The following is a 57,671-nucleotide window of genomic DNA, read 5'->3' on the forward strand; positions in this document are numbered from 1 at the left end:
ATTCGACCCGTAAACATACAGGCTCGATGAGGCAACTGGGGCAAATGAAGCGCTCAAAATCTCAAAGTGCGGACTTTGTTGACGGGGACTTAGAAACCCCGTCCGTCTACACGGCGGGGTAGTTCATAGCTTCAGCTTATCTGAAGTCTAATGACAAGTTAAATATAGATTAAAGTCAAAATCAGTTGGTCTTAATCAGGACAGATTTAGGTATATATTAAGTTAGCTAGACTTAGTTTTTTTGTGGTAAACCTTTTTCCTGTAATAGATTAAGATTTTTTTTTGCTTAATCCCTGTTTCTCAGATAGAAGTGTTACGATTATTTGGCTTTATTGATAAAGTTTAATAGTTTGAGAAGATGATAAAAAACTCCATAATTTACTGAATAATTAAGGTTTAAAGCAGAAGGAAGAAGGCTTTAGTTATCTAGGAAAGAAGGAAAAATATTGTGTTGTCTGAGTTGTAAGCTTTTGATATGTCCGCGCCCTTTCCTTCGACTACTATAGCAGGGAACAGGGAACAGGGAACAGGGAACAGTGGTAATTTCTGTCTCAGGTTCATCATCAATCTCTGTCCTAACCAACTCTTTCCTTGCTATATAAAGCCTCTTCTTTGAAGAAGAAATAAATCAAAAAAATCCTGTTTGCCAATCCTATTCGTTTTCAGGAGAGGTAATTATTAATTGTTAATTGTTAATTATTGAATATCGGGTTCGGAAAAGATTGAAAATAAATATCTCATTAAGCTTCTTTGATAAACCGAATTATTTCCTGCACATGATTAAGAAATTTCCCGTCTGTTGAAAGTCTCGATATTGCTTTTTCAAAATCTCTAGCTAACTGATGATGTTCTGCTTGGTTTGTATTTCTTAAATCTTCTATTGTCACTGCTAAACGACTGAATTCTTTTCTTGTTATTTCGGAGTGTTGCTGTTGTTTCGATCTAAAAGATTCTGGATTTTCAATACTTAGTTGTGTTCCTAGATATTCAACAGTTTTTTCGATATTTACAAAGCGATTTCTAAGTTCAATAATATCTGCACGAGGATGCAATAATTCTCGACGAATCATCGATAATCGTACCACTAAATATTGATATAAACGTATAGCAGGACGTAAAACAGTTAACAATAAAGCTGCGCCAGAACTCACATAACCAAATACACTAATACCAGTAATAGCTAAAGTATAAAGCCCAACTGTAGAAAGAAAATGTAAAGCCAAAGCTATCCACAAAGAAAAACGCGCTAACTTAGCAACATAATCAACTTGTTGAGCATCAACTGTTATACCTTTTTGCTTTGACTCAGCAGCTTCAGCTAATACCTCTTTAGCTTCAAAATGTATATTCCAGGGAACAGTAACAATTAACAATAACCACCAAAAACAAGCACCCCCAATTACCCAATCTAAAAAACTACCAACCGAAATATGTAGCCATTGTAAAATACCAAATGTCAAAAGTAATATTAAAGCTAGTCCAACAGTAAAGCTAGCAAAATTTACAGAAGTTTTCATTCTTCTACTTCCTCCAATGATGGATACCTCTTGATGATGGTTTAGCTTTGCACAGAAAAATATTTGAAATGTGACAGTTATTCAAATGGTTAAGGTATAAATATTATTTCGGACTAGAGTATAAATTTTTAGAGGTAGATTAAGTAGATTTAAACAAGTTTACACAGTATAGTTTTGTCAGCCTTAGTAATTGGATAATTATTTTGAAGAAGGAAGAAGAAAAAAGTGGATGGGGTTTGTAGACATGAAGTGGCAGGTCATTGACTATCCCCAACCAATTGTAGACACCCTGTAGAGGGTGGGGTATTAAACCCATAAAGAAAAAGATAATAATTTTCCCACAAAATCAAACTAAAAATATTAGCTGAATAGAGAGTTTATCTCAAGATTGAATATTGGTAAGTGGTAAAATTATCAAGGTTATCAGTAAAATCTTACTCTAAAATTTATGAATTTAGTAATACAATTGAAAAACCAATCTCTCCGTTTTTTTGCAATAGCTCTACTTCTGATTGTAAGTGCTTGCGGCAATAATGAAACAATAACTTCCACTACCGAAATATCTCCACAAGTAAAGGAAGAAGATACTGAGGAAAGAGAATATGTTCTAGTTGATGGCTCAAGTACAATTTTTCCCCTATCTGACACAATGGCTCAAAAATTTATGAATGATAATCCGGAAAATCAAGTAATTGTAGGAATATCTGGTTCTGGAAACGGACTAAAAAAGTTTTGTATTGGGGACACAGATATAGCAAATGCTTCCCGTCCCATTAAAAAGTCTGAGATTGACCTCTGTCGGGCAAACGAAATAGAATTTGTTGAAATTCCCATTGCTTTCGATGGTCTTTCTATAATCGTTAATCGCAACAATGATTGGGCAGACTGCCTGACCCTAGAAGAGTTAACAAAAATTTGGCAACCTAATAATGATGATAAGAATAAAATAACAAACTGGAAGCAAATTCGTGATGAATTTCCGGAAGAACCTCTAAGTCTTTTTGCCCCCGATGCTGACTCTGGTAGTTATGATTACTTTACTGATGCTGTTACTGGGGAAGAAGGTAGAAGTCGCAAAGACTATCAGGCCAGTGAAGATGATGATCTGATTATTCAGGGTATCGAATCTGACTGGGGTAGTTTGGGTTTCATAGGCTTTACCTACTACGAAAAAAATCAAGATTTTGTGAAACTAATTGCTATTGATAATGGTAAGGATCAATGTGTGGAGGCAAGCAGTGAAACTATCGCTAACGGTACTTATAGCCTCCTATCTCGTCCATTATTTCTATATGTGAATAAGAATTCCCTAGAAACAATACCCCCTGTCAAAGCTTTTATTGATTACCAAATAGATGTTGCGAATAAAGCGGTAATTTCAGAAGTGGGATATGTACCTTTACCCGGATTGTTACAAGGGAAAATACGAGAGCGTGTTGAAAAACTGACTACTGGTTCTGTTTTTGATGGAGAATCTGCTGTTGGTGTTAAGTTGATCGATAAACTTTTCTCTGAAAAAGAAAGGAATAAAATCAGTGGTAGTTAATCTAATTGAGCTGACACAATAGACATAGGTATGAAAAAGAATAGAGTTGTCGCTAAATAAAGGGAAAAATCACTCTAACCTAGACAGAGAAATAATTCCAAGCATTTTTGCTATCCAATAGCTACAATCCTTACATAACAGGGTTTTTGGGATTGTTTTAAGTTATGAAGCGACAAGTCTAATTTAGAGGTGTTCCAGGGATTGCTGATTAAATCTAAAAGCATTTACAGATAAAGGTTTTAGCCTTTAAAGATCGAAAAAAACTGCAACTTTTTCAGCTTGAGCGACCAAAAAGTTAGGATAAAAGGCAGAATAATTGCAGAAAAATCAAGGAATAAAATATCCGACTAACTCCTCTAAATTCCCCATTCCTCCTGACTCCTGACTCCTGACTCCTGACTCCTGACTCCTACCTCATACCAAAAAACTTATTCAGCAAACCCTAATTAGTTATCGTAAATTCCTTCTTTAAATAAATACCAAAATAGTGATTAGCAGTAAAATCTTCATCATACTCGGCCAATAAAGTGCCTTAAAGATAAAGTTATTTTTATACTTAAAAATCGGAAGATTTGGCTTCAAACTCCAGAGAATAAAGTTCAAAGTCACTAAGAAAATGTATAAATAAACAACAAAGTAAAAGAACTCCAAATAAACAATTCCTTTAGTAATAATTTGTTGTCTGACTGTTACCTGGTCTAAGATAACAATAAATACAAAACCCGCAGAAGCTCCCAAAACTTCCATAGTTTGTTCTTTGTCACAAACCAGTAGTACTGCAAATAACAAAGTCAAAACTACAATCATTGGTCCTAGTTTAGAAATAAACAGACCTAAGAAAGACCTTTGCAAAATAAAAGTATATTGAAGTTCAGGAAAATTAGTTTTTGGTACAGAATCTATCAGACCAAAATTAGTATTGTATGTCTTAAATGCATACTCGAAAAAACTATCCCTGAGATACCATTCTCCGAGTACCATTTCTTGATCTATCCCTGGTGTGGTTCGAGGGTTAATTACATTGTAACTACTTAAGTTAGGAGCAAGAATTACTCGACGATTTAAGTTTCCATTATTGAAATCTTGATGCAAAATCCGGATTTTCAAATCTTTATCATCAAAAGGATAATAATCAAAATTAAAATCCATCCGGAGAGTATAAGCAAAATACCAACCGATAACTTCTAAACCATCTTTTTTGTGTCGATAATCTTCTCTTAACTCATAATCACTATCTTCAATAGCATTAGCAAGTATAATGCCACGAGATAAATCATCATGTACACCATCTTGGTATTCTTGCCATATATAACCTGTGACAAAAGCATCTTTTGCACTGGTAAAATCAAATGATTGAATAAAAACTCCTGTAGGAACAATTAGGGGTGGTTCTTGATTTAATTCTTTGCTTAACTCTATTTGAGGAGCTAATAATTGTGTTACACCAGTATCACTAAGTAAAATATTTCGAGTTGCGGTATAAGTTCTCGCTCTCAACACTAAGCTCCAAACAAAAGCAATATTTGCTACAAAGAATGTCGTAATAATAAATGATACTAATGCAATTCGTTTTACTCCTCCCAGGTAAGCTTTAAATAGTAGAATTGAGAGAAAAACAGCAAACCAAAGGTAGGCGATACTAAGAGCGATTAGTTTACGTCTTGTGACAGCAGAATCTGGTAAAATTTCATCTTGAATAAAGATTATTCCTACTACCCATCCATTTCGATTGGTTGTCCGCAGAAATAACCAAGAATTTTGACCTGTTACGTCATCAGTTAAATTTGCTTCTACTGGTGTACCTTTAAGCGCTCTAACAATTAATTCTCTGAGTTTCTCATCCTTCTGTTCGTATGTAAGATCGAAGACATTTTCTTGAGCTTTAAAAAGTTCTTCATTAGGATGGTAAAGGTAAGTTCCAGTTTGAGAAAGGATAAATCCATAACCTGTTCTACCCAAGTTTAGAGACTCCATCACCTGTCGAATTTGCCCTAATGAATATTCGCTATATACGATACCTCGTGGGGATTTATCTGGAGTATTTGGGTTATAAAAAGGAGTATAAAATCCGACTACTGGATCGCTGACTAGAGAAGTGTCACTCCACAAATATGGCTCTCCCCAATTTGGTCCTTTGTTCAGGGTATTAGTATACCAAGCATATTTGGGTTTAGTATAGTTAATTTTAGTTTCAGATAGTTCTACTTTGTCGTCTCTCCTGATATAATATGGTGCATATAACTTTACATCCGGTTGATAAGCAAAGGGTTGATAAGCAACCCCAATATCTAAAAGTTCTGTATTTGTCTCAATTTCTGATTTAAGTCGCTCCAATAATTCCCCATCATTTAATTTACCAGAAGTGAGGTCGTTGGCTACAGAAATAGCTGATTTTTGGGCAAAATACAGTCGTCGGTCAATCTCCAGAGCAACTCTAGCTGTTTCCCTTTGAGCTTGATGTTTAGCATTATCAAATCTCTCTTTTTGTTCTAGAGTGTACAATAAAGACCCTAATATAGCTAATGTTAAACTAATTCCACCAAGGGTTAGTGAAGTGTAAAATGCGATTATTTGTGGCTTACTAGCATTATTAATAGTTAATGTTTTATGTAAAAATTTGTAGATTTTTTGTTTGATTATTTTAGCTTTTTTTTGAATTTTTTTCTCGTCTTTTATGAAATCATTTTGAATCTTTTTATCAATCTTCATAATTTTGTTTTTTCTGTAGATTTTATTACATAATAATATCTTGATTTTTGGCAAAAAAATGGAGAGTATTAACATTTTTTTAAGCTGCCTAGATCAAAATATATGAGTGTCAAGATTACCCGAAGGAGAATTGGGCGTTGGTGAATTAGTGTATCATATTCATCTTAATTACTTAGGAGTCAACCCACCCCTAACCCCTCCCCTCCTGGGAGGGGAAGGACCGAGTCAGGAGTCAGGAGGGAATAAAGAAGAAGAAAGAGGAGTAGAAGGAAAAAGTTTTTTGGTCGCGGAGCGCGGAACAGAGTTCTATCGCGCTTTTATCCGGATATGATATCATACCTCAAATCACCAACGCCGAGAATTGTGCTATCTATAGCGCTGTGCGCAGGCAACAGGCAACAGCTCCGGAAGGGGGAATAAATTGCCGTTTGCGCAGCATCTCCGTTGGAATAATATAAGACTTTTAGCTATTTTGCCTCTCCTGCAATTTGTAAATATACCAGCGCTCATTGCTATAAATTTTGTCTCAAAATATCAACTCTAGTTCATCTGATATTTGAGCGACAAATATAGGAAGATCAATCTGAAATGTTCCTAACTCTTACAGCACTTTTGAGAAAAATAGTTTAATCTTAATATCTTTTCTTTCTCTTGAGTTACACAACTCTACTAAGTAGGTAAGTATTAAAAAATCAAAACGTCAAAATTAGGCGACAGTTTATCAATACCTTATTTCAAACTTTTTACACAACTAAATATACATCGATTTTATTGTACCAACTTACTTATTCGTTCTCCGATTATTACTCAAATAATACATTCAGTACTTACGCATGAGGTACGAAAAACTAGGATTTGAGATGGCTTTCCGTTCCGGACTGCTCCGCAAACCCTGTGGGTCGCTTCGGACGAAAATACCTTGCAGGTGCGTAAGTCCTAACACTATATATAGCATAGCTTTGTAGGCTCTGTATATATGAACTAGACAACTAATTAAAAAAGTCAAGTTATTTTTGATTTTTTTAAAAGTCTGACAAGGTAAAGTTTGATTTGCATCAGCCAAAAGAGATTTTCAGAAAAAATTAAGGTATTCTATAATTTGCAGGATAATGCCTGGTTATTTTAAATTTAATTTGCCCTCTCTCCAATCCCTGCTCTGATAATTCCATGATGATGCAATGCCAATATTAAAATATTATTTAACAATACTTGATCGACTGTTTTTTTGCTACTGTAAGAACAATCTAAATTTTGCATTGTACTAGACTCTAGACTTCAGTTTCTGTAGACTAGGAAAGTACATTATTCTTATAATAAATCTCTAAGTTGAGTAAAAAAAATGGACTTATTAGAACAAATTTGGAATAGTCTTGGAGAAATCTCTATTTTTGGCCTATCGGCATATAAACTATTATTTGCACTCGGGGTTTTGCTATTAACACTAATACTCCAGGGATTTATTGCTGGAGTAATTATTAAAAGTATTGAAGGTCTGGCTTCTAACACTAAATCTGACTTAGACGATCAATTAATTTTTATCATTAAAGAACCCTTAAGCTGGTTAGTTTTACTTGCTGGATTTTGGGCAGTGCATATAATTTTAATAGAGTATATCAGTGCTGAGTTAAACAAACTTATAACTGATATTATTGGTTTAGCTGCTATTGCTCTGGTAGCAAATGTGATTTATCGTTCAGCTCCTTTGTTAGGTCAACTACTAAAATATCTAACTATTCAAACTGAGACAGACCTCGATGATTTGCTGGTTCCCTATTTCCCTAGACTATTTCGGATTGCAGCAATTGTTGTGGTATGTATTAAAGGAGCAGAAGTATTTTTGGGAGCATCTGCGGGAGCTCTGATTGGTTTACTTGGTGGTGCTGGTGTTGCTTTAGGTCTGTTGTTCAAAGACATTATCTATGATTGGTGTTGTGCTATAATTATCTATACTGATCGGTTGTATCGACCTGGAGATTGGATAGCAGTTACAGGGTTAACTGGTTTTTTCCAGGTTTCAGAAATCGGTTTAAGAACAACAAAGTTGTACGCATGGGAATGGGGTTCGATCATTAAAATGCCCAATTCTCGAATGGTAGGTGGTATTGTAGATAACTGGTCTCAAAACAGAGCTGATGTTGAAGAGTGGGGGATAACAGGAACTTTAAAAATTGATGGCATTACAGCAGATCAAGCAGAGACGATTATGGCTGGTCTTGATGAAATATTTAAAAGTATGGAAGGTATTCTTGAACATTATATAATGTTCAATGGCGTTGAAGGTAATGCTCGCATAATAAAATATGTTTCATATCATCCTCCTGCTGGTTACTCCCGTGCTGCCCGTGAATTTCACTTGAAAGTAATGAGGTTAATGGAAAAAGAGGGTATTGCTGCTCAGAATGTTTATATTATAACTGACACAGAAACTTATGCAAAAAATATGAAAATGGCAAGCAAGAATTGAGTGCTAAATATCCATAAGTTAATATTTTGGTAATGGTAAACAAGTAGTTATTGTTGAGGTTTACCTTCTAGTATCGCTACGCGGAAATTAAAAGTCATGCATTTAAAAGCGAGTGCTAATTGGCGAGGTCTCCTACGGGGCGCCTACTGTGCGGAATTACTTCCGCACACAGCCCCTCCAGAATGTAAGACGCACATCTGACAGTCAATCATTTTTGATTTGTAATTGTTCGCGCGATTTTGTAACTGGTCAGTTATTTCCGCTGAATACTGATAAATAACTGTTGTGAGGAGTCAGTCCTCAGGAGTCAGGAATCAGGAGGGAAGAAAGGAGAAAAAGAGGAAATATTGGTATTGGGGGTATTGATAATTTCAGTATTTGTTTGGTACTGTCGGTATTGTCAGTCCTTAAATTTTATTTATAACTGACCCGTCCGCAATTCGTAGCTCCCCCAGAGGGGGAACATGATATAACATCTTTTTGTTCCTGCTTACCTAACTTTTTTCTTTCTATTTAATAGTTTAATGGCGAATATTAATGCTTTCTATCTCTGATCGCCAACTTTGCTAAAGTTGATTTGTAGAAACTTCCTACTTTTCACAGCTTTGTGGCTGTATCCTGTCTTAATTTAGCAACAGTGACATCTGGAGTTACAGATATTTCCAAACCATGACCAATAAACCATCCTTACTAATTCCATAATAGACATCTGGTAAAAATCCAAAATAAAATCAATTCTCACACATAAATTATCAATTCTTTCCCCTCCTGGGAGGGGGAGGGGCGAGGGGTGGGTTCCCTACTGCCTACAGCAAAGCTGCCTACTGCCTCATTTGGAGGAGATGTCTAATAGTTACTTATGGGTGAAATTGCCAAGCTAAACTATTTTTTTGCCAAGTAAAACCTTGGTTTTGATGCTGAGAAGTCTAGGCAAGTAGAGTTGCATTAACCGGTCAATCAAATATATTGCTACGCCAATGTAAAACAGATGTATTTTCTGCCGATAAATAACCTCAAGATTAGTTTATTCCTGCCTCAGTAAATTCCAATTTTGACCAAAAAAAAGGTCTCAAGTTTTCCCTTTCTAGGGGATAAAAAAGAAAATTCTGCATCTTAAAAGCTTCCCTAGTACTGATAGGGTAGCTCCTCTATCTGTAAAGATGCTAAGTAAATTGACTAACCAATTTCTTTAGTTGAACTGCATAAACTGATGCTCCTAGTGCCCGTGTCATTAATTGAGAACCCAAGCAAATTCTGAGAATAGGTAAATCTGTAATAATGACGATTTTTTAGTAAATTCAATTCATCTGTTAAAAATGGAGAATCTGGTTAATCCAATATATCTGCCAATCATTATTTAGTAAATCAATTTTATACCAAATTGACGCAAAGGTAGTTATGTATTAATCTATAATTTTTTGTCTTAAATCTACAATTTTATCGTTCGCAGATATTGTAAATATTTAATTTTTTTCGATCTTTTTTCATATAGAACCCATTTGAGGTCTATATAATTATGGTAGTCCAGTCTTTTCGCGCATCAATGAGTGAGGAACAATCATCAGCAAGGAGTGTTGAATTTTTTATATTATTTCTCCCCACATCTACCCTCTTACCTCTTACCTCTTACCTCTTATCTCCTGTCTCCTGTCTCCTGTCTCCTGTCTCCTAGCTCAAAAAACTTAATATTTATGAAGATACGCTTAGGGGTTCTATACTTCCCTTTGTCTAAGACTTACGGACGTTGTATGCAATCTCCCTACTGCTCACTCTTCCATGAATGTAGCAATATTTTATGAAATTGGTATTAGAAGTATTTTTGTGAGTAGCGGGAAGACTAAAGTTAAACAAATAAATCCAATTCATATCAGCTTATGAATAAAAATCTAATATGGTTATTTGTCATCGTGAGTATAGTTTTTGTAACTGCTGGTGACAGTTTTGAATTTGTGCCTCAACCTGTCCAAAATGCCAGCTTGCAAAGTCGAAAATTTATAGTTGGACTATGGCCTGATTGGTTGAAGCCCAAGAATACTAATGAACGTACAGAAGATGCTGTAAAGGATCTAGAAAATCGTGCCGATCCATAAATAGGGTTTGCTGAAAAAGTCTTATGAGCAAGGGTAGGAGTCAGGAGACAGGAGACAGGAGACAGGAGGAATGGGGAATGAGCGAGAAGGCAGGAGTTAGAATTATTCCTCAATTTCTCTGTCCAAATCTTGCTGTTAATACTAACTTTTTGAGGCTTTTCAACTCAAATAAGCGCACCCCCTCCAGACTTAAAAATGCCAAAAGCTTTATCTGTAAAGACTTTCATATTTATTCAGCAAACCCTAAATAGACATCTCCACCAAAAAAGGGAGTAGGGAGTAGGGGGTAGGGAACCCACCCCTCGCCCCTCCCCCTCCCAGGAGGGGAAAGAATTGATAATTTCTGTGGAGGTAGAAAAAAACTCGCTCCACACCCCCTAATATCAAATTCGGTAGCATTAGTGTAATTAGATTCACAGAACTTACGCAAAATACAAAGTTATACACCATCTGTAGGGGCGTTTTGCTCCGCAACATATAAAGCTTCAGCTATGCGTCAGTAAACGGCCGTTCTGTATGTGGTGGTTATGCGTAATATCAAATCCGTTTAATTCGGTATAAAAACATTCTTTATCTTCACCATTACCAAATCTTCATAAATTTTTTCCCTCCTGACTCCTGACTCCTGACTCCTACTTCAAAAGATTTTATACCGATGCTACCGGATTTGATATAATATCATGTCCGGATAATTAGCGATCAAAAAACTTTCTCCTTCTTTTCTTCTTTCTTCCCTCCTGAATTGCAGAATTGCTTACTCCTGACTCCTAAGTAGTTTATTTATAACTGTTCAACCGGACATGATATAACTCCTGATTCATAATTTTTAAATCATCATTTTTAAATATATCCCAAATGGGTTCTATACTGGCGGTGGTGTAATACCAAGGGTGAGTTGCAATGCACTCTACTGACGTGACACACCCCGCACAAAATTAGGTGTGTCAGTCCACTACAGGTAGAACTTGGTACGGAAGTCCTGAAGATATTACAATGGAGAGATCCAGAAATGATATTCCAGGGTAAATGCTTTGAAAGAACTTTTGATTACTGCAACCGATACCGACGCTGGTAAAACGATATTAACCCTCGCTCTTGCTGCTTATTGGCAAACTTACCATCAAGATAGGAATTTAGGTTTATTTAAACCTATTCAAACTGGCATTGGCGATCGCGAACTTTACACTAAATTATTTTCTCTAGACCAATCTCTTGACGAAATTAACCCTTTATGGTATGAAACACCAGTTGCTCCTCCTGTAGCTGCAGAACGGGAAGGTCGTCTGGTACAATTAGACTTGGTATGGTCAACTTTCGCAAGATTACGACAACAAAAAGATTTTGTGTTAGTTGAGGGTTTAGGGGGACTAGGTTCTCCTGTAACTCACGAACTTACGGTGGCAGATATAGCTAGAGATTGGCATTTACCTACTATTTTGGTTGTACCAGTAAAGTTAGGCGCGATCGCTCAAACTGTAGCGAATGTTGCTCTAGCTCGTCAAATGAAGGTTAACCTCCGAGGCATTATCCTCAACTGCGTTAAACCTTGCTCGGAGCAAGAAATTGCTGACTGGACTCCTGTTGAGCTAATTCAATCCTTAACTCAAGTACAAGTCTGTGGAATTATACCACATTTACCAGAAATTAACAACCTAGACAAATTAGCAACAGCAGCCTCTAATTTAGATTTAGAGAAATTTTGGCCCTTACCGAAAAAGAAGGTCTAAAGCCTCCCCTTTCAAGGGGATAAAAAAAGATCAACTTCAGTATTTTCGTAGCCTCACGCTTTAGCGGTCGGTACTGATAACTGATAACTGATAACTGATAACTGAAATGACCAACCACAATCAAAATTTAATAACTCAGTATAAAAAATATGGTTTCAACTATTCCGACCTCAAATTCCGTTACTCAATCTCAACTGCGTCCAGAAATTAGAGAACTACAACCTTTGTTAGTTGAATGGCGGCGACATCTCCATAAAAGACCAGAGCTAGGTTTCAAAGAATATTTAACAGGGGAATTTATTTGCCAAAAATTGCAAGAGTGGGGCATCGAACATCAAAAAGGAGTTGCTAAAACAGGTATCCTTGCAACTATTGACAGTGGTAAACCAGGACCTGTATTAGCTATCAGGGCAGATTTAGATGCTCTGCCAATTCAAGAATTAAACGATGTGCCATATAGATCGATACATAATGGTGTGATGCACGCCTGTGGCCATGACGGACATACAGCGATCGCTCTAGGTACTGCCTACTATCTCGCTACCCATCGCCAAGATTTTAATGGGATCATAAAAATCATTTTCCAACCTGCCGAAGAAGGACCTGGAGGCGCTAAACCAATGATTGAAGCGGGGGTGTTGAAAAATCCTGATGTCGATGCCATCATTGGTTTGCACTTGTGGAATAATCTACCCCTCGGCACAGTAGGAGTCCGCAGTGGTGCTTTAATGGCAGCTACTGAAAGATTTAATTGCACAATTTTGGGCAAAGGTGGACATGGAGCTATGCCTCATCAAACTGTAGACTCTGTGGTAGTTGCAGCTCAAATTATTAATGCTTTGCAAACAATAGTAGCTCGGAATATTAATCCTATAGATTCAGCGGTTGTGACGGTTGGGGAGTTAAAAGCAGGTCGGGCATTTAATGTTATTGCTGATACTGCCCGAATGGCTGGTACAGTGCGCTATTTTAATTTGGCTTATCAAGATTATTTTGCTAAACGAATTGAGCAAGTTATTGCCGGAGTTTGTGAAAGTCACGGGGCGAGTTATGAATTTAATTATACTCCTCTTTATCCCCCGTTAATTAACGATCAAAAAATGGCAGATTTGGTTAAAAGTGTAGCTGAATTATTAATAGAAACTCCTGCGGGTGTTGTACCAGAATGTCAAACTATGGGGGGTGAGGATATGTCATTTTTTCTACAAGAAGTACCTGGTTGTTATTTCTTTTTAGGTTCAGCAAATGCCGATAAAAATTTAGCTTATCCGCACCATCATCCTAGATTTGATTTTGATGAAACTGCTCTAGGAATGGGAGTAGAAATGTTTATGCGTTGTGTGGAGAAGTTTTGTAGTCAGGGTTAACTTATTTTCCTCGAATAACGTTTTGATTTTTAACCGGATTTGTCTTAGAAAGTCCGGTTTTTTGATATTATGTTTACTGTAATACCAAAATGTTTGCTACAAGTATTTAGACTTTTCCTAGATTCTAAATCCGGCTTAAATTCCTTAATTTCCTGTGCTTTAGTTTATGGGTTTATTTACGCAAATAGGGATTTTTGTTAATTTAGTAAATCTCCCTTGTTAAAATTTTGATTGATATTAAAATATAAAAAATTAGAAAGATAACGCTACTTTTAAAAAAAGATGTTTTGATCTAAATAAAGTATTAAGAATAATCAAAACATCAGAAATATAGACTTATATAGTCAGTAGCTAAACTTGTGATTACAAATAATTCAGAATATTTATGAAAAATAACATCAAGCAAAAGCTAAATTACCTAAGAATATTAACAATTACTTCTCTATCTTTATTAGGAAGTCAAATACCAACTATTGCCATGGCAGACCAGTGGACTCCATGGGTTAACCAGAACAATGAAATATTACTTGCTCAACAACAAGTTTGTCAGCTTCAGTCTTCACCAGCAGATAGTCGTGCAGGTGTCGATTTCCGAGACCAGCCAAATGGAGGTAGAAATATTGCCTTTTTTAATAACGGTACTTCTGTAACAGTCATAAATAGGTCTAATGATGGACAATGGACACAAGTAACTGGACCGAATAATTCTCAAGGTTGGGTATATACTCCCTATCTGCAAAATTGCAATACACGCTCTGGTTCACAACTACCCGATACAGGAGATAGAACAGGTGGAGTACCAGTAGGAACAATTTGTCGGGCAATAGGTTCCCCCGAATATCCGAATATTCCAGTGCGAGATTTTCCCAATGCCAAAGGTTATAATATGCCTTTCAATTTTGCTAAAAATACTCCACTGAGAGTTACTGAACCACCAGCAGGACAAGAGTCTCAGTCAAAGTGGGTTTATGTTCAATCAGTACAAACTCCTCAACAAATGGGGTGGGTATGGAGACCTTATATTCAATGTAATTAAGTTAGCTAAGTAATAGACATCTCCAGAAAAGAGGGAACAGGGAACAGGGAACAGGGAACAGGGAGGAGTAATTGATAATTTCTAGATAATAATTGATTTTATTTTTAATTTTTGGAGATGTCCAATTTATAAGAAGGTCTGACGGTCAACAACAACGAGCATTTTTGGTACGGTCATTGATTAAGGAAGCCGATATTTTTTGTTTTGATGAACCGTTTGTTGGAGTTGACCAGAAGACTGAAAATATTATTTGTATCCATCTTGTTTTGGGATATATATTAATATGAACTCAACAGAAAATATCACCATTCAACATCTATCTGAGAAAGATATAAAGCTAATGCAAGACTTGCTCAATGTTTTTGGTGATGCGTTTGATGAAGTGGAAACTTATTGCAAAGTCAAACCTGAAACTGATTATCTTCGTAAGCTACTCAGCAGAGATTATTTTATCGTGTTGGTTGCATTAAAACATGGAGAGGTGGTGGGTGGTCTGGCAGCATATGAACTTCACAAATTTGAGCAAGAACGCAGCGAGATTTATATATATGATTTGGCGGTATCGACTGAACACCGTCGCCAAGGTATAGCAATGGCGCTCATTGACACACTCAAGAATATAGCTGTCGATCGGGGAGCTTATGTTATCTTTGTTCAAGCTGACTATGGTGACGATCCAGCAATAGAGTTATATAGAAAAGTTGGGGGTGTGCGGGAAGATGTCCTACACTTTGATATTGTAGTCAAACATGATGAGTAATTTTTTAGCTTCAAAAAGCGTAACACACCGAAAATTAAAATCTAGATGGTGCGTTACATTTCATTAATGCACCCTACTGGACTGACACAGCTGAAATTCAGCCCCAACTCAAGATATAGTAAGGAACGAGTTGGTGTTTGACTTATGTTGATGATGAATTTTAGACTAGGCAATGTTTTTCCCACTGTTGCCTGTTGCCTGTTGCCTGTTGCCTGCTATCTTGAAAAAGATTATTGAGCGATCGTTTTTGTAGAAATTCTGAGGTTTTTTATCATGCTAAATGTAACTATGTGATGAAATTCAAAGCGATCTACTGAAATATTTGCGTTTAGTCGAAGAGGGAAAAACTGTTGTAATTATTAGATATGAGCAAGCGAGCGCTGAAATTAGAACTATTGCCAATAGCAAGCAGTTACGACCATTTGGTTTATGCGCAGGTGAGTTTACTGTTCCGGATGATTTCGATGCTCCTTTGCCAGAAGATATACTTAATGCATTTGAGGGGAAATGAGAATTTTATTAGATACCCATATCTTTTTATGGTTCAGCAACGCAAGCTAATAAATTGCTGAACCGAAATCAACCGTGTTGAAAAATAAGTTGCAAGCAAGTATTAAAAATCATTTTCTTCATACTCAAAAGTAGAGTCAATAGTCTTTAGTGCTGGATAAAGACTTACAACTTCTTGGGTGATATGCCAATAATATCTATTTATAGAATAATCAATTATTTTCTCTGATATCAAAATACTAATAAAATATTGAAATAATGAAATACTGCGCGGAATTTGATTTGTTTTTGTTGATTGAATTTTCTGGATTACTGCTTTAACTTTTTCTTTAATTTGTTTTTCTTCAACTACATTGATTAACAGACGATATAAGTTATCGCAAAAACGACTCATATCTTTTGGTTTAAGCTCATCAGGTATTTTTTTATCTTGAAATAATTTATTGATTTCTTTTGCTAAATATTGTTTATTTTTGATTTCCAGGCAATTATTATCTTCAATAAAATCGGAAGTTTGTTCAAAAGCAAGTATTAACATATCTAATTGTTCAACCGTTGCTTTAATTTGTGCAGCTAAACGTAATTTTCTCCAATCAATTTCCGAATTTTTATAGACAAGATCGTGAGTTGAAACAGACCAGGCGTGTTCAAAAGCACTTTTGATTTGTATTTCAAATTTAATTTTATAAATACTTAATTGATTCTCTTGAATTATGTCATTATTGGTCTTAAGTTGAGCATAAATTCGAGTTGAATCAAACTTAAATGTATCTGGAGATTTTTTATTCTGTCCTCTTTTAACTGTATTGATAATTTCAAATGTACTTTGACAAAATTCTCTGACCTCTTGTTCATGAGATAGAGTGGGGATAATAATTGTACAAGCAAACAAGTCATCCAAATCTGACCATTTTTTAAATCTAATGATAAATCTAATATTTTGCCTATAGATTTAATAGTTTTGCGAAATTCGTCTTCTATTTCATCCTTTTCTTCCCATTCACTATCTCGATTAGTAAAAGCTCTATCAAGATAATCAGCACTATAAGATTTTGCACCCTCTTCTAAAAATAACAGTAGTTGTGCTACCATTTCAACATCTTTCATTTGTTTTCTGGGAGTAGAATGAAGGTTGGGAAAGTTTTTAATTTTTTCTTCTAAGTAATTAAACATCCAATTAGATAATTCCTCTGCAAGAGTAATAAAATCACCACTAAGTCTTGCATGACGAAGTTCTTGAGGAGTTAATTTAATCACATTACGATTAATCCGATCGAATATATTACTAATAACGTCTTCATCGGATGATGGTAAATATTCAATAGCAAATTGATACTTCCAAAAATCTTGTTTATCTTTAGTCTCTAAATCTTGAAAGTATTTACCGCGAAAGCGTTGAATAGACATTTTTTCAGAGACAGGAAATTCATTATTAACAAATTGAAACAGGGTAGATAATCTCTGTTTTCCATCAACTATGCTAACTTTTGAAACTCCTTCAGGACTGATTTCTTGATATATAAAAATTGCAGGTGCTGGATATTCATGTAATACTGTATCAATAAAGTAATCCTTATAATCTTGATTCCAAACACTACGTCTTTGGTATGATGGATCTAAATCAAGAAGTTCTCTTTGATATAAATCCCAAAACCAGGAAATAGTTTGAAAGTTGATTGTTCTTTTCATGTTATTTTATTTGTAGGATTGATTCTTATATTACTATCTAATATTTATTATGTCACTTTGAGAATATTGTACTATGGAAGATGATTCAATCTCAATCAAATTTATCCTATATCAAGGAAAATATTAACTACAAACACTCAATCAACCCAGTTGGTGAGTATAATCAGTGTTAATTGTGTTTTACATACTTTGAACTATTAAATTCTTAAATAACTAATGCCAGCTAGAGATATTTATCATAATACGGTTGTTGAAGCATTAAAAACAGATGGTTGGACAATTACCCAGGACCCTCTATATTTAGGTTATGGAGGTAAACATTTTTATGTTGATTTGGGTGCATAAAAAACAGCGATCACTGCTGAAAAACAAGGTAAAAAAATTGCTGTATAAATCAAAATTTTTATTAGTATTTCTCCCATAAAGGATTTACAAATAGCAGTGGGGCAATATGAAATTTATCGGACTGTATTATCGGAACTATAACCAGAATGTTTACTTTATCTTGCCGTTAATCAACAAGCTTATGAAAATATCTTCCAAGATAAATTAGGTCAATTAATTATTAATAAAATACAACTGCGTCTAATAATTTGTGATGAAAAAATTGGGAGAATAGTTAAATGGATAACTTAGATAACTATCGTGAAATTATTAAGAAAATAATCTACGAATATGGCACCCATAAACCTGCTAATGGTCAAATAGATGTCGAAATTGTAATTGACACATAACGAGACCATTATCAAGTAATTCGTATGGGTTGGGATGATATACGTCGAGTTTGTAGTTCCGTAGTTCATATTGATATTATTAATGATAAAATTTGGATTCAATATGATGGTTGTTCTCAACCTGTTGCTGAAGCACTTTTAGAAGCAGGAATAACCAAAGATATGATAGTTTTAGGTTTTCATCCAGAGGAAGTGCGTCAATATACAGGTTTTGCAATTTCTTAAAATTAGAGTAAATTCCAAACATAAGAAGTACAGATATTAATAATTAGACATCTCCAAAAATCAAAAATCAAGTCAATTATCAAGTATAAACCCTCAATTCTTTCCCCCTACTCCCTACTCCCTACTCCCTACTCCCTACTCCCTACTCCCTACTTCCTACTCATTACTCATTGCTCATTACTCATTACTCATTACTCCCTCTTTTCTGGAGATGTCTATTAAATATTCCGAGTGCGAGCATCTTGCTCGCGATGGTTCTACCTCACCAAGTCGTAACTATATCTCACCAAGGTAAAATCTACTGTAATTAAAAATTTATGTAAATTTTAGTAGTTTATTTTTACTTGAAAAATGTGAATTGATATAAATTTTTACCGAAAAATTTTGGTTTAAAGCCTCCCCTTGGATAGGGGATAATAAATAAAAATTTTCATAATTAGTCAATCCTCTTCTTTTCAAGGAGAGGTAATTATTAATTATTAATTATTAATTAATAATTAATAATTGTTGAATTATAGCGTTTCCCGTTGTTATGAGGTACATCTACGCAGGCAAGATCCCCCCACTAAATAATTTTCATTATTTGCCCGAAATATACTATAATTATCTCCAAGATTTTGAACTTAAAACTTAATTATTGGCTATAAAATCACAATAATCAAACAGACAAAAAAGGAAAAATAAATACTAATGTTAGAAACATTACTAGAGCCACTACAATATAGTTTTATGCAGCGATCGCTCTTAGTTGCCATAATAGTTGGGATTATCTGTGCGGTAGTAGGTAGTTATTTAATGGTACAAAGATTAGCTCTATTGGGAGATGCCATTAGTCACTCAGTATTGCCGGGATTAGCTGTTGCTTTTTTAGTAGGGGCAAATATTTTTATTGGAGCATTTATTGCCGGAGTAATTAGTACTATTTTAATTAATTTAATTAGGACGCGATCGCCAATCAAAGAAGATGCAGCAATGGGGATAGTTTTTTCTGCCTTCTTTGCATTAGGAATCACATTAATTACAATTATTCAGAAAGACAATAAAATTGACCTAAATCATTTTTTATTTGGTAATATTCTCGGCGTAACTATTGGAGATGTGAGAGATACATTAATTATCGCTGCGATTGTTTTATTAGTAGTAGTATTGTTGTATAAAGAACTATTATTTTACACATTTGACCCCCTCGGCGCTCAAGCAGTAGGTTTACCTGTAAATTTATTAAATCTGGGGCTAATGATGTTAATTGGTTTGACAATTGTAGCCAGTCTTAAAGTAGTGGGAGTAGTGTTAGTTTTGTCTTTATTAATTACACCAGCAGCCACAGCTTATCTATTAGTTAAAAGATTGTATCAAGTAATGATTTGGGGGGTAGGAATAGGGGTTTTATCTAGTATTAGTGGAATGTATATTAGCTACTTCTATAATTTACCATCAGGTCCAGCAATTGTATTAGTATCATTTGGGTTATTTATATTAGCTTTTTTGTTCAGTCCTACTCAAGGAATTTTAACTTATCCAACATCAATTTCTAATCAACCCTCTATTTGGCGGGAGTTGAAAAATTTAATTAAGTAAATTTGATTTCTCCTATAGCAAGGAACGAGTTGGTTAGGACATAGATTAATGATGAACCTTAGATACAGAAATACTTTTCCCACTATTGCCTCTCTAAGTCCGCTACTAGGTGCGTCTGTCGGCGACACGGGGTCGCACCGCTTTTGCCTGTTCCCTGCTATAACTACTGACTACTAAAAACATCTTAAGTATTTGTAGCAAACATTTATAAAAATGATATTATTCATAACATTTATTAGTGGCATTTTTATGGGAATGACCACAGCACCAGTAAACGCATGGTTTCTCGGATGGGTAGCTCTAGCTCCTCTGTGGGTGTTAGTAATTCAACAAGAAAAATACTTTGATAAATTTTTATTAGGTTTAGTTTGGGGAGTAGGTTATCACGGTGTAGCTTTATTTTGGATAACCGGAATTCATCCCATGACCTGGTTAGGAGTTCCTTGGTTAGCTAGTTTAGCGATCGCTATATTTTGTTGGATTTTTATCACTCTTTGGGGAGCAATTTTAGTTGCTATTTGGGCTTATTTATTTGGGGTTTTAACTCCTACATCTTTCTCAGAGAAAATATTCTCATTCGCCAGAGTTTTGTTAGGTATAACTTTATGGTGTTGTTTAGAGAAAATCTGGAGTTTAGGAAGTCTTTGGTGGACTTCTTTATCTTTGACTCAGAGCAACTATAATTTAGTAATTTTACACCTTAGTCAATTATCAGGACCAATTACAGTTACGGCAGCTATTATTACAGTAAATGCTTTAATTGGGGAAGGCTTCATCAAAGCAAAATTGCAGGAAAAAAAAGTTGATTTTCGTTTCTCCCTTTCTCCTTCTTTCTTCTTACTTCCAATTACAACTTTTCTATTTTTCCACATAGTAGGGTTTAGTCTATATAATATTCCTTTAAATCCCGATTCAGAAACAGCATTAAAAGTGGGAATTATTCAAGGTAATATTCCTAATGAAATTAAGTTCAATTCTACAGGTTGGTATCGTGCCCTGGAAGGTTATACCACAGGATATAAAAAATTAGCAGACCAAAGCGTTGATGCTGTATTAACACCAGAAACAGCTTTACCTTTTTTGTGGACAAATCAAAATAATCGTAGATTCCTTTCTTTTTATCAAGCAATTTTAGACAAAGAAGTAGTAGCTTGGGTCGGTGGTTATGGCAAACAAGATAATAATCTGACTAACAGTTTATTTACTATAGATAATACAGGAGAAATTTTTAGTCGTTATGACAAAATTAAATTAGTACCTTTAGGAGAATTTATTCCTTTCAATGAAATTTTAGGAAAACTAATAGATAGACTCTCACCTTTAGACGCTCATTTAGTACCTGGAAAAACAGACCAAATATTTGAGACACCCTTTGGCAAAGCAATAGTTGGAATTTGTTATGACTCAGCTTTTTCCCAAGTATTTCAAAGACAAACCGCAGCAGGAGGAGAATTTATTTTAACAGCAGCTAATAACGCCCATTATAGTCCCACAATGCCAGCTCAACATCATGCTCAAGATGTAATGCGGGCAATTGAAACTGATAGATGGGCGGTACGAGCAACTAATACAGGTTATTCTGGAATTGTAGATCCTCACGGTAGAACAATTTGGCTATCTGGAATTAATACTTATGAAACTTATTCAACCACAATTTATCGGCGAAATACCCAAACTTTATATGTAAAATTGGGTGATTGGTTAACACCATTATTAGTGATGGGAGGAATTTTAATAAAAATAATTATCTGGTCAAAAATATAGCAGAAGTAAGAAGGAAGAAGACATTTAGTTATCTAGAAGAGAAGGAGGAAGGTTGATTATTGATATTCCGTTGTTTTAGATATTCTATAAGTCAAGAGCAGTAATGGCAGTTGCTACAAAACAATAATTAATCAAAACAAATGAATAAAAAATTGTTGATATATATATTTTAACAAGTAGGTATTGATGCTTTAGCAGCAGGTAAACCACCTGATATTTTTTTCTCTAAAAAAGCAGAACATACTTTAATTCCTCAATGGGCATCAGAAGGAAAATTAGTAGATGTTTCAGATCTAATTAAACCTATAAAAAATTTCTACAGCGATAGTGCTTTTAAATCTGCTTATTTGTGCAATATATTATGCTGTACCATTGAAGAAGGAGACAGGAGACAGCTATACTGGAGACAGGAGGAAAATTACATGGGGATTCGCTCCCCCAAGTAATGCGTGAACACCCCCGTTGACGGTGGGGTATTAAACCCACAAAGAAAATGATAATGCAGGAAACTGTCCATATTCACTACTGGCATGATTTAATTCGTGATGCTGGTCTAGGTGAATAAAGACCAAAACAATGGAATGATTTTTGGCAATTTTGGCAGAATGCACAAAAAGTTTTGCCTCAACAAAATGACAGTAATATTTATGCTTTCGGTTTGCCCATGTCTATCGATGCTTCAGATAGTTATGTTATATTTGAACAAATTTTGGAGGCCAACAATTTACAAATAGTAGATAAACAGGGCAAATTACAAGTAGATAAACCAGCTATAAGACAAAAAATAATTGAAATTTTAGATTGGTACACTAGCTTTATAAAAATGGATATGTGCCACCTAATGCAGTTAATTGGCTAAATTCTGATAATCATACTAATTTCCTCAATCGCGAGACTTTAATGACAATTAATTCAACTATGTCAATTCCTGTATATCAAAAAGAAGACGAAGAAATTTACTTGAATCAAATGAGAACTATAGAATTTCCAAATAATCCTAATGGAGACAAACCTAGATATTTAATATCTATTAAACAACCTATAATTTTTACATCTTCTGCTCATCCTAAGTTAGCGAAAGATTTTTGATCATATCTAATACAACCAAATAATTTAGGACTTTACATTAAAGGTAGTAAAGGTTGCTATTTTCCGATTATGCCTCAACTATGGGAAGAACAATTTTGGCACGATCAAAAAGACCCTCATATTTCCGTAGCATCTCAACAGTTTGCTGAAGGTCAAACTCACTTATTTGATAATTCTGTAAACCATGTTTATTCTCAAGTACATATAGAAAATATTTGGAGTAAGGCGATGCAGCAAATTCTAATGGCAATTTGCGATTTTACAGCTTCTGCTAATGCTCTGTATGTAGTCCTACCGACAGCTCCCCTAACTAATACCATTTCTCAAAAACTTTTCTACATTTTCTTGAGTAGAGGAGTAGGGTAGTAGGGGAGTGGAGGAGAAGTAAACATAAGAATAATTAAAATTAACTTGACTCAAATTAACAAAAAAAATATTTTACCTGTGTTAATTACTTAATGAATGAAGTGTTACCTAAGTATAGCATTACTTTTAGGAATTGGTATAACTACTTCTTTCAAAAGAGAAAAATTTTAGATGAAAAAATGAGGATCTAGAATCATGTATTTCTGGAAAAAAAGCCTCCTAATTCAGATTGTAGGTTCTTTTTTAATATTGTCGCTAATGACAATATCAATTGTCGGATATACAACCTTTAGTCAAGCAAGAGCATCTTTAAAAGAATCAGTATTTGAACGCCTTAGCTTTGCTGCCAAACTTAAAGAAAATGAACTTAATCGTTGGATTTTAGACCAATGTAAAAATATCTTAGCGATTGCCGAATTACCAGAAATTAATCACCAAGCAAAAATCTTACTAACAACCAAAAAATCTACATCAGAATATAAATATGCTCAAACCTCACTGCAAACTTATTTAACATCTTTTACCACTAATATTGACAGTTTACAAGAAATTTTCATCTTAACCAGAGATGGTAGAATTTTAGTTTCTAGTAATCCTAATAAAATCGGCAAATATCAACCTATAGTACAATATAGCGAAGTCACAAAACCTCTCACAGATAACTTAATATCAAATTTTTACCTCTCTGTTGAAATAGGTCAACCAATGATTAATTTTGCTACTCCTATTCTAAGTAAAAATGGTAAACAATTAGGAATGTTAGCTACCAATCTTAACTTGGAAAGAATTGATACTATTATTCGCAAACAATCAGAGTTAGGAGAGACTGTTGAAACCTATTTAGTGGGGAATATTGGTAGTAGTTTATCAAAGAGACATGCATTAGTTTCAGCCACAAAATTTGGTTCTGAAGAATTTCCTGATGGTATTGAAAGTGATGCTATTAATGCTGCTATGAATGGTAATAATGGCAAAGGGTTATATCAAAATTACAAAAGTGTGCCAGTAATTGGTGTTTATCGGTGGCTAAAAGAACACAATTTAGCATTACTAGCAGAAATACATCAAACAGAAGCATTTGCACCTGCTCGTCATCTAGCTACTTCAATTTTATTAGTAGGTTTGATATTAGCTTTAGTAATGGCAGTAGTTATGTTGTTATTAGGCCATCAAATTGTACGACCAATTTTAGCGATCGCTCAGACAGCTAAATTAGTAAGTGCAGGGGAGCTAACCCAGAAAGTACCAGTAATAACTAAAAATGAAATTGGTTTCCTTGCCCAAACTTTTAATCAAATGATTCAACAGTTAAAAAATTCATATCAACAATTATCTGATTACAGTCATGTTTTAGAAACTAAAGTTGAGGAAAGAACCCAAGAATTAACAGAAAAAAATGCCGCTATAGAACAAACTCTTCAAAAATTAAAAGAAACTCAAGCTCAATTAATTCAGAATGAAAAAATGGTGAGTTTAGGTCAGTTAGTTGCCGGAGTTGCCCATGAAATAAATAACCCTGTTAACTTTATTTACGGCAATATTAAACCTGCTAAAAATTATGCTGAAAATTTACTAGATTTACTCAAGCTTTATCATCAATATTATCCAGAACCAGGAGATGAAATTACAGACAAACAAGATCTAATAGACCTGGAATTTATCCAAGAAGACTTTCCTGATTTGCTTATTTCCATGGAAGAAGGTTCTAAAAGAATTAAAGAAATAGTTTTATCCCTACGAAAATTTTCCCGTCACGATGAATCTCAGCAAAAACAAGTTGATATTCACAAAGGTATTGATAGTACCTTACTAATTTTGCAAAGTCGCCTCAAGCCCAAAATCGGATTTCCCAAAATTAACATTATTAAAGAATATAGTGATTTGCCATTAGTCAGATGTTTTGCAGGTCAACTTAATCAAGTTTTTATGAATATAATAGCTAATGCTATTGATGCTTTAGAAATGTCTTGGGAAAAATCAAATTCTCTATTTTGTAATATTCAACCCTATATTAAAATTCAGACTAAATTTATAAATAAATATTGGATTGCTATCCATATTACTGATAATGGAATGGGAATGCCAGAAGAAGTGAAAAACCGAATATTTGACCCGTTTTATACAACAAAACCTGTGGGTAAAGGTACGGGGTTAGGGTTATCTTTAAGTTATCAAATTATAGTTGAAAAACACCAGGGAAAATTTTACTGTAATTCCGTAGTCGGTCAGGGTACAGAATTTGTGATTGAATTGCCAGTTGTTGATTTTAGGGAGTAGGGAGTAGAAAAGAAGAAAAACAATTGTACCTCAGTAATATCATGTCCGGATAATTAGTGATAAAAAAACTTTCTCCTTCTCCTCCTCTTTGTTCTTCTTTATCATTTTCTTTGTGGGTTTAATACCCCACCGTCTACACGGTGTTCAAAATTCCCAGGGATGAAATCCCCATGTAATTTTCCTCCTGTCTTCCCCTCCTGGGAGGGGGAGGGGCGAGGGGTGGGTTGTCTCCTGTCTCCTGTCTCCTTCTTTATTTCCTCCTGACTCCTGACTCCTAACTCCTAAGAAATATCCTAGCTATTTGTAGCAAAAACTTATCAATTTGGTATAACATGACAAAACAAAAACGAGTGCTGATTTTGGGAGGCACTGGAAATGGATGGAAACTGGCAGCTTTAGCTACTACAATACCGGGGTTAGAGGTAATAAATTCTCTGGCAGGTCGTACTCGTCAACCTTCGATCAAATTTACCCATACGCGAATAGGGAGTTTTGGTGGTGTGCCAGGGTTAACAGAATATCTACAGGCACAACAAATAGATTTGCTAATTGATGCAACTCATCCTTTTGCAGTACAAATTTCTTGGAATGCAGCGATCGCAACTTCAGAATTGAATATTCCTCATTTGATGCTCATCTCCCCACCATGGGAAAAAACAGAAGGCGATCGCTGGGTGGAAGTTGAAAATAAGCAAACTGTTATCGAAATTTTACCAAAATTAGCCCAACGAGTATTTCTGAGCATCGGTCGTCAAGAGTTAGCAAGTTATGCTCATCTCCAAAACCTCTGGTTTTTAATGCGGACTATAGATCCACCTAAACTGAATACCTTACTACCCCCGGGAAAACTATTGACTAAGCGTGGACCTTTTTCCTTATTAGAAGAGCGGTCGCTTTTACAAAAATATAAGATTGAAGCGATCGTTAGTAAAAATAGTGGTGGCGATGCTACCTATGCTAAAATTATTGCGGCGCGGGAATTAGGTATTCCAGTAGTAATGATCCAACGCCCTCCTCTTCCTGATGGAAAACAGGTAACTGATGTAGAAAGTGCAGTTTCTTGGCTCAGAATTTATAGTGATTGAGTCTTTTCTGCTTCATCAAACTAATACAAAACGTCATGTTTTGACATCTTCTAAAACTAGAATAGGGATGCTCCATCGAACACCCCTAAATTCTTGTTTATTAGACATAGGCGTGAAAAAGATATAGACTTTTTGTAAAAGTAGGGAATAGGGAACAGGGAAGATGTTTTTAGGAAAAAAACACAGAAAATGATTTTTTGAGTTATTACACTCTAGTTTATAGCAAATAAAGGGCAAGTTTATTTTCACCAGATGTCTATTAGATACTTTGAAAAAATTATGCTGCATCTTTTGATGATGATGTTTTTCTATTTTTCAAAACACCACTACAACCAGCAGTACCTAAAGCTAATAAACTGAAAACAGCAGTTGGTTCAGGTGTAGATACTGGGGTATCTGGACGTAAATTGTATGCAATGTCTCCTGCACCTTCTCCTTGTCCAGGAATATTGTATGAAAAGAAAGGGTCACTAGAGTCAAATAAGCCTTCTAAAAAAGAGAATTCAGCATCTGTCTCAAAATTCAATCCCAGAAAGTCACCGTCAAGAAATACAACTTCAGGAAAACCATCAGCTTCGGTGTAGTTGATACCTAGAAAATCGAAACTGAGTTCTGATACAGATAAAAATTCTTCACCTATTCCTGTTAATGCAGAATCATCAAATTCAAAAAATCCAGAGTATGTTTCACCTGCTAAAGAACCATCTAAATTATTAACTTCAAAATCATAAATAATTGAAACTGCATTAACAGGATTAGTATTAATGACTGATAAGCTGAGAACTGTAGTTGTAGCAACGAAAGATAACTTTTGAAAAATGTTAGTCATGGTTTTTTTAGTAAAAGGGAGCAAATGTTGGTTGGTTGCGTAAATTTAAAAGTTGTTATGCACCCTATAGCTTCTTGACTATGGTAGAAAAATTACTTGCTTTTTCTCTATTGTACAAAACTTTATCTATTGTACAAAACTTTACTAGCAATGACAATAGTGATAATACTGATGTCTGAAAGAAAATTAATATGCAGTAATTGAGTGAAATAACTTAAACTTTGAGTTTTTTCCATAGTCTGAATCTTCATAGAAAGAGCGATCGCCAGGGAAAGCGATCGCTAAAATCTCAATCAATTAAAAAATGAAATTGTCTGGATTATTCAATTCCGCAGGATTAACATCTTGCACTAACAAGAAAGAGCGAGCGCGACCATTTCCCGCATCACCATCAGGATCGATAGTCAAGATAGTATTTCCACGACGAGAACGGAAACCAACATAACCATCAGCAATGGGATCTACTCCAACAAAACCAAAACCATCTAATACTCCAGCTAGGTCAATTTTATCGCTACCTACTTCAAAGTCAGTAATGATATCTCTTGCATCTACAATGCTAGTGTAAACGAATGTATCGTCACCACCGCCACCAGTAAGAACATCTCGATTTCGGAAACCAGTAATAGTATCATCGCCATCGGTTCCAATCAAATTATCCCGACGCCGAGTACCCTCAATTACTTCTCCAGGAGTGGAGCTTTCCAAATTCAAACCAACTATTATGGGGTCGTGGTCGGAATTGCGGAATGGATCTTGACCGTTGAACAGACTTGGATCGCGTCCGAAATCAAGATTGTAATCAAGAGCATCAGGTTCGTCAGCATTAACGCGCCATTCTGTAGTACCCGTTACCTGGGATAACAGTGACTCATTCGCTAAAGCATAGTCCAGATAGCCAAATTGACCATCAAATACGAAGGAGTAAGCGTCACTGCCAACAAATTCCTCGATTAGGTCTGTGTAACCTTCTGTTTCCAGGGATGTAATTGGGTCTTCCTGAGCGTAAGCATTTAAGTCACCTACAATCAAAAAGTCACTATCTCCACTACCAGTGGGGTCAGTATTTAACCAAGCATTTAGAGCTTCAGCACCTCGTAAACGAGTACCATTGAAGTTTCCTTGTCCGTCACCCGCATCTGCATCGTCACCAGTGCCAGTACCTCCTTTAGACTTAAAGTGGTTAACAGATACTGTCAAGCGTTCGCCTGTCGCTAGTTCTTCAAAAGTGACAGCAAGAGGAGCGCGGTTAGTATCCTCTCCATCAAATACTGTGCCACCTAAACCAAGATCGGGCAGATCGGAATCTGTGAGAACTTCCACTGTTGTTCCAGGAGCAACTTGAACGCTGTCGGTTTTGTAAATTGCACCAACAGAAATTGCATCACCTGTATCCACAAAAGGAACGCCTGGATCGACATAAGCATAAGTCCCTGCACCGACTCGGTCGTTAAGTTCATCAACCAATGTCTCAATGGCAAACTGACCGTCACCATTTTGGTCCCCACCAAATTCGTTCTCTAACTCAACCAAACCAACAATATCTGCGTCAATATCTTCCAGAGCTGTAACCAACTTTTCAACTTGACGGTCAAATTCAGTCTGGTTATCAGCACCACGAGGAGAAAGACCGTTAGGACCGCTACCAGGATTACCATCTTCGTCTAGAGTAGTAAAGAAATTGAGAACGTTGATACTAGCAACTTTCAAATCTCCGCCAACGTCTTCCGGTGTTTCTGGACGAGGGTTAGTTGCTTGGAAATCTATGGGGTTAACAGGTTGAACTCGGTAGTCGCCAAAGCCAAAACTGAGAACACCGGAGAGATTATCAACAGTATCGCCACCCCGTAGAGTATTGGTAGAACTGAGAGGGTTGCCACCACGGCCATGAATAATTGTACTAGGGTTCTGAACAGTTTGACCATCATCAAGAACAATGCGTCGTTTAGAGATCTCTTCTTGATAAGCAGCAAAACCTGCAACGTCTGGAGCATTGAAGTCAGTAAATTGTTCCAGGCGACCATCAGTTCCTGGTTCATTACTAGCTCCATCAGAGGATAGGACGATTTCACCGAAGCGGTCTAAGTTGAAATATTCTGTGACAAATAGGGTATCAGGAATTGTTATTCCCATTCCCTCAAAAGCTTCTAGATCGTCAACTGTAGTCACAGGGAAGTTTACAGTAGCAGGAGTTGGTAAAGTATCTGTACCTTGAATGGAAACAGATACATCGGTTAGCTGAGTCAAACCAAAGAATTCATCTACTGTTCCTGTAACCTGAACAACGTCTCCAATATTTACGTCTACCGCAGGAGAGTCACCATCAAAGATAAAAAGACCTTCAGAGGTTAAAGGATCTGCGTCTGCGTCACTATCTTCTTCTTGAACAAAGAAACCGTTCAAATCTCCATTTGTTCCGCTAGCACCATCCTGGTAGTCTCCCACAACAACAGCTTCAATAGTTACTGTTTGACCCTCTAGTGGACTGGATGTACCACTACCTTGAATCTCACTGATGAGTTTAGTTTCACCAGTACCGCCACCATTATCGCTGGTTCCAGCTGTGGGAGTATTGTCTGAACCAAGGGAGAAGTCACCGAAAACCCAGTCCCCTGTTGTATCGGTATCTACTCCGTCTGCTACACGACGCACACCCGCAGGTAAGAAGGAACCATCCGGACCTAATACTGGAGCATTAAAGAAGAATGAATCTGTAGTACCGCCGTCAGTTACACCAACGGTATCTATAACCACTTCGCTACCAGACACACTGCTTCCCGTCAAACTGCTGGTTTCTACCAAAGCAATAGTATAGCTGCTGTTTTCAACAAAGTTAGAACTAATTTCCTGATTAGGCGTTACACCATAAATACTGTTCTCAAGAATTTGAGTGTTACCAATGAGGAAAAAGCCGTTATCGCCGATAACATCCTCAGCGCCAAGATCGACCCGCTGGTCAATAGTTCCATTACTTGAACCAGCATCACTTTCCACGACAATAATACTCAGACCATCAAGAGATGTTCCAGCTTGACCAAACAACTCAATGAATTCGACATCAGTACCTGTTGTGCTGCCCAAGACCTCGTTGATGACTAGGTTGGAGCCACCACTGCTACCACTAACTGTGAAAGGGTTTGTTGGCATTATTTGTCTGGTGCTATTGCTGCCAGACCAATTAGAGTTATCGCTAATGGCATCTAATAATTCGGCTTGTGTACCAGAAGTAATGCCTGTATAAATAGCGTTATCAATTTCGTCTAAAGCTACTGCTGTTTCACCATTAACTAAACCTGTGGGTAGGGCAGATGTATTGGAACTCGTAGAGTCAGACTGCCATACTCCGGGGTTGCCTTCACTGTTGAGGGCATAAATAAAGGTAGGGTTGCTACTATCTCCTTGATAAGCAATAATTTGGTCGCCATCAACTGAGAATGCAATACTACTGACAGTAGGATTAATTATTGTTCCGGCAGTAATATCTGTGGGTGCTGTCCAAGTAAAAGTGCCTTCATTAGCTCTGAAACTACCAGCAGCTTGCCAACCGTTATCGGTAAAATTAATTTCTGTACCTGCACCAATATCTACTAATGGTGTAAAGGCAAATTCATCTGGGTTATCAAAGTTAAAGCCAATAATGGCTATATCTCCTGATGATAGTGTAGTTGCAGCCATTTTTATTTCCTAATTAATTTGACGATCAGTTAATGTATTTGACTAATTAGTATTGGTTTGATAATTCTTTGTGATTTATTCTCATATGTGAGTCATATTACACACAAAATCAAGATATTATCGGCGAGCTGATGCTCAACTTCTTAGTAATTTGTAAGTTACTTAATTAATCTAAACAAATGTCATCCAATCTTGGGTTAAGTCTAAGTTAAGAACTAGATATCTTTATAGAAACTTTATATTAGACTTGTCCCTTTATAACTTAAAAAAATCCCAAAAACCTTATTCTGCAAGGATTGTAGCTATTGGGTGGCAAAAATGCTTGGAATTATTGCTCTGTCTAGGTTAGAGTAATTTTTTTCCCTTATTTAGCGACAACTCTATTACCTAACAGTTTTGTGAAGATTGTGTAAAGTCAGTCTAGACAAGGGAATTACGTCGATGCCTTAAAAATGACTAGAACCCGTGCTTATTCAGGATTTATGCATTTTTGACGTTAAAGCCTCTGCCCATCTATATTTGATCCTATTTTTTGACTTTATTTTGTGTAAGTCCCAATAATAATATTATGTCTGGTTGAATACTTATAAATAAGGGAGTAGGGAGTAGGGATAATAGGGATATTTGCCCTCTGTAAGAAAATAGGTTTTTTCATCACTAATTATCCGGACTTGATATTATTCCTAAACGTTAATAGAAAATGCTGATATTGGCAGAGAAACAGGTGGTATCTATAATGTCAATTTACCTCCATTTTCTGAGATACTGACGCAACGCTGTGCGAACCCACTAACTAATACCAATTTCATAAAATATTGCAAAGCGTGACGACACACTTAACTGGGAACACCGGAGCTGGGAACAGAGAAAGAAAAACATAAATATTAAAGAGGAAAAAAGGTGGAAATTTGAGAATTTATGGAATTTATAATTTTTTCTTTTAGGAATAAATCACAAATTAAGATGTAACTGCCTTTGCGTGAATTTGGTATAATACAAGGGTTTTGCGCTGCTTTAGCCGATCTTTAAGTATTATTACTGAATTCGGCTGGCTGAAACCAACAGGGTGTCAACTTCTTCAGCAAGCCCTAAGTTTTCAATAATGTCTATTCAAATCAGACACTTGTCATAAGGCCTGGCTGCTTTCTATAAAATTTCTCAGTATAGAAAAATAAATTAATAACTACTTGACAAATATATTTAATTATGAGATAAAACAAATTTGTGAGTAAAACTTAAATAGTGTCTGGAAACAATTTATACATTGTCAAAGTCACTGTCAAAGTCACTACTTATTATAGATAAAATCAGGTCAAATGATCGCAAGTTTTCAAAGGTAGAGTCTAATTTTCTATAAATTAATCCTGATAAAGGATAAAAATTATCAAGAATAAATTGCAATATCATTAAAATTAATCAGCGAAAATTAAGTGATTAGCGATACCTAATTTATCGATCAAAAACGAGGAGAAAATTGAAAATGAAAATTACTAGACGTATATTTTTAGCAACAGGCACAGCAATGGCAAGTGTGGCGATCGCCGAACTTGGTAAAAGTAATCGAGGATTAGCCCAAAGTAGGGCGATAAATCTCTATTCTTCTCGCCACTACGATACCGATCAAGCTCTCTACGACAGTTTCACCAAAAAAACTGGCCTCAAAGTCAATCTCATAGAAGGCAAAGGAGATGAGTTAATCGAACGTATCAAAAGCGAAGGTGCTAACAGCCCTGCAGATGTTTTTATTACAGTAGATGCAGGTCGTTTGGGACGAGCTGAAGAAGCAGGAATCTTGCAACCCATTTCTTCATCTACTCTCAACAGTAAAATTCCAGCAAACCTCCGCAGTCCCCAAAACCTATGGTTTGGTTTCTCCAAACGGGCACGGGTAATAGTTTATAACAAAGACAAAGTTAAACCATCTGAGCTATCAACTTATGAAGACTTAGCCACAGATAAATGGAAAGGCAAAATTCTGATTCGTTCCTCCAATAACATTTATAATCAATCCTTAATAGCATCTTTAATTGAAATTCATGGAATATCAGACACAGAAAATTGGGCAAAAGACTTTGTTAGCAACTTTGCCAGACCTCCAGAAGGAAATGATACTGCTCAAATAAAAGGTGTTGCTGCAGGTATCGGTAATATTGGTATTGCTAATAGTTACTATGTAGGCCGTTTAGCAAAATCTGACAAAGCAGAAGACAAAGCAGTTGTTCAGAAAATAGGAATGTTTTTCCCTAACCAAAATGGGCGGGGTACTCACATTAATATTAGTGGTGGTGGCGTAGTTAAAACTGCCCCAAATAAAGAAGGTGCAATTAAGTTTCTCGAACATTTGGCCAGCCCAGAAGCTCAAAAAATCTTCTCTGAGGGTAACAATGAATATCCTGTAGTTGCAGGTGTACCTGTTCCTAGCGTTTTGACAACCTATGGCAACTTCAAGAGCGATTCTATTAATGTTGCTACTTATGGCAAGTTGAATGCTGAAGCGATTAAATTAATGGATCGTGTGGGCTGGAAATAGTAACGATAATATCATCAGGACTTACGCACGAAGCACGAAAAAGTAGCGTTTGAGATTGCTTTCCGTCCCGGAATGCTCCGCAAACCCTGTGGGTTGCAATGACGGAAATACGTTTTACTGCGTAAGTCCTAGATTATATCAAATCCGGTAGCATTGGTATAATTAGATAGTTAATTAGGAGTCAGGAGTCAACCCACCCCTAACCCCTCCCAGGAGGGGAAGTCAGGACTCAGAAGGGAAGAGAATTTAGAAAGATTTGTTAATGGGTGAAGATGAAAAATTTTTTTATACCGAATTAAACGGATTGGATATTATTTAATGGAGAAAAACAATGACTCGTCAGCCATTACTTGATCCTAATCGTTCTTATACTTTCAGCAATTATTTTGAGTTGGGATTTACGATAGATGATTTGGTTGCTGAATTTGGTTATTCATTTGAGCGAAAATTTCTCACTTTACCACAATATCCTGATGAATTAGACCGAATCACTGATTTAAAGGAGCGCATTGAGGATATATTACCTTATATAGATTTAGATAATGAGGCTACCCGTAGGGAAATGCTCATTGCGCCCATTATCTCAGATTTAATTCATTATTCCCACGCTAAGTTAAGAATAGAATATTCTATTCAAGTTAACAACAGATTGCAAGGAAAATTAGATTATTTGTTACGTTCGACAACGAATTTGATTGTTATTGAAGCTAAACAAGCGGATATTAATCGAGGTTTTACTCAGTTAGCGACGGAAATGATTGCCCTCGATCAATGGATTGATTCCCCACAAACTGAAATTTTAGGGGCTGTAACTACTGGTAATGTTTGGCAGTTTGGTGTTTTAGATCGTCAAGCAAAATTTATCTGTGAAGGAATCAATCTTTACCGTGTTACTGAGGAATTGGAGGTCATAATCAGGATTTTATTAGCTAGACTTGTTTGAATGGATGGGTTTTTGGGATTTTCAGGACTTAATATCATGTCCGGTTGAATACTTATAAATAAACGAGGGAGGAGTCAGAACTCAGGTAGGGGAGCTGTCGGTAGGGCGACCTACAGGAGTTAGGAGGGAAGAGGGAAGAAAAAAGAGAATGACTCCTTAGTCTATAGAACCCATTTGAGATCTATATAATTATGGTAGTCAAGTCTTTTCGTGCATCTATTTTGAGGAAAAATTATCTGAAGGAGTGTTGAATTTTTTTTATTATTTCTCCCCACATCTTCCCTCTTACCTCCTGCCTCCTGTCTCCTGTCTCCTGTCTCCTGTCTCCTGTCTCCTAGCTAACGCGCATATTTATGAAGATACCAAATGGGTTCTATATCACAACGATACATAACAAACTCTTAATGATATAAGTAATGTCTATTGTGTAAAAATAAATAGATTACTTACATTAAGATGTTATTCATGGCAATTCAACTCCAACAAGCTCTAGAAGTAGGAAAATATCTCCTGACTCAACGTCTCAAAGGGCCTAAACGTTTTCCCCTAGTTTTAATGCTGGAACCTCTATTCAGATGTAATTTAGCCTGTCCTGGTTGTGGAAAAATTCAGCATCCGAAGGAAATACTCAAGCAAAACCTCACACCTCAAGAATGTTTTGCTGCTGTAGAAGAATGTGGCGCTCCCGTGGTTTCTATTCCTGGAGGCGAACCTTTATTGCATCTACAAATTGCTGAAATTGTGCAGGGGTTAGTCGATCGCCAAAAATTTGTTTATTTATGCACTAATGGTTTGTTACTTGAAAAGAATATAGATAAATTCAAACCCTCTCCTTATCTAACTTTTAGCATTCATCTTGATGGTTTACAAGCAACTCACGATCGATGTGTTGACCGACAAGGAGTGTTTGAAATAGCTGTTAAAGCAATTCGCGCTGCTAAAGCAAAAGGATTTCGAGTTACTACCAATACTACTGTATTTGAGGGAACAGACCCGAAACAAATGCAGGAATTTTTTGATTTTCTAGAAAGTTTAAGTATTGATGGAATGATGATTTCTCCTGGTTATAGTTATGAGTGGGCACCAGACCAGGAACATTTTCTCAAACGCCAACAAACACAGTTATTATTTAGAGAAATTCTTGCTCCTTTTAAAACTGGTAAAAAGAATTGGAATTTTAATCATAATCCTCTATTTTTAGATTTTTTGATGGGAGAAAAAGATAAAGATTATGATTGTACTCCCTGGGGTAGTCCTAGTTATAGTGTGCTTGGTTGGCAGAAACCTTGTTATTTAATGAATGAAGGATATTATGCTACTTTTAAAGGACTTTTAGAAGAAACTAATTGGGATAATTACGGTTATAAAAGTGGGAATTCTAAATGTGCTGATTGTATGGTTCATTGTGGTTATGAACCGACAGCAGCAATAGCAGCAATGGAGTTAGAAAATATTCCTCAAGTTTTGGGTTCTTTGTTGAAAATTGGGGGTTAAATAAAAGTTATTGTGTCTACGCTCCGATTTTTTGGCAGTTGTAGGGATTAGGGTAAACTTTTTTCGACTACCACTGACAACCTTCTTCAAAAGGATAGCATTACGTCTTTTGGTTAGGACAATAATTTTTGGTGGTAAGGGAACAGAGGAATGTAAAGAGCGTAAAAACCAGAATTACGCCCAACAATTTCGTTAAAGTGGTGATCACCTCCCAAGCGATAATAAATTTTATCTGCCTTTTTCAAATATTCGGGCAACGTTTGATTTAATTAGGGTTTGCTGATTAAATCTAAAAGTATTGACATATAAAGGTTTTAACATTTTTTAGTTGAAAAAAGTCCCAGCTTTTAGGTCGCTTAGGTTCAAAAAATTAGCATTTTAGGCGCATAGTTGCGCAGAAAAATCAAGGGACTATTCTTCCTCCTACCTCCTCTATAATTCCCATTTCTCCTGACTCGGTCCTCCTACCCTCACCCATAAGACTTTTTCAGCAAACCCTAATTAATTAATAGGAAAAGCTGCATCCACACCACCAACAAGAATGATTGTCATTCTCACAAAACCTGTCAATTTTTTACCGCTGCTTATATTCTTTAAACCCTTATCCAACAATAGTTTTGAGCTGCTTGTCACCCCGTGATTTCAAAAACTTTAACCGCATTTATTGTTGACTCAATCTTAAATATCAAAACTGTTGATTTTTGTTCATTTGTTTAACTGTTGCCATCATTTCTCCTAAAAAGGGTAAACCAATAATCGCAGGAAGAAAATAACGAGAAGTGCATAATAAACCTAAAGCTGCTCCTGTAGCTTCTCCAAAATAAGGTTGATAAAATAAAATCAAAGCAGCATCACGAGTACCCACTCCAGCAAAAGTAAGTGGTAATAAACCAGCTAAAATCGCCAGAGGAGATAAGGCTAAATTAGTCAAGAAAGGAACATCTGCTTTAAGAGCTAAAATGAATAACCAGATTTGAAATAAATGTAGAAACCAAATAAAAATAGAAGTAGTAGAAACTTTAATTAATTGCCTTTTATCCTCCCAAAAATAATCGTGCATTTCTAACCATGATTCTTTTAAACTCTCTAATTTTTTCCCTATTTTTTTAGGTAAAATCTTAATCCCAATGTCAAAAAAAACAATAGCAAATTTTCTAGAACCTAAGAGAATTAAACCTAATATTAAACCTACTCCTACTCCTATAGTCATCAACCAGAAAAGAGAATTCTTGTCAGGATAAACTATCAAGCCAAATACACACCATAAAAGTAGTGATAACATATCACAGGCTTTTTCAAAGACTACTAAAGAGAGAGATAGAGTACCACTTAAATGTCCTCTATCTTTCATAAAATAAGCCTTAGCAATATCACCCATTTTTGATGGTAAAACCATATTCAAAACACTAGCACCTAAAATCAAACGATTTGCTTCCAGAAAATCTAAACTGCTTCCTTTAGGCATTAATTGTTGTAATCGCCATGAGGTAAATAAAGTAATGGGAATTACCATTGCTAAGGACAAAAACATGATTAAACCATCACAATTAGCAAAAACTTTTGCTAAATTTTGTAGGTCAATTTTAGAGTAAATAATTAGTAGAATAGCAACGCTTACGGCAATCGAAATATATTTTTTCATTGGATTTATTAGATGATTAATTATGGCTATTTAGTTACTTATAATTTTCTTTCTAATGTTAAATTTTGCTTGGGTTCAAGTTGTTTTATTTGTGGAGTAAGATCGAGCCAACGTTGTAGCTGTCCTTCTTGAAAAGTTCGACTCATAACTACATATATAGAAGTTTGATCGCAACCTATTCCCCCTGCAATAACGGAATCCCATGATTCTGCAGTTAATTGATCGTAAACAACCCAATTGCCATTATTCCATTGTAAAGAACGATAGAAGCCAAAAGGAGCATTTTTCTTACCAGTAATCAGTATTTTTTGCAGAGTTTTACGGATTAAATTTGGGAAAAAACGTCCTAGTGTAAACATAACTATTCTTAAAACAATTAAATTAAAGCTAGTCATTTGTTTTTGTTTTGCCCAACCTAAAGAACCTTGAATAATAATTTCATTTTCCCCTAGTTCAATTTTGTAACGAGAGCTAACTAAATGAGCTACTGCATTTTTTACTTTATTTCCTTCCTTGATTAACAGAGAAAATTGAGTATCAGAAAGAATTAATTTATTGTCACGAAATAGTTTGAAAACTCCGCCTTTATTAAGAGCAAGATAAAGTTCAGTATTTTCCCTCCTATCTATTAAAATACCTCCTTCTTTTAAATGAAATCTTCCCTGAGGGCGAGGGGATAAATCAGGTCGAACTTCAACAAAATCACGCCAAGCTAAAAGGTAATTCCAAGTATGATGTCCTACTATATGATCGTCCGCATAACAAGGATTTAATCCTTTTTCTAAACCCTTTAAAAAGCGATCGTTAATATTCAATGCTTCTGGCATCCATTTGCCCACTAATTCAAAGCCATAGGGAAAGAAATTATAAGTATTACGACTGGTATATTCTCCACCATAAGACCCATCTGGATGAACAAAATGACTAGCAAGAGCAACAGCTTTCGCTAAAGCACCTTTTAGATCGATATTAGGATTAAGTTCATAAATCCATGCTAAACAAGAGATAGTTAAAGTATGATAACCTGGGTCGCATCCTTCATACTCTTGAAACCAACCTTCATGGTTTTGCCATGATAAAACTTGTTCTAAACGCTCTTGTTTACTTTGATTCCATTTATCAGTTTTTAATAAATCAGAAAGTAACTCTAAGCATAAAACAATTAATGCTTGATGATTTGTCAGTCTGCCACTTTCTTGATGATGTGCTAACCAATCAGCTCTTTTTTCAAAAAATCTTAAAGCATTTGGATTATCTAATTCCATTAACTTATAACTTTCAATACAAGCTAATAAAGAAAATGCTGCTGCTCCTCCTGCTCTTTCAAAAGGAAAATAATCATCACAAGAACCATCTTTATGAGCGCTTTTGGCAGCAAATAAAATTCCCGCTTCTACCCAATCTCTAATAATTTCTTGACCATAAAAATGATTTTCAGGAATATTGGTTTTATAAGCTAAAGCTAAAGGAAAAACAAATTCTTGGCTCATTCCACTGGGAAAATCTATAATTTTATACTGCCAAAAATTTCGATCAAAACAGCCATAGTTGTAGCTATGAACATTTCGATCCATTAAAGTCAATATTTTAGGTATTTGGGCGATCGCCTCTTGAGCAAATATATTTCTATTCATTAATAATATATCAATCTAATTTTAAGTAGGTCGGCGGGGAAATTTATAAGTATGTGACAAAAAATTAAACCCTAGTTTGAGAGTTAAATTTAATCGGTTCTGTACTTTATTGTCCTATTTCTAGCCTCGCAGTCACTCCATCCTTGACATCCTCCTGACGCTGCACTTGCGTGACAGCGCGGGATTCCCTAACATTGCTGATAGGGGCTTTCTGTTTCATAGCACCCGCCCTCCGAGACTTGCTCCCTTCGGGCCTTACGGTCGCTCCACAGACTGACACTGCCTGCCCGGCAGCCAAAATATTTATACTAGCGTTGATATCTCTATCGTGGTGAGCTGAACATTCTGGGCAATCCCACTCTCTAATATCAAGAGGCAATTTCTCAACCACATGACCACAATTAGAACAACGTTTAGAACTGGGAAAATATCTATCAATTTTAATTAGTTCCCGGCCGTACCATTCTGCTTTGTATTCTAATTGCCTGACTAATTCTCCCCAATTTGCATCACTTATTGCTTTAGCTAACTTATGGTTTTTTACCATATTCTTAACTGCTAAGTCCTCAACTACAATAGTTTGATTTTCTCTAATTAATTGAGTGGTTAGTTTATGGGTATAGTCAAGCCTTGAATCTTTGATTTTTGCGTGTATCCTAGCTACTTTCAGTCTAGCTTTCTGGTAATTATTAGAGCCCTTGGTTTTTCGGCTGAGTGATTTTTGAGCTAACCTCAGTTTCTTATACAGTTTATTAAAATACTTAGGGTTGTTGACTTTTGTGCCATCACTTGTGGCAATGAGACTACTAATACCAACATCTACACCAACTTGTTTATTGAGTGGTTTGAGTTTGAAATCTCTGTTGTCGTTAAATCTCAAAGACACCGACCATCTATTGGATGGGTCAAGCATAACTGTTATTGTAGTGGGGCTACATCCTGGTGGTAATTGCCTACTCCATCTGATCGGTAATGGGGAAGCACATTTAGCTAGATATACTTGGCCATCTTTCCATTTGAATGCAGACTTGGTAAATTCAGCACTACCACCATTGCGTTTTTTCTTAAAGTTAGGATATTTGGCCCGGAGTGAGAAAAAGTTAGTAAAAGCTGTTTGTAAATGTCTCAGACTTTGTTGCAATGGTACGCTGCTTACTTGGCTTAGGAATTCTAAGTCCTCCTGCTTTTTCCATTTGGTAAGCATGGCCGAAGTTTGCTTGTATCCTACACGATCCTGTTTCTCGTACCAAGCTTGAGTTCTAATCGCCAAGGCTTTGTTGTAGATTAGTCGCACACAGCCTAAAGTTCTCCGCAACAAGTTTTCCTGTTCTGGAGTTGGATAGAACCTAAATTTGTATGCTTTTTCAACCATCTACTGCTAGCTAATTAACTTTTCACAGTTTTAATACCAATTTCATAAAGTCAGACTACAGATAACTTGACATCTTGGATTTCAAGCTTGATAGATATTTTAACAAGTGTTGCTTAAGTTTATGAAATTGGTATAACACATTGTTTGTGAAAGATCGATATTGATTGCGATTCATCCCGACGCTCCCGTAACCGGAGAGCGCGGGTCTTCTCGCAACACTTTGATAAATTCCATAAGCAACGTCTAACTCGTCGTCAAACATTTGTCGGGACAGTTATCTTTTTTGAGATATTGCCACTCCAATCCAATTGAGTCGATCTTAGAACAATATTTAGGCAGAAATAAAGATGTATAAACCTAATATTCCCACTTTCACCATAACTTTTGAACTTCCTGACATTTGTGTATAAGGCCATTATCCTGTACTATGACTCTCATACGTCCTAATTTTTCTCCTTCTTGAGCTTCTCCCTCCATCATCTGGATGTAAGATTTACGATTCACCACCGATAACGCTCACCATAAACAAAGCTGATTAGAGGTTTAAACAGCGCGATAATGCTTAATCTAGGACATCGATGCTTTGTCTGTTCAAAAGATTTTTGTTCACCTCAATTAGTAATATTAGCACTAGAGAATCAGCATCAGGGTTTTACACAAAATTTAACACGATCTAATCTTATCATACAAGATCCATTATCTTATACAATTTTACTTTAAATAAGTCACAAATAGAGGCTTTATGTGTGACAGCCATTTAGTGAAATTGTATTAGATTTAGACACATATATATCAATGATATTCACAAAAACTAATTTACCAAGACAAGTTGCTATCTATATACTTGTAATTACTGGTTCACTGATTCTTTATGGTTATTCTTTTAACTCTTCCCAAAATGTAGCACTTGACGTTCCATATGTTCAAGCTTTCATCGATCCTCAAATTTATAGTAAAGATTTTTATGTTCAAGAATTCTTAAACTTTACACCAAGATACTACCATCAAAAATTAATATCTTTAACAGCTAGCTTAGGTTTAGGTTTATCCTTGACCTACTTACTTTACTATATAATGGCTTTTTCCTCCCTTGTAACAGGCTTGTATCTTATAGGGAAAAAGTTTGGTCATTCTATTTTATCAGGAGCACTACTGGCTTTTTTGGTTTTAAATACACATAACTTAGAAGCAACAGTTGGATATACAAGCATTTTTAGAACTGAACCAACTCCTAGTATTTTCGCAATGGGATTGGCAATTTGGGGAATTTATTATTGCTTTTGTAATAACTGGTTTAGAGGGTACTTATTTTTTGGATTGGCCTGTCTCTTACAATTTTTAGTTGGTTTTTTACCAGGGTGTTTGTTTATTCCTATATTATTGAGATATGCACATAAAAATCATTCTCTGAAAACTTTAATAATTTCTTTAGTAATATTTGTAGGCTTTGCTTGTTTAGTTTATGTTCCCATGAAGTTAACAGGAGCAACTAATAGTGAGATTCTAAGTGACTCAGAATTTATTTATTGGTATGGTTATATTCGCCATCCTCACCACATAATTCCTTCTCGGTTTTCGATTCAAGAATGGAAGAGTTTTATTTTTTATCTTACTGGTACTTTTTTATTAATTAAAACTTCAGATTTATTAAGTTCTGATGATAAAAAAAATCTTTGTATCATTATATATTTTACTTTGTTGGCACTTGCTGTTAATTATGTTTTTGTTGAAGTTTATCCCTTATCTTTATTTGCAAAATTGCAATTAGCTAGAACAACTCCTTTTGCAAAAATTGTCACACTTATCGTTATCAGTGTTGCAGTTACTCAATACTATCAAAAAGGGAATCTAGCAATTTGTTTACTGCTTCTTTTTCTTCCGACTATTCCGACTACCAATAATAACGGAATGCTATTTTTTTCAGTAGTTTTAATAATTGTAATTTTGCAAACTTTTGATTTGTTAAAATTAACAAGAACCAGATTATTTACCTCTCTAGCAATTATTGGCTTATTAAGTTGGATTATTTTCAATGCTCCTTCAACATCAATTTCAACAATATTGGAAATTATTTGTCTACAATTACTTTCTTTAGGAATTTTATCAATTCCTTTTTTATTACAAGAAAAGCAATTACTACTAAAAAAACTTAATGTAAGGATTAATGCAACTATTTATACTTCAGCGATATTTTCTCTGATCTATTTTTATTTAGGTTTTTTCCAACTCTTACATAAAAGATTACCCCAAATTAATTATTCTCAGATCCCAAGCCACCGTCTCGCATTGAATTTTAGAAATCTTACTACCAAAGATTCCTTAATTTTGATTCCTCCTTCTCAACATAAATTTCGCCTTTATTCTCAAAGGTCTGTAGTTTTTAGTTTCAAAAGTTTTCCCTACACTGATAAAGGAATAAAACAATGGTCTGAACTTTATAATATTCTAGTGGATTTAGAGTGGAAAAAAAGAATTATTTCCCGTAATTTAGATTTAAAATATCAGAATTTAAGTAATGAAGAAATCATCAGAATTGCGAAAGATTTTGGTGCTGATTATATCTTAACTAAGACTAATTGGCATTCAAATCTGCCATTAGAAAAACTGATAGAAGATGAAAAATGGGTGATTTACAAGTGTAATTGAATTTTATAGTATCAATATATGATTGTAAAGTTTGGAGAGGCAGTAAGTCAGGAATAGTATCAGGAATAGTCTGAAGAAAAATATTTTTATTAACAAATCTTGATTTATCAGGACTTACGCAGTACAACTATTGTATAATCTCAGCATTTTTCTGGATATTGTCACTGTAATTAGTGCCGTTGCGTAGGTCCTGTTTATTATCATTTTCTTTGTGGGTTTAATACCCCACCGTCAACGGGGGTGTTCACGCATTACTTGGGGGAGCGAATCCCCATGTAATTTTCCTCCTGTCTCCTGTCTCCTGTCTCCTGTCTCCTTCTTCAAAGTCGCTACAAACCGTCATGAATTGTCTTATCCCAGAATTGAGAGATCGTTTTCTGGCAATTCCTCTTTAGGGACGTTGCATGCAACGTCCCTACCTACTCTCCTACTCCTTAAAAAGACTTTTTCAGCAAACCCTATTATAGAGCTATACAAGCATTGACATAAAGTCTAAATTCATCTGCTTACCATACTGGGGGTTGCACATTATGGAATGATATTGCCAAAAATTGGTTTAGATTTTGACTAAAAATAACCATTAATTAATCATTCTAGCAATTGATTAATCCACAATCCAATTCAATCAAAAATATCAAATCATTCGTCACTGTACAACGCCCCATACTGATTGGGTTGTTTTAATGAAAGGTGTTTTTATGAACCGGAGGTATCAGAGACTTTCTAGCATCTACTCAAGTCATAAAGATAAGTTGATGCACCTTTCTTTTCCAAACGATCTAATTCCAGCGAACACTCCAAGCTTTGAATATAATCTAAAGTAAATTCTTTTTCTTTTAAGCTTCTTTCCAAGGTGTAGGAAAACAAAAACCACACCCTTGAATTACCACGTAAATTTTCGATGTCTTGGACAAAACCATTTTTACCTCCAACTCCCCTAATAGTTTCTAAATTTTTTAGATTCTGAAATCGTGGCTGATAATAACCAAATTGATACTTTGTTCTATAAAATACATAGACTTTGTCATTGGATTTAGACTTGTCAACAATATATTCAATAACTGGCCTAATATTTTCTCCTACTATCGGGTTCTCAAGATTTTTCAATCCGATTAAGACTGGATTAAGAAAAAGGACAAAAACTATACCTATATATACAAATTTGTGAACCCTTTTCTTGAGATAATCTAGACCTTCAGCAACCAATAAAAGCAAGGATGGAAGAATAAATAAAAGCGATCTTCCTCCTGGAAGATAAGCCAAGCTCGACGAAGTTGTAAACGTGTATTTTTGAAGAATAGAAGCTATCAGTGCCAGTACAATTGGCAGAACTAATACGAAAACCTGAAACCTCTTTTGTTGTACTATTTTTTGTGTGCAACCACAGATAAAAAGAACCCAAGATAGACCATATACGCCTAAGCTTCCAGGATTAATAAATATATTTTTGAATGTATCTAAATACCAACGAAGAGTATCTTTTGGCGAGGAATTCAATGGATTAGGAGCGAAAAATCCTTTCCTCGCCCATGCTGCTAACTGACCATCACTTCCGAGGGAATTATTAATAACCAAATAAAATATCAATAGAAAACTTATTAAGATTAAAAAAGCAATAATACCGTACTTGATAAAATAAATCTTTTTTCTTTCGAGTAAGCTGCAAAGAATCAATGAAAAACCAACAGATGCTAGAACAAATATAGCCGGAAAAGATAACCATAATGATAAAGCCCCCACAAAACCATAAAGAAATGCCCAGGGGTAACTTATCTTTTTTTCGTATAATTTTAGAGCAAGAATGTATATAAATAGAGTTACTGAAACATCAATAGAATATTGTTTAAATTCTGAGGAATAATAAACTAATGAATTAGAAATTGCAAATAAAAGTAAAGCATATGGAACAGCCCTAGGACTATTATATTTTTTAGAGACTAAATAAAAAAGCCAAAGAGAAATTAATCCAAATACTAAAGTAGGAAGTCTCAAAGCATATTCATTTGGTCCGAATAAATTGATAGAAGTACGAACCAGAAACAAAAATAATATGGGCGCATTTTGCCGAGCATCTAAAGGCTCAAGTAAGTCAATATAGGAACGATCAATTACATTTACCGCCAACATTGCTTCATCTAGCCAAAGTGGACGGTTGAAAATGAACTGATAAATTCTTAGGGTAGCTCCAATTAATAAAATTACTGCTGTAGTCAAATTGATATGGTGAAGAGATTTAAGTGAAATAGTCCTTGTCATGTTGTTAAGAGTAAAATAGACTTCCTGGAAAATTAATCTCAAATATTTAAATTTACTAGGCTAAAACTTAGTTTCCGGAGAAGTCTAATACAAAAAACAAACGATGATATTTAGACATAATTAACAAATGTAGATTATGTTAATTTTTTTAAGTTACTTCACTTCTATCTATAATTGACAATACAATCATTGTTTAATTATTGAAAATTATAGTTAGAATATTTCTTGATTAATATTTGAGATTCATTTTCCATAAATAGAGCAAAAAAATCTAGAAATAAATCACAAAAAATTGGTGAAAATAGGCTAATTTATGTAAATACCCCTACTAAAACTGCTATAGTTCTATATTGCTATAGTTCTATATTTTCAACTTGATTATTAAATCTCTTAAAATTAGATAGACGCTTTTCTTCTGTTTTTTTAATTAATTGTTTTATCCCAGCAATTTCTTCTGGAAATTTTTTCTGATAAATTTTTGAATCATTCCAGATTTTAGTTAAATGAGTCTCAATATTATTTTGATTAATTAAGACACCAAAATCTTGAGGATATTCATCTTCATCTGAAGAAGGAGACAGGAGACAGGAGACAGGAGACAGGAGGAAAATTACATGGGGATTCTAACCCCAAGTAATTTTGAACACCGTGTAGACGGTGGGGTATTAAACCCACAAAGAAAATGATAAATTTTATAAGGATCTACTAATAGATTGATAGTAAATACCACTGTTAATTGAGAAATAACAACTACACCGAATATTTTTAGAAAATGAGCATAATCTTTCATCCATCCATTACCTTAAAATTATGAATAAAATAATAACTTTTTGTCGCTCATTTTCATTATTAATTCTCTTAATTTTTTAATTTATTTCTATCTATATTGATAATACAATCATTATTTAAGTTTTGAAAATTAGAGTTAGAATCTTTCTTGATTAATACTTGAGATTCATTCTCCACATTTATATGTTTAATTTCTTTAGGGTAATTTTCATTTAATAGAACTAATAAAGGATACTCAAAAGAAGAACTTTTAAAAGTCAAACCTATATTTTTACATTGATTTGATTCTACTCTCACAACTTCATCTAAATAAAATTGTTGATATGTTGGTTGAGTTTGAAAATACTGTTCTACTCTTGAATTTTGAAAAATATTGTTCTCCCCAATTAATGGTCTTACTGAATTAAAGAAAACCCATTTGTAAGAAAGACATAAAACAAGTATTGCCAAGAAATAGCTTACTTGTTTCGGTAAAGATTTAGAAAATACAACAGCTACAAAAGGAGAAAATAATATAAATAGAGGTAAATGTAATCGACAACGATAAGGAGACCATGTTAAAAGACTTGCAAATAAAACAAAACCTAAAACTAGAACTATCCCATATTTAATTAAAAGTTTATTTGTCCATATTTTTTGATTAATAGTTAAGACAACAAATGACCCTATTATTAATAATAAATGCAAAGGATTACCTGCAACATCTTCATTAGTAGATAAGCCAGGAACATAAAATTTTCTGGCTTTAGGGCTAATTAAAGCTGGATCGGATAAGTCTATTCCTAATACTCCGTGAATAATTTCTAATACTTTATTAGTTAAACCCGTAGTAGGAGAAATAATTTTTTCTAATTGTAGATTCCTGACAATATCAGCATGCAATGATAAATTTTTTAAGATTCCTGAAATAGAAATCAATACACCGAATTCTTTATTTCTTTCTCCCGTCGCCGCCAACCCTAATACCGAGTCAAAAAGAGCATAATTTCTTAAATAATGTCCTAAATTAATGGCTAATACTATTAATAAAATAATAACTATAGGTTTAATAGCTTGCCACTTTAAATTCTTAATTCCCCACAACAATAACCAAATACAAAATGGGAAAGCATAAATATAAGCCGTACCTTTTGTTAAAATAGCTAAACCTAAACTAAACCCTAAAAACAAAATATTACTTTTAGATATACCGTTTTCTAAGGTTGTAAATGTAAAATAAACAAAACAAATTAACCAAAAAGTAACTACAAGATCGTTATTAGTACCAGAAGCTTGTAGAATTCCCATAGGAATAGTTACAGCAAAAACACTAGCCAGAATTTGATCGCGAATATTACCACCTAACTGTTTAGCAAGAATAGAAACACCCAAGACACTCATTACCATGCTACCCCATTGGATCGTATTCACAAAGCGATCGCTTTTGTTGAGAATTTGAAAGTGAGCCATGGCATATTCTGACCAAGGATTTTGATAGAGATGAAATAAATTATAGGTAGGATAATGAGCGACAGTATGATTTTGAATCCAATAATATATACGAGGTAAATGATACTCCATTGAATCGGAGTGATTGGGTGCAGCGATTATTGCATTTATACCAATTAAGAACACAATAATTGTTATACAGGTGAGCAAAAGTATTAACATTGGTGATAATCCCAGTAAACTTTTGCCCCATGTTTTGAGATTATTTATGTGTTTTTTTAAGGAAGATTTTGTTAATAAAAATACATATAAACAATTTATTAATAACCAAGCTGCTATTACCCAAAAATACTGAAATAAACCAAATAAACTTAGTAATTCAGTTATTATTGTTAAAATTATTCCCCATAAAACAATAGCTTTAAAGAAACTATCACGCCAATCATTTTTTTGAGTTAATAATTGAGCAAAAATCAAGACAAAGGATAAGATAGGAAGAATTATCATTTTTAATATTTCAATAATAAGTTTAAAAAAAATCAGTAAATTTTTACTAATAAAAGCTAATCACAATTAGAATTTTCAGGCTTATTTTCTAATGAGTTAGCCAAAAAGTTACGACGTAATTTTAATTGAATATCTTCTAAAAGCTTACGATTAACTGACATCAAATCAGCAATTAGACCAAAAATAAATAGCTGAAATCCCATTAAAATTAAAATTGCAGCTAAGAGTAAACTAGGGACATGAGACCTCGTAGTGCCACTCCAGTATAGAATTAACCAACGTACACATAAAATGAAACCAAAACTCAAGGGAATAGTCCCTAAAATTGAGAAAAACTTTAGAGGTTTATAAGTCATAAAAATCCGAACGATCGTAAAAATCGATCTTTGGATATAAGCTGGAATGCTTTTAACTAATCTGGATGGTCGTAAATAACCATTAGTTCTAATGGGGACAGAAATAATTGTCATTCCTTTTTGCCCAGCTTGGATAATAGTTTCTAGTGTGTAAGTATATTCATTAAAAACATTTAATTGTAGTGCTGCATTACGACTCATAGCACGGAAACCGCTAGGAGCATCAGCAATATTTGTTTCACTAGCAATACGGACGACTAAACTACCTATTTTTTGTAAAAATTTCTTGATTGGTGAAAAATGTTTAATCTGTTGAATTGGTCTAGCACCAATTACTATTTCTGCTCTTCCATCTAAAATTGGTTCTATTAGTTTAGGTATATCTGCTGCACAATATTGATTATCAGCATCCGTATTAACAATAATATCAGCTCCATGTTGCAAACAGGCTTCTATTCCCGCCATAAAACCTTTTGCTAATCCTTGATTATATTCAAAATTAACAATATGATCGACTCCTGCTGCTTTGGCAACTTCTAAGGTCTTGTCAATACTACCATCATTAATGATCAACCATTCTACCTTATCTATACCAGGAAGTTGTCGAGGTAATTCAGTTAGAGTCATCCCTAAAGTAGCTTCTTCGTTATAACAGGGGATTTGTATAATTAGTTTAGTCATTAATCTTTGTTCCTTTTGTTTATTTTGGGTAACTGGCAACGTTTGTGGTTGTCAGAGATTCTAAGCCTGATTTTGATTCTCTAATTTTTACCAAAAAATTGTGGTTTAAAGTCTCCCCCTTTTAAGAGGATAATAAATAAAAATTTTCATGATTAGTCAATCATCTTCTTTTCAAGGAGAGGTAATTATTAATTACAGGACTTACACAGAGACTCTATATATATTATATATATAGCGAGGGCAAATACCATAAATAACCTACAGATGGTGGTTTAAAAGTAAATTTGCGTAAGTCCTGAATTATTAATTGTTGAAAATAAAGCCCTTTTCAAACGATATAACTTATTATCAAAAACAGATTCTAGCTCCCCTCCTTGTTCCTTTTCGACAAATGATTTGAACTGCTTATCTGGAAAGTATATGAACACTTCTTAATGCTTTTGTGCTAGCTCCGGTATATTAAAATAATTTGAAAATTCACTTGCCTCAACATCATTTATGACTTGGAAGTCAACATCTTTATTGACCAAATTGACTCAGACCTAGGACAAAACTGTGCGTAGCTTCACTAATAACAACCGGACGATTTGCAACATTAATCAGTGGAGCCATCTTTAAATTTAATGCATTTGCTGTTCTGCCTTGTTCTAGGTAATCCCAACCTGGTGTTTTGGCGATCGTGATGGCTGATATAACTCCAACGAAAACCATTGTTAGATATGCAAATCTCCAAAATACTTTTTCCCAAGCGTAGAATGAAAAGATAATACATTTAGTCAGGAAATAGGCGACAGAAATTTGCACGAATAATAGAGAAGAAAGTAGATATCTAGATTGCAAAGAGCGTCCGCCACCCAAAATTAGATCGGCAGTTACCAGAACTATAGGTGTCAATACAATCAAAACTTTCCAACTGTTCGGTATAGAGGGTTCAGTTTGCTGATACTGATGAACTTCAGGTCTAAAGAACGATAGAATAAGATTTTTGTTTTGCTTTCCTGTTTCCATATCAGGTGTTCCCTTTCCCAAAATTAAGATATATAGTTTAAATGCTGAACCGATACTATTTTGCTAACAATTGTTAACAATGCACAGTAAGATTAACTTACTTAGGGGGTATCTCCCAATGTGGTAGAAAATTTCTCTACCACGCTTTTGATCAAGATTCCACGCGCTCCGTTTAAGTTGCGAACAAGGCGAAAACCATCATTACCAGTCACAACTTTTTTGCCGCCTAAATTGTTGAGGATTTCACCACTCCAGCTAACGGTTTTGCTAGTGTAGGCTTCACTTACATCTACAACTACTTTGTTGTATTCAACAGCTTTATGCTTTAAGAAAAGCTCAAACCTATAGTGTGCCCAGTTCAACATTTGTCTCACTGATTTACTTGTGAGCTTTCTGCTAGTATAAATTGTCATCTGAGAAACTTCAAAAGTTGGAAGCAGAATTACATCAAAGTTTTGAACCAAAAATAAAGCTGTTTTGTGGTGCAACTCATCTATCAAGTTTCTAATTTTTGACCGTTATACCTTACCTCGGCGATTGAGTTTTCTTGACGTTAGGTAGATAACGATCCCTACTACAATGACGACTACTAACAAGACTAAAGCTTTTTTAAATAAACTTTGATAGACATATAAAAATAGCCGAATATTGCTGAGAAAATTTGGTTCTCCCATTGACTCAGAATTTTGAATAGCTAAAGTTTCCTTGGTCTTTCCATCATCTGTTAACTTGAATATTTCCAAACTAGCTGAACCAAAGGTGTAGATAGTCCTATCATTAACATAGTTTGGTGAAAAAACAATCGGCCTTCCTGATGAAGGCACATTACCTATTCTTGATAGGGGTAATGAAGCATCTGCAATTTGTTTGAATGATTGCCCTCCATCTTCACTTTTGTATAACCCAAGACCTAGCAAACCCAACACAAGTGTTTTATCATTCTCATAGTTTGGTGAAATAGCAATAGCTTCCAACTCAGGCGAGTCAGTACCTAATCCAGGTATAGTTAGCCGCTGGTTCCAAGTTTTTCCTCCATCCCGTGATTCAAAAAGACCTCGACTCCTGGTACTAACAAATAAAGTTTGATCCCGTGCAAAGTCTGGAGAAATAACTATCTGCATTTTTATTGCTTTCTCTAAATCTGTATTTTCACTTATTGCTTCCCAGTTTTTCCCACCGTCCGTACTCTTGTAGATTCCCTTTTCTCCAGTTACATAGAGAGTATTATCGCTAGCAAAATTAGGGGATATGGCAATAGACGGACCATTGTTGCCTTGAAGAGATGGAACCTGACCAACTTTTGAGAAGTCTTCACCTCCATTTTGAGAGCGATAGACATTACCCTTCTGAGCTAGGATGTAAACAGTCCTATCGTTTGAGAAGTCTGGAGAAACACCTATTGTGAGTCCACGTTCTTCTTTAGGCATAGAAGCAATTGACCAGGAGATACCCCCATCCTGACTTCTTGCTACCTTTGTCCAGAGTAATGATGCCCATAATGTTTGATCTTGATCGTAGTTTGGAGAAAAAGCAACATCAAAGTAGCGACGAGGATCGTAGTTGGGTGGTAGTGATTCCCACTTTCTAGTAAACCAAGGTTCTTGGAGACCTCTTTGAGCGATCTTCCAAGTTTGACCGCCATCGCTACTAATATTAATGTTGCCAACGTAGTCCACAGTCGCCACAGTTGAATTATTAGAAACTGCCATTGCAACAACCGTACTCCTGAGTATGGTTTCTAAGTCTTGCCATTTTTGCCCCTGATCTTCAGACTTGAAGAGACCATCAAAACCTGCTAGGAAACTCACGCTGCCATCGGTCGAGAACTCTAGCTCAGTAAAGCTAGGTTGCTTCATACCCTTAGCTTGAGGATCAATTATGAGTCCCTGAGTTCTTGGCTGCCATTCTTGGCCATCCCAGTAAAATAATCCAGTATTTGCTGTGGAAACAAACAGTTGTGGTGCATTTTGCGACCCTGGAATAATTTTGAGATCTTGAACAAGCTCATTGGCGATCGGAATTGCCTGTTTTGTCCAAGTTTTGCCTTGGTCAGTGGTTTGAAAAATACCCTGGGTTTCCGTCGCCAGCGACATTGAACCTACTGCTCCACCTGGCATAGACTCAATAGCAACAATTGGACTATCTAGTGGTAGGCCAGATGCAGCGCGATCGCTAGCTTGCCAAGTTGCTCCGCTGTCGCGAGAGACCAAGAGTTCGTTTGTATTGGTAGCAATGACTAATTTGCCATCATTAGAAAAACCAAGAGTGTCAATAGGACTTTTACTTTGGAATACCTGTTGCCAACTCTCCCCAGAATTTTGAGTTAAGTAGAGTCGATCAGAGATACTTGCTAGAACAATCTTTGATGAAGTTGGTGAAACGATTATATGGTCTATAGCAAGTTCATCTAAACCTTCACTGGTATTTTGCCAGGTAAGTCCTTTGTCTGATGAGCGGTAGATTCCATCTCCAAGTGTTCCCAGAAATGCCAAACCATCATTTTGCTGACTCAATTCCAGATCTGTGATAAACAAACTAGAATAATCTAAACCCTTAGTAATACGCTGCCATGAAGCGCCTCCATCAGATGAACGATACAGGTTATTTCTAACAACAATTAATACTGTTTGATCTTGTTGATAATTTGGTGATACTTCAACATGTGTGACAACATCATGTGGGCGATGCGCCACTGAGATACCCATATTCACAAGTATTGCCATTAGGAAGGCAACTAATACTAATCTAAAAAATTTCATGATTCGGGAAAGGCTTTGAGTCATAAAAATTATCTGCTCAAAAATACAGTTATTTTTACAAAATTATCTTAACATATTATGGATCATACCATTTCGATCAAAGACTCTTATCTGCTTGCGGAGTGGCAGAAATCAGAAGTAGGGAAGCCTGATAATTCTGCTTATTACAATTCCCTTCTCCGGATATTTACCAAACTTTTTTCCAATTGGTATAACTGATTATTTGCATCCTTATCTGACTATGGACTCTTACCTCCTGAATTCTGTCTTGATCGATAACGACTTTTGCTTTGTTAATTGCTCGAAAATATTATTTGAGTATTTGTTCAATAAAAAAGCTTTGTCAGTGTCCGTATCAAAATCCCAGGCTTGAAGTTTAACTGTTCTTTGGGAAATTTCCTGAACCGAAAAATATTTTTGCCAACCAGAATATAAATAAGTTTAATTATTAAAATATTCTCTGACACTAGGTCTCGGCATCCTTTGATTAATTAACTTAAATATTATTGCGTCACCCAGAAAGTTTTCATAAGTTAAAATTACTCCATCAGCAACTTCGCCTTTTTCTGGTAATATTGCCCAACCATTAGCAATATAAGTCTAATTATCAATTTTATTGGCTGTATTAAAATAACCATAAACCAAATCATATTTTGGCTGTTGTACAATATCTTGAATATTTTTACTCTTGAGTAAACCACATTGCAAAAAACCTAATTTATCTAAAATATTAGCTGTCTTCCTCAAAGTTTCAGGACTTCTTTTCATTACCAAACATTCATTGTTATGGATAACATTTATCATCAATAAATAAGCTTTACTTTGAAGCAATATAACTCGGCGAGCCCTCATCTATATGTCTGTAGTTGTTAGATTGCTAAAGCTGCTGAGAAGGAAAAATTAAGAAAATATTAGAGAAAAAGGTCTTCATCTGAGGGAGAGGTAAAAATAGTCTGGAAGTCCTTTTTGAAAAACACCCAATATAATGTAATGCCAGCTCTTGCAGACATGAGACCCTTGTCGCCTGATGTATTTATCCGAGGTCGAGAGCTTGATACTACTACAGTTTATGGCCTACAAGAATGTTCTAACTTATGTGAAAGCAATTCTGAGTGTATTGGTTTAGACGTACATCAACTTGTACGGAGTTATTTGCTTACTTTTCAGTAGAAGTAAATGAAGGCTATGTTTCTGCATTAAAACCCCAAGGTTACGGTTACTAATCGCAATCTTAGACCCACCTTTTCTTTTGTCACAAGCGATGAATCATAACCGCCGTATCAGCGATTATGAAAAAAAGATATACAAACTGGCGATCGCATTGGGGAGCAATCGCCTTTGCTTTTGCTGGTGATGCCGAGAAACCGATTCGATTGGGGGAGTGTTCGCCTATTTTGCTTATTATAGCGGTTTTCATTAACATAGAATACAGCTATCAAGTTTGTAACTTATCAAACTTCAAACATACTTATATTTTTCTGTAGTCTACCTTTGTGAAAACCGCTATAAGTAAGAGCGATCGCTTATATCCTGGGGCGATCGCTCTTTTTTTTCTTGGCCGAGGCGCGAACGCCTGGCAGGAATTTACTTTCACGGATTTATGACCCTCCCCAAAGGAACATTTCTCTTGCGATAGAAATAAAAGGGACATATCCATTACTGTCTAAAGTCTAAGAGGAAAGGTGTACTTTTTTTTCGGCGTTGCATATTTGTGGGATGAATTGTATGCTTGGACAAAAAAGAAGTATGAAGTATTAAGGATGAGATTTACCTGTTCAAAAAAGATTCATCCCTTGATTCAGCAGCGCCTTTTTTTCAAAATGGGTTGATTTTATGGGATTGACAAGCATCTTGTTTTATGATTTATAAATCCCACGAAGTCGGTATTTAATCGCGGCAAAATCACTGCTTATATAAAGCTGGTGGTAATAAAAACTGCTATCCAACTTAAGAATAACCATTTTTGTTTCAGTATAGTTTTCCTACGGAATGCTGCGCAAACAGATAGGGAACGTCGATAGTAACCACTCTTGCGCTTCCATTTATTTCACCCCACCTTACAAAATGAATCTGTCTAAGGTTTTCATCCCTGGGATGGGGTGAAGCTTTGCTCTTGCCATGCTGTGCTGTGGCACGGCATCTTTACGAGGTGGTATGATTGGTTTTGCACCTCTGTTTTTGGCCTCCTGGTAGCAATTGCGCTGTTGGTGGAGCAAGTGCGGCAGCTATATCATAGGCACCATCACCAGATACTACGCCCTTTCTTTGCTACCCATCTGCTGCTTTTGAAGCTCTACAGCGATCGCCTGTGCTTTTTCATCTATAGCAATGTGCGCTGGCATATTTACAAATTGCAGGAGGTGTCCAATAGCTAAAATCTTATATTATCAGCTTTTTATTCCCCCTATTGCCTGTTGCCTGCGCGCAGCGCTATAATTCTCTGTAACTGATACTTTCTATTTCTTTTTCACTATTCTTAAGGAAAGTGTAAGCTTTTTGATCGGATTGATTTAGGGAGCGATACTGGAGAAGATCAATTAATTTAGAAAATTCGGCGTTGCTGATTTGAGAAATTCAACTAGTGGTAAATTTTTAGCCAAAACAATAGTGCAAATTATACCTATTTCTTCCTATTTAATCACCGAAAAACTCCTTTCTACCTACTGACTCCTGGCTTAGTCCTCCTGAATCCTGACTCTTGAATCCTGTGAAATCATACATTTATTCAACAACGCCGAAAATTATTGCTCATTTTTCATATATTAATGTGCAGCTATTGCTTTTAGTTTTATGTTTACCAATACCTATGAAAATCAGACTAAGCTAAGAAATATTTAGGGTTTGCGCTCATAAAGTCTTTTTGCTGAGGTAGGAGACAGGAGACAGGAGACAGGAGACAGAAGAAATGGCTTGGGAGCGAGGAGGTAGGAGCTAAGTTTTGTCAATTTGGGATTTTTCTACCATAGTCAGCCGAAAATACTAGCATGCATGAGCTTTTTGCACCGAAAAGCTGGCACCCCCTTGAACCCCAAAAAGGCTTTAGCCTTTATTTATCAATACTTTGAGAATTAATCAGCAAGCCCTATTTAGACTTTATATTCTTTTTTTCCTTTCACAAAATGCGGATAAATTTAGATTTATCCTGCTTCCTTAGTTTCTTTTATGTCTTGTAGCGTTTCTACCGAAATTGATGTTGAGTCATTAATAATACTCAAAATATCCCAAGCTACTCTTGACCAACTGTAATATAATTCTGCTAGATCACGTGCTGTTCTTCCCATTTTTTCACTCTTCTTTGGTTTTGACAATAAGTAGTTGATCTCAGTAGCAAAGGCATCAGGATTGTCGTAGTCTGAGATGACAATACCATTTTTTCCGGGAACAATTACTTCAGGATTTCCCCCCCTAGCAGTAGTAATAGTGCATAGTCCTGTTGCCATAGCTTCATAATGCACCCTAGCTAGAGGCTCTTCCCATTGAGATGCACACACGAATATATCCCCTAACAAAAAGTAATCTGCTACTTCTGATGGTGAGATAAAACCAGTCAGCTGAACTGCTTGCCCTAACTTTTCTGCTTCTGCTTTAATTTCACGGACATAATCATTTTCATTGTTATTGCCGTACCATTTACTTCCTACTAGCAATAATACAGCAGATGGATGTTTTTTGATTATTTTGGCGATCGCAGATATTAACAGATGAGGTCCTTTTTTATCTGTCAACCTTCCCACGCAGAGGACTACTTTTTTACCCTCCAACCCATGAGTCGCCAGCATTGCTTCTCGTTTCTCTTTTACTCCTTCTGCCCACCTTGGCTGAAAGCGCTTGAGGTCTACTCCAGCATATACCGGTTGCAGCTTGTGTTTATATTCTGGAAATAACTTAGCAATACCATCAGCAATAAATTTACTGACTGTGACTACTTTTTCTACTCGCTCCAAGCATTTAATTGCTTCTTGTGGTTCAATTTTTTTAGCATAGAACATTTCGTTATGCATACTAAGAAGAAAGCGACTATTGGGAGCTGCTTTGGCAACCAAGGACACATACTTGGGACGGTTGTAAATTACTATCCAATCAAAATTTTTCCTTTCTACAAATTTGGCTACTATTTGATAGTATTCTTCTGAAGTGTTGGCAGTAGTGCGCTCGTAACGAATATTGTCTCTAATTTCTCGATCTGGTAAATCAGGGTCTGCTATGGAGAATACTGTGATTTCATGCTCTCGTTTTAGGTAAGGTAGAATACCGTCTATGTATGTCTGGATAGCCCCACCTCGGACATTAGGCACTGGTAACTTTTCTGTGCAGACTAATAGTATCTTCACGTTATCAACTTGAACTTATAATTTCTCTTGAAGTATACGGGATTTTGATACACCTTGAATCAAATACATAAAAAAATTATTTACTCTTAGTTAATAAGTACAAAAATATCAAGCCCTCACTATACAAGCAGGGCTTGATTTAATTGTTATTGGACTTAAAGCGCAACTCTATCTCTAAGATACGTTACTATCAGCTTGAAAGCAAAATTAGTACATTGCGTAGGTTTTAATTTTTCTAGTCTAAGAGTCCCTTTTTAT

The 57,671-nt window shown here is 35.4% G+C and carries 44 protein-coding genes and 3 pseudogenes (1 of these 47 running past the window's edge); 26 read left to right on the forward strand and 21 right to left on the reverse strand.

Annotated elements, in window-relative coordinates:
* Positions 1–740: 740 nt before the first annotated feature.
* Positions 741–1,517, reverse strand: coding sequence for a hypothetical protein (locus F6K06_RS20375; RefSeq protein WP_124155272.1), 777 nt, complete (start codon positions 1,515–1,517; stop codon positions 741–743).
* 448 nt (positions 1,518–1,965) lie between these two features.
* Between F6K06_RS20375 and F6K06_RS20380 the strand changes: the two genes are divergently transcribed.
* On the forward strand, positions 1,966–3,063 hold the full coding sequence (locus F6K06_RS20380; RefSeq protein ID WP_287244019.1) for a PstS family phosphate ABC transporter substrate-binding protein: 1,098 nt from the start codon (positions 1,966–1,968) through the stop codon (positions 3,061–3,063).
* Positions 3,064–3,531: 468 nt separating this feature from the next.
* Here the strand turns inward: F6K06_RS20380 and F6K06_RS20385 are convergent, their stop codons facing one another.
* Complete coding sequence (locus F6K06_RS20385) at positions 3,532–5,772, reverse strand: Cache 3/Cache 2 fusion domain-containing protein (protein ID WP_287244021.1); 2,241 nt, start codon at positions 5,770–5,772, stop codon at positions 3,532–3,534.
* Between the two features lie 106 nt (positions 5,773–5,878).
* On the opposite strand from F6K06_RS20385, the gene F6K06_RS20390 reads away from it, so the two are divergent.
* Both F6K06_RS20390 and F6K06_RS20395 read left to right on the forward strand, forming a co-directional pair.
* Positions 5,879–6,103 (forward strand): hypothetical protein, encoded by a 225-nt coding sequence (locus F6K06_RS20390; RefSeq protein WP_124145451.1) that lies wholly within the window; start codon positions 5,879–5,881, stop codon positions 6,101–6,103.
* A gap of 1,008 nt (positions 6,104–7,111) precedes the next feature.
* Complete coding sequence (locus F6K06_RS20395; RefSeq protein WP_287244024.1) at positions 7,112–8,236, forward strand: mechanosensitive ion channel family protein; 1,125 nt, start codon at positions 7,112–7,114, stop codon at positions 8,234–8,236.
* Positions 8,237–9,399: 1,163 nt separating this feature from the next.
* On the opposite strand, the gene F6K06_RS34115 is transcribed toward F6K06_RS20395, so the two are convergent.
* Positions 9,400–9,522 carry a hypothetical protein gene (locus F6K06_RS34115; protein ID WP_124147717.1) on the reverse strand — a complete coding sequence of 41 codons (123 nt, stop codon included), beginning with the start codon at positions 9,520–9,522 and terminating at the stop codon, positions 9,400–9,402.
* A 588-nt stretch (positions 9,523–10,110) separates the two neighbouring features.
* Here F6K06_RS34115 and F6K06_RS20400 point away from each other — a divergent pair.
* From F6K06_RS20400 to F6K06_RS20435, 8 genes and pseudogenes are all read left to right on the forward strand, one after another.
* Positions 10,111–10,326, forward strand: coding sequence for a hypothetical protein (locus tag F6K06_RS20400; protein WP_124147711.1), 216 nt, complete (start codon positions 10,111–10,113; stop codon positions 10,324–10,326).
* 23 nt (positions 10,327–10,349) lie between these two features.
* The gene (locus tag F6K06_RS20405) at positions 10,350–10,577 is read left to right on the forward strand and encodes a hypothetical protein (RefSeq protein WP_124147712.1); all 228 of its coding nucleotides are present in this window, start codon (positions 10,350–10,352) and stop codon (positions 10,575–10,577) included.
* 780 nt (positions 10,578–11,357) lie between these two features.
* A complete protein-coding gene (gene bioD, locus F6K06_RS20410) occupies positions 11,358–12,053 on the forward strand; it encodes a dethiobiotin synthase (RefSeq protein WP_287244029.1) in 696 nt (231 codons plus the stop codon).
* Positions 12,054–12,202: 149 nt separating this feature from the next.
* Complete coding sequence (locus F6K06_RS20415) at positions 12,203–13,420, forward strand: M20 family metallopeptidase (RefSeq protein ID WP_287244031.1); 1,218 nt, start codon at positions 12,203–12,205, stop codon at positions 13,418–13,420.
* A 385-nt stretch (positions 13,421–13,805) separates the two neighbouring features.
* A complete protein-coding gene (locus tag F6K06_RS20420; protein ID WP_287244033.1) occupies positions 13,806–14,456 on the forward strand; it encodes an SH3 domain-containing protein in 651 nt (216 codons plus the stop codon).
* A gap of 137 nt (positions 14,457–14,593) precedes the next feature.
* Positions 14,594–14,707: pseudogene (locus tag F6K06_RS20425) on the forward strand (manganese ABC transporter ATP-binding protein); the annotation flags it as partial.
* Between the two features lie 32 nt (positions 14,708–14,739).
* The gene (locus tag F6K06_RS20430; RefSeq protein ID WP_124155552.1) at positions 14,740–15,216 is read left to right on the forward strand and encodes an AAC(3)-I family aminoglycoside N-acetyltransferase; all 477 of its coding nucleotides are present in this window, start codon (positions 14,740–14,742) and stop codon (positions 15,214–15,216) included.
* A 322-nt stretch (positions 15,217–15,538) separates the two neighbouring features.
* Positions 15,539–15,727, forward strand: a complete 189-nt coding sequence (locus tag F6K06_RS20435; RefSeq protein WP_124155551.1) for a type II toxin-antitoxin system Phd/YefM family antitoxin — start codon at positions 15,539–15,541, stop codon at positions 15,725–15,727.
* Positions 15,728–15,829: 102 nt separating this feature from the next.
* Here the strand turns inward: F6K06_RS20435 and F6K06_RS34120 are convergent, their stop codons facing one another.
* On the reverse strand, positions 15,830–16,264 hold the full coding sequence (locus tag F6K06_RS34120) for a hypothetical protein (RefSeq protein ID WP_124155550.1): 435 nt from the start codon (positions 16,262–16,264) through the stop codon (positions 15,830–15,832).
* Positions 16,265–16,437: 173 nt separating this feature from the next.
* A complete protein-coding gene (locus tag F6K06_RS34125; RefSeq protein ID WP_124155549.1) occupies positions 16,438–17,415 on the reverse strand; it encodes a DUF262 domain-containing protein in 978 nt (325 codons plus the stop codon).
* A gap of 216 nt (positions 17,416–17,631) precedes the next feature.
* Between F6K06_RS34125 and F6K06_RS20450 the strand changes: the two are divergent.
* The 5 genes and pseudogenes from F6K06_RS20450 (at position 17,632) to F6K06_RS20470 (ending at position 22,169) form a co-directional block, all read left to right on the forward strand.
* Positions 17,632–18,051 (forward strand): annotated as a pseudogene (locus tag F6K06_RS20450) (element excision factor XisH family protein).
* Positions 18,039–18,374: pseudogene (locus tag F6K06_RS20455) on the forward strand (XisI protein). The pseudogenes F6K06_RS20450 and F6K06_RS20455 overlap by 13 nt, the downstream one beginning before the upstream one ends.
* 690 nt (positions 18,375–19,064) lie before the next feature.
* Positions 19,065–19,952, forward strand: coding sequence for a metal ABC transporter permease (locus tag F6K06_RS20460; RefSeq protein WP_124146497.1), 888 nt, complete (start codon positions 19,065–19,067; stop codon positions 19,950–19,952).
* 213 nt (positions 19,953–20,165) lie between these two features.
* Positions 20,166–21,716, forward strand: coding sequence for an apolipoprotein N-acyltransferase (gene lnt / locus F6K06_RS20465; RefSeq protein WP_124146498.1), 1,551 nt, complete (start codon positions 20,166–20,168; stop codon positions 21,714–21,716).
* A gap of 327 nt (positions 21,717–22,043) precedes the next feature.
* The gene (locus F6K06_RS20470; protein ID WP_287309044.1) at positions 22,044–22,169 is read left to right on the forward strand and encodes a hypothetical protein; all 126 of its coding nucleotides are present in this window, start codon (positions 22,044–22,046) and stop codon (positions 22,167–22,169) included.
* A 23-nt stretch (positions 22,170–22,192) separates the two neighbouring features.
* Here F6K06_RS20470 and F6K06_RS20475 read toward each other — a convergent pair whose 3' ends face one another.
* Entirely contained in the window at positions 22,193–22,327 is a 135-nt protein-coding gene (locus F6K06_RS20475) for a hypothetical protein (protein ID WP_275670428.1), read from the reverse strand.
* Positions 22,328–22,335: 8 nt separating this feature from the next.
* Here F6K06_RS20475 and F6K06_RS20480 point away from each other — a divergent pair, with 8 nt between their 5' ends.
* From F6K06_RS20480 to F6K06_RS20500, 5 genes are all read left to right on the forward strand, one after another.
* Positions 22,336–22,575 (forward strand): hypothetical protein, encoded by a 240-nt coding sequence (locus F6K06_RS20480; protein WP_124146499.1) that lies wholly within the window; start codon positions 22,336–22,338, stop codon positions 22,573–22,575.
* The gene (locus F6K06_RS20485; RefSeq protein ID WP_124146500.1) at positions 22,548–22,805 is read left to right on the forward strand and encodes a hypothetical protein; all 258 of its coding nucleotides are present in this window, start codon (positions 22,548–22,550) and stop codon (positions 22,803–22,805) included. Before F6K06_RS20480 ends, F6K06_RS20485 begins: the two co-directional genes overlap by 28 nt.
* 69 nt (positions 22,806–22,874) lie before the next feature.
* Positions 22,875–23,171: a hypothetical protein gene (locus F6K06_RS20490; protein WP_124146501.1), complete on the forward strand. Its 297-nt coding sequence runs from the start codon at positions 22,875–22,877 to the stop codon at positions 23,169–23,171.
* Positions 23,172–23,429: 258 nt separating this feature from the next.
* Positions 23,430–25,448 carry an ATP-binding protein gene (locus tag F6K06_RS20495; RefSeq protein ID WP_287244046.1) on the forward strand — a complete coding sequence of 673 codons (2,019 nt, stop codon included), beginning with the start codon at positions 23,430–23,432 and terminating at the stop codon, positions 25,446–25,448.
* A gap of 332 nt (positions 25,449–25,780) precedes the next feature.
* Positions 25,781–26,533, forward strand: coding sequence for a cobalt-precorrin-6A reductase (locus F6K06_RS20500; RefSeq protein ID WP_124146510.1), 753 nt, complete (start codon positions 25,781–25,783; stop codon positions 26,531–26,533).
* A 277-nt stretch (positions 26,534–26,810) separates the two neighbouring features.
* Here F6K06_RS20500 and F6K06_RS20505 read toward each other — a convergent pair whose 3' ends face one another.
* Complete coding sequence (locus F6K06_RS20505) at positions 26,811–27,362, reverse strand: PEP-CTERM sorting domain-containing protein (RefSeq protein ID WP_124146502.1); 552 nt, start codon at positions 27,360–27,362, stop codon at positions 26,811–26,813.
* Positions 27,363–27,659: 297 nt separating this feature from the next.
* Entirely contained in the window at positions 27,660–31,037 is a 3,378-nt protein-coding gene (locus F6K06_RS20510; protein ID WP_124146503.1) for an ExeM/NucH family extracellular endonuclease, read from the reverse strand.
* 1,480 nt (positions 31,038–32,517) lie between these two features.
* Between F6K06_RS20510 and F6K06_RS20515 the strand changes: the two genes are divergently transcribed.
* From F6K06_RS20515 to hpnH, 3 genes are all read left to right on the forward strand, one after another.
* Complete coding sequence (locus F6K06_RS20515) at positions 32,518–33,567, forward strand: Fe(3+) ABC transporter substrate-binding protein (RefSeq protein WP_124146504.1); 1,050 nt, start codon at positions 32,518–32,520, stop codon at positions 33,565–33,567.
* 331 nt (positions 33,568–33,898) lie between these two features.
* Positions 33,899–34,510, forward strand: a complete 612-nt coding sequence (locus F6K06_RS20520) for a hypothetical protein (RefSeq protein ID WP_124146505.1) — start codon at positions 33,899–33,901, stop codon at positions 34,508–34,510.
* Between the two features lie 465 nt (positions 34,511–34,975).
* On the forward strand, positions 34,976–36,004 hold the full coding sequence (hpnH, locus tag F6K06_RS20525) for an adenosyl-hopene transferase HpnH (RefSeq protein WP_287243862.1): 1,029 nt from the start codon (positions 34,976–34,978) through the stop codon (positions 36,002–36,004).
* Positions 36,005–36,689: 685 nt separating this feature from the next.
* On the opposite strand, the gene F6K06_RS20530 is transcribed toward hpnH, so the two are convergent.
* From F6K06_RS20530 to F6K06_RS20545, 4 genes are all read right to left on the reverse strand, one after another.
* Positions 36,690–37,646 carry a lysylphosphatidylglycerol synthase transmembrane domain-containing protein gene (locus F6K06_RS20530; RefSeq protein WP_124146507.1) on the reverse strand — a complete coding sequence of 319 codons (957 nt, stop codon included), beginning with the start codon at positions 37,644–37,646 and terminating at the stop codon, positions 36,690–36,692.
* 38 nt (positions 37,647–37,684) lie between these two features.
* A complete protein-coding gene (locus tag F6K06_RS20535; RefSeq protein ID WP_124146508.1) occupies positions 37,685–39,280 on the reverse strand; it encodes a hypothetical protein in 1,596 nt (531 codons plus the stop codon).
* A gap of 106 nt (positions 39,281–39,386) precedes the next feature.
* On the reverse strand, positions 39,387–40,652 hold the full coding sequence (locus F6K06_RS20540) for an RNA-guided endonuclease TnpB family protein (protein WP_287243864.1): 1,266 nt from the start codon (positions 40,650–40,652) through the stop codon (positions 39,387–39,389).
* Between the two features lie 372 nt (positions 40,653–41,024).
* Positions 41,025–41,156: a hypothetical protein gene (locus tag F6K06_RS20545; protein WP_282433662.1), complete on the reverse strand. Its 132-nt coding sequence runs from the start codon at positions 41,154–41,156 to the stop codon at positions 41,025–41,027.
* 291 nt (positions 41,157–41,447) lie between these two features.
* Here F6K06_RS20545 and F6K06_RS20550 point away from each other — a divergent pair, with 291 nt between their 5' ends.
* Entirely contained in the window at positions 41,448–43,298 is a 1,851-nt protein-coding gene (locus tag F6K06_RS20550; RefSeq protein WP_287243865.1) for a DUF6798 domain-containing protein, read from the forward strand.
* Positions 43,299–44,021: 723 nt separating this feature from the next.
* Here F6K06_RS20550 and F6K06_RS20555 read toward each other — a convergent pair.
* The 7 genes from F6K06_RS20555 to F6K06_RS20585 form a co-directional block, all read right to left on the reverse strand.
* Positions 44,022–45,512, reverse strand: coding sequence for a glycosyltransferase family 39 protein (locus tag F6K06_RS20555; RefSeq protein WP_287243867.1), 1,491 nt, complete (start codon positions 45,510–45,512; stop codon positions 44,022–44,024).
* 900 nt (positions 45,513–46,412) lie between these two features.
* Entirely contained in the window at positions 46,413–48,278 is a 1,866-nt protein-coding gene (locus tag F6K06_RS20560) for a glycosyltransferase family 39 protein (RefSeq protein WP_287243869.1), read from the reverse strand.
* 56 nt (positions 48,279–48,334) lie between these two features.
* The gene (locus F6K06_RS20565) at positions 48,335–49,315 is read right to left on the reverse strand and encodes a glycosyltransferase family 2 protein (protein ID WP_287243870.1); all 981 of its coding nucleotides are present in this window, start codon (positions 49,313–49,315) and stop codon (positions 48,335–48,337) included.
* A gap of 519 nt (positions 49,316–49,834) precedes the next feature.
* Positions 49,835–50,344, reverse strand: coding sequence for a hypothetical protein (locus F6K06_RS20570; protein ID WP_287308895.1), 510 nt, complete (start codon positions 50,342–50,344; stop codon positions 49,835–49,837).
* An 80-nt stretch (positions 50,345–50,424) separates the two neighbouring features.
* Positions 50,425–50,823, reverse strand: a complete 399-nt coding sequence (locus F6K06_RS20575; RefSeq protein ID WP_287243872.1) for a zinc ribbon domain-containing protein — start codon at positions 50,821–50,823, stop codon at positions 50,425–50,427.
* A gap of 18 nt (positions 50,824–50,841) precedes the next feature.
* Positions 50,842–53,082 (reverse strand): YCF48-related protein, encoded by a 2,241-nt coding sequence (locus tag F6K06_RS20580; RefSeq protein WP_287308896.1) that lies wholly within the window; start codon positions 53,080–53,082, stop codon positions 50,842–50,844.
* 600 nt (positions 53,083–53,682) lie between these two features.
* Positions 53,683–53,886 (reverse strand): hypothetical protein, encoded by a 204-nt coding sequence (locus tag F6K06_RS20585; protein ID WP_124146132.1) that lies wholly within the window; start codon positions 53,884–53,886, stop codon positions 53,683–53,685.
* A gap of 186 nt (positions 53,887–54,072) precedes the next feature.
* Between F6K06_RS20585 and F6K06_RS20590 the strand changes: the two genes are divergently transcribed.
* Positions 54,073–54,252, forward strand: a complete 180-nt coding sequence (locus F6K06_RS20590; protein ID WP_124146133.1) for a hypothetical protein — start codon at positions 54,073–54,075, stop codon at positions 54,250–54,252.
* Positions 54,253–56,219: 1,967 nt separating this feature from the next.
* Here F6K06_RS20590 and F6K06_RS20595 read toward each other — a convergent pair.
* The gene (locus F6K06_RS20595) at positions 56,220–57,413 is read right to left on the reverse strand and encodes a glycosyltransferase family 4 protein (protein WP_124143064.1); all 1,194 of its coding nucleotides are present in this window, start codon (positions 57,411–57,413) and stop codon (positions 56,220–56,222) included.
* 235 nt (positions 57,414–57,648) lie between these two features.
* A protein-coding gene (locus F6K06_RS20600) for a hypothetical protein (protein ID WP_287243877.1) crosses the window boundary here: on the reverse strand, positions 57,649–57,671 show its 3' end. The gene runs 187 nt beyond the window's last position; only the last 23 of its 210 coding nucleotides appear in the window; the start codon falls outside the window, past its right edge — the gene reads right to left on this strand; its stop codon occupies positions 57,649–57,651.

The sequence above is a fragment of the Okeania sp. SIO1H4 genome (genome assembly GCF_010672695.1).
GTDB classification, from domain to species: Bacteria; Cyanobacteriota; Cyanobacteriia; order Cyanobacteriales; family Microcoleaceae; genus Okeania; species Okeania hirsuta.

Bases quoted from the DNA above. Each gene is read 5' to 3' on its own strand.
- F6K06_RS20375 (WP_124155272.1), bottom strand. From the start codon at position 1,517: ATGAAAACTTCTGTAAATTTTGCTAGCTTTACTGTTGGACTAGCTTTA.
- F6K06_RS20380 (WP_287244019.1), top strand. From the start codon at position 1,966: ATGAATTTAGTAATACAATTGAAAAACCAATCTCTCCGTTTTTTTGCA.
- F6K06_RS20385 (WP_287244021.1), bottom strand. From the start codon at position 5,772: ATGAAGATTGATAAAAAGATTCAAAATGATTTCATAAAAGACGAGAAA.
- F6K06_RS20395 (WP_287244024.1), top strand. From the start codon at position 7,112: ATGGACTTATTAGAACAAATTTGGAATAGTCTTGGAGAAATCTCTATT.
- F6K06_RS20400 (WP_124147711.1), top strand. From the start codon at position 10,111: ATGAATAAAAATCTAATATGGTTATTTGTCATCGTGAGTATAGTTTTT.
- F6K06_RS20405 (WP_124147712.1), top strand. From the start codon at position 10,350: ATGAGCAAGGGTAGGAGTCAGGAGACAGGAGACAGGAGACAGGAGGAA.
- F6K06_RS20415 (WP_287244031.1), top strand. From the start codon at position 12,203: ATGGTTTCAACTATTCCGACCTCAAATTCCGTTACTCAATCTCAACTG.
- F6K06_RS20420 (WP_287244033.1), top strand. From the start codon at position 13,806: ATGAAAAATAACATCAAGCAAAAGCTAAATTACCTAAGAATATTAACA.
- F6K06_RS20430 (WP_124155552.1), top strand. From the start codon at position 14,740: ATGAACTCAACAGAAAATATCACCATTCAACATCTATCTGAGAAAGAT.
- F6K06_RS34120 (WP_124155550.1), bottom strand. From the start codon at position 16,264: ATGTTAATACTTGCTTTTGAACAAACTTCCGATTTTATTGAAGATAAT.
- F6K06_RS34125 (WP_124155549.1), bottom strand. From the start codon at position 17,415: ATGAAAAGAACAATCAACTTTCAAACTATTTCCTGGTTTTGGGATTTA.
- F6K06_RS20460 (WP_124146497.1), top strand. From the start codon at position 19,065: ATGTTAGAAACATTACTAGAGCCACTACAATATAGTTTTATGCAGCGA.
- lnt (WP_124146498.1), top strand. From the start codon at position 20,166: ATGATATTATTCATAACATTTATTAGTGGCATTTTTATGGGAATGACC.
- F6K06_RS20490 (WP_124146501.1), top strand. From the start codon at position 22,875: ATGCCTCAACTATGGGAAGAACAATTTTGGCACGATCAAAAAGACCCT.
- F6K06_RS20495 (WP_287244046.1), top strand. From the start codon at position 23,430: ATGACAATATCAATTGTCGGATATACAACCTTTAGTCAAGCAAGAGCA.
- F6K06_RS20500 (WP_124146510.1), top strand. From the start codon at position 25,781: ATGACAAAACAAAAACGAGTGCTGATTTTGGGAGGCACTGGAAATGGA.
- F6K06_RS20505 (WP_124146502.1), bottom strand. From the start codon at position 27,362: ATGACTAACATTTTTCAAAAGTTATCTTTCGTTGCTACAACTACAGTT.
- F6K06_RS20510 (WP_124146503.1), bottom strand. From the start codon at position 31,037: ATGGCTGCAACTACACTATCATCAGGAGATATAGCCATTATTGGCTTT.
- F6K06_RS20515 (WP_124146504.1), top strand. From the start codon at position 32,518: ATGAAAATTACTAGACGTATATTTTTAGCAACAGGCACAGCAATGGCA.
- F6K06_RS20520 (WP_124146505.1), top strand. From the start codon at position 33,899: ATGACTCGTCAGCCATTACTTGATCCTAATCGTTCTTATACTTTCAGC.
- hpnH (WP_287243862.1), top strand. From the start codon at position 34,976: ATGGCAATTCAACTCCAACAAGCTCTAGAAGTAGGAAAATATCTCCTG.
- F6K06_RS20530 (WP_124146507.1), bottom strand. From the start codon at position 37,646: ATGAAAAAATATATTTCGATTGCCGTAAGCGTTGCTATTCTACTAATT.
- F6K06_RS20535 (WP_124146508.1), bottom strand. From the start codon at position 39,280: ATGAATAGAAATATATTTGCTCAAGAGGCGATCGCCCAAATACCTAAA.
- F6K06_RS20540 (WP_287243864.1), bottom strand. From the start codon at position 40,652: ATGGTTGAAAAAGCATACAAATTTAGGTTCTATCCAACTCCAGAACAG.
- F6K06_RS20550 (WP_287243865.1), top strand. From the start codon at position 41,448: ATGATATTCACAAAAACTAATTTACCAAGACAAGTTGCTATCTATATA.
- F6K06_RS20560 (WP_287243869.1), bottom strand. From the start codon at position 48,278: ATGATAATTCTTCCTATCTTATCCTTTGTCTTGATTTTTGCTCAATTA.
- F6K06_RS20565 (WP_287243870.1), bottom strand. From the start codon at position 49,315: ATGACTAAACTAATTATACAAATCCCCTGTTATAACGAAGAAGCTACT.
- F6K06_RS20580 (WP_287308896.1), bottom strand. From the start codon at position 53,082: ATGAAATTTTTTAGATTAGTATTAGTTGCCTTCCTAATGGCAATACTT.
- F6K06_RS20585 (WP_124146132.1), bottom strand. From the start codon at position 53,886: ATGATAAATGTTATCCATAACAATGAATGTTTGGTAATGAAAAGAAGT.
- F6K06_RS20590 (WP_124146133.1), top strand. From the start codon at position 54,073: ATGCCAGCTCTTGCAGACATGAGACCCTTGTCGCCTGATGTATTTATC.